Raw genomic sequence first — 57,671 nt, forward strand, 5'->3', positions numbered from 1 at the left:
TCGAGGTAGGCTATCAGAATCCGAATTATTTTATCAAAGTATTTAAGAAGCATTTTGGTATTACTCCGCAGGATTATCGTACCTCAAGCAAATAAAATGGGGTAATAATAAAGCGTGTTGTTAAAAAGAATCGTTCGCAAGCGGTAAGGTTGAATTCAAATATTCGATGCTGTCCGAAAGGCTTACAGAACTTTTTAACAACCGCATTCCTTTTTTGTTATTGGTAGTACCAGAGTACCAACGCTTAACTATATGAATTATTTTAACAGGAGGTTAGTGAAATGGCCATTCAATTGAAAGGCATTACTTGGAATCATAGCCGTGGTTTTCTTCCCATGGTAGCAACATCTCAGAGGTTTTCGGAAATGAATGCGGATGTAGAGATCAGCTGGGAGAAGCGTTCCTTGCAGGAATTCGCCGACGAGCCGATTCAGCATTTGGCGGAGAAATATGATCTTCTTGTGATCGATCATCCATGGGCGGGATTTGCTGCCGACAAGCAAATCTTAGTTCCGTTGGAGCAGCATTTACCGGCTGGCTACCTCGAAGATCAAGCCGCGAATAGCGTAGGCAAGTCTCATGAAAGCTATAATTTCGATGGTTATCAGAGCGCTCTGGCGATTGATGCGGCAACGCCTGTAGCTTCCTTCCGGCCGGATTTGCTGGAACGTTACGAAGAAGCGGTTCCCCAGACATGGGACGAATTACTGCGGCTTGCTAAGCGAGGTTTGGTGATTTTCCCCGGAATCCCGATTGATTCTTTGATGAATTTCTATATGCTGTGCAACTCGCAGGGAGAAGATCCTTGCCAGCAAGAGGACATCGTGGTTTCCCGGGAAATGGGGCTGCTCGCATTGGAGCAGCTTAGAGAGCTGGCTGGCTATTGCACGAAGGAAATGTTCGACTGGAACCCGATCAAGGTTTATGAAGCTATGACCAGCCGCAATGATCTTGCTTATTGTCCGTTCGCCTACGGCTACTCGAACTATTCCAGACCTGGTTACGCCAAGAGCCTGCTGATATTTGACGATATGGTTAGGATCGGTTCCCATGATAAGCTTCGGACTACGCTCGGCGGTACAGGGCTTGCCATATCCGTTCGCTGCCAACATATAGATGCAGCGCTGCAGTACGCGATGTATGCGGCAAGCGCCGTATGCCAGAAAACGTTGTACACGGAAGCGGGAGGACAGCCTGGTCATCGGGGAGCGTGGGAGGATGGCGAACTGAACCGCAGAAACGGAGCTTACTTCAAGAATACACTTCCGGCATTGGATAGAGCTTATATGCGCCCCCGTTACAGCGGATATTTAAATTTTCAGGATCATGCCGGGGATTTCGTACGTGATTATATGATGCATGGCGGGAATGCCGACAAGGTGCTTGAGCAAATGAACCGTCTATACGGTGAATCGAAAAGAGGGAATGCATAGTGAAGCCTTTAGAAGGACTTGTTGTTTTGGAGTTTTGCCAGTTTTTGTCCGGACCGTCAGCTGGTTTACGCCTGGCTGATTTGGGGGCAAGGGTGATTAAGATCGAAAGACCCGGTACCGGCGATCTATGCCGTCAGTTGATCCTTAACAATTTGGAGCTGAACGGGGAAAGCGCCTTGTTTCAAACGATCAACCGCAACAAGGAAAGCTTCTCCGCCGACCTGAAAAATACCGGGGATTTGGAGGCGGTCAAGAAGCTGATAGCGAATGCGGATGTTCTGATTGAAAACTTTCGCCCCGGTACTATGGAGAAGCTGGGGCTTGACTATGAAAGCGTGCAGAGCTTGAATCCCCGGATCGTCTACTCGAGTGTGACAGGCTACGGCAGGGTAGGCCCCTGGAAGGGGAAACCCGGCCAAGATCTTCTCGTGCAGTCGCTGTCCGGGTTGACGTGGCTGAACGGCAACAGCGATCAGCCTCCGATGCCTTTTGCTTTGGCGGTAGCGGATATTCTAACCGGAGCACATCTGGTGCAAGGTATTCTCGCATGTCTTGTTCGCAGAGGGATTACCGGCGAAGGAGGTCTTGTCGAGGTTAGCCTGCTTGAATCGATTCTCGATTTTCAGTTCGAGGTGCTAACGACTTTCCTCAATGACGGCGGAGAACAGCCGGTGCGAAGCTCGATCAACAATGCCCACGCGTATTTAGGCGCCCCTTATGGGGTTTATGAAACAGCGGATGGCTACATTGCGCTCGCAATGGGCTCGGTGGTCCGGCTGGGTGAGCTGCTCGAATGTCCGGAGGTAGTTGCCTTTACGGACTCGAAGGAATGGTTTACCCGCCGGGATGAGATCAAGAGGCTGCTGGCCGCTCACTTGAAGAATAAAACGACACAGGACTGGCTGAATGTTTTGGAGCCTGCGGATTACTGGTCCGCGGATGTTTACCAATGGGATCAACTGTTAAACCATGAGGGATTCAAAGTGTTGGATATGATTCTGGAGGTTAGCCGCCCCGGGGAAACCACGTTGAAAACAACACGCTGCCCGATCCGCATCAATGGGGAGAAATTAAAGTCGCCCAAAGGAGCACCACGTATCGGCGAGGACAATTCAACCATCAAAGTCGACTTTGGTTTGCCGGAATAGCTGCTGAATGGGGAATGGGGAATGGGGGGGACGGTTGTGAGAGGAAACGTAGTGAAGAGGCCGCTAGAGGGCATCCTTGTTCTTGATTTCAGTCAATTTCTGTCCGGTCCTTCCGCGGCTCTTCGCTTAGCCGACTTGGGGGCAAGGGTAGTTAAAATCGAGCGGCCGGAAGGCGGCGACATTTGCAGAACGCTGTACATTTCCAATCTGGAGCTGGATGGAGACAGCACGCTCTTTCATTCCATCAACCGGAACAAGGAGAGCTTTGCCGTTGATTTGAAAAATCCCGAAGATAAGGCGGACGTGAAGAAATTAATCGGTAAGGCGGATGTCTTGATCCAAAACTTCCGTCCAGGTGTGATGGAAAGGCTGGGATTTCACTATGATGCAGTCAAAGGATTAAACCCGGGAATCGTCTATGGAGAGATTACCGGTTATGGTCCAATGGGCCCTTGGAAGGATAAACCGGGACAGGATCTGTTGGTGCAATCCTTATCGGGCTTAACCTGGTTAAATGGTGATCGGGATCAGCCTCCTATGCCCTTCGGGTTGGCCGTGGCGGATATGATGGCCGGTGCTCATCTGGTGCAAGGGATATTGGCGGGACTTGTCAGGAGAGGCATACACGGCGCTGGCTGCCAAGTGGAAGTTAGCCTGCTGGAATCGACACTTGATTTTCAGTCTGAGGTGCTAACCACCTATCTCAATGACGGAGGTGTACAACCGAAGCGGGCAGCGATGAATAACGCGCATGCTTATTTGGGAGCTCCGTACGGCATTTACGAAACGGCGGACGGTTATATCGCTTTGGCTATGGGCTCTGTCACGGAGCTCGGCACGCTGCTGAACTGCCCGGCATTAAGCCGGTTTGAGAACAGCAAGACATGGGTTGACCGGAGAGATGAAATAAAAGGCATTATTGCAGCTCATTTAAAAACAGCTTGTACAAGGGAGTGGCTGAATCAGTTGGAGCCTGCGGAATATGGATGTGCCGATGTTTTAAGATGGGATCAATTGCTTGAGCATGACGCATTCCAAGCCTTACAGATGGTACAGACGGTATACCGCGGGAATGGAAGTGCTATGAGAACAACACGCTGCCCGATTCGCATCGATGGCGAAATTTTCACGTCACCCAAAGGCTCCCCGACAATCGGAGAGAATAATGGGACAATCATAAGCTTAATGAGAGAGGTGGAAAACCAATGACACAGTTTAATGTAAACCAAAGACCCCATCAAGATCTGCCCCTGTTTAACACGGAACAATGGATGTATGAGGAGTTCGAGGTCGGGTCTAAAATACGCTCCATCCGCCGGACGATTTCCGAAGGGGAAAGTATGCAGTTCAACGCACTTGTGATGGATCTGCATCCTTATGTTGCTGACGAAATGTTTGCCAAAGAGGAAGGCGTGTTCGGGAGAAGGTTGGTGGCGGGAGCTCTAGTGTTCAGCATGGGGTTAGGCTTAATGGCGCATAACAATATCCATACGTTCAGCTACGGATACGATAAGCTGCGCTTCATCAAACCGGTGTTTATCGGCGATACGATCTACACCGTCCGAACCCACGTGGAGAAAAGGCCGAAGTACACCGAAATGGGATTAGTCCGCGTCAGCTATGAGGTGTACAAAAATGAAGGAGAGCTGGTGCTTTATTGTGAGCATCTGCAAACGGTGAAATATCGATACCCGGAGCAATGGCAGGATCAGGTTGAAAAAAAATGATCAGGCCGAAAAACAGGCTCAAAACGGAAATCAGTGCTTGACGAAGTTATTCGATCTCGTTTCCGTGCCGTGTCCATCTCAGCGCTGAACAAAACCTTAAGAACGGCAATGAGAGCGCACTCGACTTTATTCGAATGATTTAATTGAATATACTGTCGATTAGTCCGGTTGACCGCAGTGGAATATTCGATTCGAAGCGATCGACTCTTCCCACGTGGGGTTCAACCGACCGCCATGCAGTGCCATAACGCCTGCCCGGGATACGCGAGCCAAAAACCTGCATCTATACATCCTTTTGGCTTGCATATCGGCAGTCATCTTGAATTCATGCGAATGTGCAGTTATTTTTTCATTCTTAGCTGAACCGGAGCGTTTACCATGAAAATGGATGTACTTTTGCAGGTTTGTTCTCTCTACAGCAATTCCGATAGGAAAATAACTGTGTATTTGCAGGATTTTGTGAGGACAGATGGTCGGAGTAGGATCAAGCACTGATTTTGAGGTTAAGACGGGAAAACAATAATACAACACGGAGGCAGGAATAATGGGCAGCCAGTCGATTTTTTTTGAGCAATACGAAACGGGTTCAGGCAGGGAGACGTCCGGACGCACAATTACCGAAACGGATATTGTGATCCATGCGGGTCAAACTGGGGATTTTTACCCCCATCATATGGATGCGGAATGGTGTAAAACCCAGGAGTTTAAACAGCGGATCGCACACGGCACATTAATCTTCAGCGTAGGGATCGGCATGACCGCAGGCTTGATGAATCCGGAAGCCTTCTCTTACGGATATGACCGCTTACGGTTCATCAAGCCAGTGTTTATCGGCGACACGATCTATGTGAAAGTATCCGTCAAAGAAAAACGGGATTACCCCAAGCGGCCGGAATATGGCGTTATCGTGGAGCTGGTAGAGGTGTTCAACCATCAAAAAGAATTGGTTATGGTGTGCGAGCATCTTCTACTGGCTCGAAGAGAACATTATTTATCCGATGGGGATGGAGTACCCAAAATCGTATCGTAAAACGTTTTGGAGCTTTGAAAAAAAGCTTCAATCGTTTGTTTTACGAGAGTGAAGTTTTTGGATCGCATAGCTTCATAGATTAAGAATCGGTGCTCTATGCTATTATCGATTGCACCTGGCACATTCAGCAGCTTGATGTTCGATTCTCTGCGCAGATGAACGATCGTTTGCATTAATTTACCGTAAATGCGGTTTCCGGAAATTTCGCCCATAAACAAATCGTATTCATCCAGGTAGCTCAAGAAAAGCTCAGGCGCCTTTTTATTTTTGGCGTTGCGCATAAAGTTTAGCCTGGCTTCCATTGCAGCGAAATGCTCAGGTTTGGCATGTTTAGAGGCCTCGAGGTAAACCTCGGATTCGATTAATTTTCTGGCGGCATAAATTTCATCCAGGTTGTTGATTTCATTATGAAAGAGCCAGGTGATGGCATCCGCTGGAATGGGCTCTTCCTGATTATTAACGAAGCTTCCCTCCCCGGCTTTAATGGTTATCATTCCAAGCAGCGACAGCGCTCTGAGAGCTTCACGGATTCGTCCGCGGGTTACTTGAAACTGTATGGCAAGGTCCCGTTCATTGGGAAGCTTTGCCCCAGGCATAATCTGGCCTGAAGTGACCAGGTGGGCAATTTGCTCCATGACTTGTTCGGTGACGGTGATTCGTTTGACAGGTTTAATTTCCAACATTGCTACCTCCTTCGTCCGGATCACGGATATTATAGCATAGTTTCCACTTGTGCGGGATTCGACCGATCGCCACGCAGCGCCACAACGACCGCTCAGGATCTACGGGCTTTGGAAGAACGGCTTAAAAGTTGAAAAAGCAGCGGTTTAAGGCTAATTGCAAACGAATTTGAAAAGGGTGATGTAAAATGACGGATTGCCAGATCCCGGTCAAGGCCATCGTCCTCCATGGCAGGGATAATGTAGCAACAGCTTTATTGGATATGTCGAAGGAAACCGTAGTTTCTTTTACGGAGCAGGCACATTCTGTGGTAACGCTGCTGGACGATGTACCGTTCGGTCATAAATTTGCTTTAATCGATCTGCAGAAAGGCGAAAAGATATTCAAATACGGAGTTCCTATTGGAAAAGTAACCCATTTCGTGAAAACAGGGGAGCATGTACATCTGCATAATTTAGTTACACTACAACGGAAGGAAGAGGCGCGATGAAAGGATTCAAGCGAGCGGATGGGAGAATCGGTATCCGCAATCACATCGCTGTTATCTATACTGTGGAATGCGCTCACCACGTTGCTGACAGTATCGCTAGAAGCGTTCCAGGTGCGGAGGTATTCGGCTTTGCCGGCTGCTATTCGGATCCGTATGCCTTTCGAATGCTGGTGGAGTTGGGTAAACATCCGAATGTTGCGGGAGTCATCGTGGTTCGCCTTGGCTGCGAAAGCACCGATGTAGATGCTCTGGTGAAGCAAATTTCAGCAAGCGGCAAGCGGGTGGAGCTCATCATCATACAGGAGGCGGGAGGCTCCTTGAGCTCCATTCATCAAGGCAAGGCACTTGCTGCCGAGATGGTACGGCATGCTCATGAAGCTCCAACGGTGGACATGGCTCTTAGCGATCTTGTCATCGGAGTGGAGTGCGGCGGATCTGACGCCACCTCGGGTATATCTGCGAATCCCGCTGCCGGTTGGGCGGTTGATTACTTTGTTGATCAAGGGGCGACCGTTATATTCAGCGAGCTGCCGGAACTGCTTGGCTGCAACGATTATTTGCTAGAGCGGGTTGCCGATGAGGCTATTAAGCAGCAATTATTGGATGGTTTGGAACGAGCGAACGAGCTGGGCAACAAGCTGGAAGCTTTCGCCGTTTCATCAGGCAATGAGCAAGGAGGGCTGACCACCATTGAGGAAAAGTCACTAGGTGCTTTATGCAAAGCGGGAACCAAGCCGATCAACGGCATTATTAGACCGGGACAGCGGCCCTCTCGGCCTGGGCTATATTTACTGGATAAAGTGGGACGGACGGATTCTCAGCTATCTACCCATTACGAAGAGAATGACAACGACGGGCTTGTAACGTTAATCGCCTCAGGTGCCCATATCCTCTTGTTTACAACAGGCAGAGGAAGTGTGGTAGGGTCAGTGGTTTCACCAGTCATTAAAATTTGTGGTAATCCGGTCACTTGCCGGAGAATGGCAGATAACATGGATATCAAGGCAGGCAGCATCATTGAAGGAACTCGAACAGTAGCAGATATCGGGCTGGAGATTGTAGAGAAGGTCGCTTTAGTTGCAGATGGAAAGCCGACTCAGGCAGAGCTGCTCGGGCACAAGGAGTATTATATCCCTTATAAGCCAAGTAGAGCCTGTGAGCTTGTATAAATGGAACATCCATAACCATAATGATAACGTGAAAAGAGGGACACATATGAACAATCAGGGGAAAGCTGTTGAAACGGATGAATTGCTGGCACGATTTTCGAACATTTATAATGGAGCCATTTCCGATACGCTGGACCAACTAGGCTACAGGGATCAAGTTCTTCCCAAAGAGCTGACGGGTTTAACGGCGGATGCCGCATTTTGTGGGACGGCACTTACCGTAAACGGCGAAGGAACCCATTCCAAGGATACGGATGTAGCCTTCGTTCCTTTGTTAAAAATGCTTGGCGACGTACAAAAAAACAATGTTGTCATTGTACAGCCTAACGACGACATATGCTCGCATCTTGGCGAGCTGGCTTCCACTACGATTAAAGCCCGCGGGGGTGTTGGTGCGGTCATCTACGGTGGCGTACGCGATACTGATTACATTCAAAAGCTGGGACTGCCTGTGTTTAAACTGTACTCGACACCTGTCGATATCGTCGGCCGTTGGTATGTGAAGGAATATAATGTGCCTATCCGTATCCAAAATGTGACCATACAGCCTGGAGATATTATAAGAGCGGATAAAGACGGAGTGGTCGTTATCCCCAGAAGCATTGCCGAAGAGGTCTTAATCAAGTCGGAAGAGATCATGAACACGGAAAATAACGTCCGCAATGATGTAATGAACGGTATTCATCCATTAGAATCCTTTTACAAGCATGGTTGGTTCTAGCATACCTAACGACATGACCCAAGAGGGGATCATGCTGTATAGCGTTATTCCCTGGGAAATCCCTACAAGCCTAACCGGCTCCGATATTTTATAGGGCTTGCCGACATATGCTTGCTGAATATTTTGGAAAATTGCAGCGGGTCCTCGTAACCAACCGATCTGGCAATATCACTGATGCTTAAGCTCGTGTCGGTCATCAGCTCGCAAGCTTTGCGCAGCCTATATTGGACTAGCATACGATGGGGCGAGTGGCCTAGATGCTGCTTGAAAATGCTTGTTAAATACCGCCGGTCTATATTCAAATGCTGAGCCATATCCTGAATTTTAATATTACGGGTGTAGTTGGTATACATATACTCTAAGGCTTGCTCCATGTAGGCTTCCTGTTTATTATTACTGCCTGTATGTTGTGGGGAAACCTCCTGCTGACCGGATGCAAAGAGCAAAGAGAGGAGAATAAAAAGGAAGCCTGTCCGTTTCATCTGGATTCCTGGAGAAATCTCCGCCTTCGTTCGGTTTAGCTCAGCAAAGCATTCTATTAATTGTTCATCCGCGTCATAGTGAAATACCGGGTTATTCCGACTCAGCCCCATGAGCTCCAAGCTGCGGTCTATTCCTTCTCCCTTAAAGCCAACCCATGAATAATGCCAAGGATTGTCCATATCAGCCTTATAATAAAAGCGAACTCCAGGTCTTATCAGAAAACCGCATTTGCCGGAAAGGGAGTAGGTTCTTCCTTCCGTTTCAAAGGTACCTTTCCCACTATGAATATAGTGGATTAAATAATGATCGCGCAAGGCAGGGCCATGCACATGGCCGGGTTTGCAGGCGGACTCTCCGCTGTAATAATAATGAAGTATCATCCCGTTACTGATGGGTAGATCGAGCATGTCAATACACCTCATAGCTATGATTAGTTATTCCAATTTACCATATATTCGCGACAAATTGCCATATATGTATGTACAGATAATCCCTATAATATGGATCATAATGGTTTAGTGGATTAATTAATATAACCTTTTTGACATATGGAAGGGAGCTTGAGAGATGACAATGCTGGATTGGCAGGAGCTAGGCTGTGGAATATGGAAAACAGTTGTTGGAGAACAGCAGGATTTTACACCTATGTCATGGATGTCGCGTGAACCGCTTTTCGAGGCTTTGGAGCAAATGCAGGAGACTACGCTCCCTTTTGCTATGAGTGATATTCAATTAGAGGCAGTAGGCTCTTCGCGTATTTTACGTCTTCCCCTTCAGGAGGATGAGAAGCTGTACGGTTTGGGTTTGCATTTTATGAAAATGAACCATCGGGGAAGAACGCGTTATTTACGTGTTAACAGTGACCCGAAGCAAGACACAGGGGAGACTCATGCACCTGTTCCCTTTCTCGTTACAGACCGGGGTTATGGTGTGCTTGTCAACACTTCCCGAATCGTAACGGTACATTGCGGTTCAACGGTCAAGCTGAATGAAACGGCATTGGAAAGGGTGAAGGATCGGAACAATGATCGGAAAAGCTGGAAAGCTACCCCTTTATCGGACTACATAGAAATTGTATTGCCTCAAGAAGGCGCTGAGCTGTACCTTATCGGGGGACCTGGCTTGATGGATGCGGTCCGAAGATATAATTTGCTATGCGGTGGCGGGACGCTTCCTCCTAAATGGGGGCTTGGTTTTTGGCATCGGGTTCCGACGTTGTATACCGATAAGGAGGTTCAGGAGGAAGCTATGGAGTTTCGGAATCGGGACTTTCCATGCGATGTCATTGGACTGGAGCCCGGCTGGCATAGCAAAAGCTACCCGGTTACCTACGAGTGGGCCAAGGAACGATTTCCTGAGCCCAAGAAAACGATTGATGCGTTGACTGAGGCTAGATTTCGTGTGAATTTATGGGAGCATCCTTATGTTTCACCGGAATCCAAGCTCTATGAACCATTAGAACCCCTATCGGGCAGCTATTCGGTTTGGGGAGGGCTTGCACCGGATTATTCACTGCCTGAGGCTCAAAGGTTATATCAAGAGCAGCACTTGCAAGAGCATGTTAGTCTTGGAGTTTCCGGATACAAGCAAGACGAATGTGATGGAAGTGAACTAACCGGCAATTCCTGGATGTTTCCTTCACACACTCAGTTTCCTTCCGGCCATGACGGGGAACAAATGAGACAGATGTATGGCCTTATGTTTCAGAAAATGACCGATGATTTATTCAGGACTCAAAACCGCCGTACATACGGGCTTGTGAGAGCATCTAATGCTGGGGCTTCATCTATGCCATATGTGCTGTACTCTGATTTGTATGATCATAAACAGTTCATCCGCGCCTTGTGCAATTCGTCCTTCAGCGGATTGCTGTGGACTCCTGAAGTACGACGCGCCTCGAGTGCGGAGGATTGGGTACGCCGTATGCAGGCGGTATGCTTATCCCCTCTGGCTATGCTGAATGCTTGGGGAGATGGCACGAAGCCATGGTCGTATCCTGAGGTAGAGCCTATCATTCGACATTACATTAAGCTTCGTATGAGATTGATCCCGTATCTGTACACGACATTTGCCCAATACCGCTTCCAGGGTATTCCTCCATTCCGTGCCATGCCGTTAGTTATGGATATGACGGAGGGGTTCACGGTTAATGAAACCGGGAGGGCGCTTAACACAACAGATGGAGCTTATGGGAAAAAGACAGAGAAGCTATGGGATGATCAATTTATGATTGGAGACAGTCTTCTCGTAGCCCCGATGTTTGCGGGAGAAACGACTCGGGAGGTGCTTCTTCCCAATGGGGGATGGTTCGGTTTGGAAACGGGTGAGCGTTATGAGGGAGGACAGGTCATCCAGGTCGAGCCTGGCTTGGAGCAAATGCCCATCTTCGTTAAAGAGGGAGCCATCCTGCCTACCATTCCAGCACATGCTCATGCCCAACTGCCTGGTGAAAAGGTTCAGCTGCACCTCGTTCATTTCGGCAATAAACCAGGCCAAGCCCTATTATATGATGATGATGGGGAAACCTTCGATTATGAAAAGGGAGACCGCTGCTGGGCACAACTTGAAGTCCACGGTACAGGGAATTCTGTGGATCAAGGGAATGAAGCTTTTGAAGGGAAGCTCTCGGAAGGATTGGAAGCTCTCTTTAGCTTCAACCAAGTGAAATGGACCTTTGGTGCAAGCCGATTGCCGGAGGAATAAATATATGAAATGTGAAAACAACCAAGCTCCATGAGGAGACTTGGTTGTTTTTCATGCGTTACGTCAAGGCCCCGTTAAAGAGCTGCCGTTAAAACCGCTTATCTACTATTGGGCTGATGCTATCGGTTGTCTTACAATTTTTACTTCGTAGAATGAAATTTTGTTAGAAACAATATATTCAGGTATTTCTCTGCCATGTGCATGAGACTCCTTGAATGCGTCACTGCGGGTCCAGGCTTGAAAATGTTCTTTTTCCTCCCAACGAGTAACTACAGTAACCTCATCATGCTCGCGTGTGTTCTCAGTTAAAAGAACCTCCAGACCTAGAAAGCCTTCCATATATTCCACTTTTCCTACTTTGTCGAACCTTTCAATCAGCTTGTGTGCATTACCTTTTGTAATTTGGGATGTGTTAGTTATGATGATCATTTTAATTCCTCCTATTATTTTAAAGTTTTAATTGGGATAATAATGGGGTATGTATCTACAAAGGTTACTTTGGCTTCGATATTGTATACGTCTTCTAGAAAATGAGAAGATATGATCTCGCCCGGTTTGCCTGTTACTTTGATTTTCCCATTCTTCATTGCGATCAAATAATCACAGTAACTGGCAGCCTGCTGAAGATCGTGAAGCACCATGACTATCGTGATCTTAAATTCCTGATTAATCTTTTGGAGCATCTCCATCACATCTAACTGGTGGGCAATATCCAGAAATGTGGTAGGTTCATCAAGCAGGATGATAGTTGTTTGTTGTGCCAATGCCATGGCAATACGTGCTTTTTGCTGTTCACCTCCAGATAAAGTATGGAACATGCGGTTCTCATGTTTTTTAGTGCTTGTAACTTCCATGGCCCAATCAATGATATTTGTATCATCGGACGTTATTCGGTCGAATAGCCGCTTGTAAGGAGAACGGCCATACGTAATTAGCTCTCTTACTGTCAGGTCAGGAAGCGAATGCTTGGATTGAGTAAGCATGGCAAGCGTTTGGGCAAGCTCCAATGTTTTATACTCCTTGACGGGCTTGCTATTGATGAGAACATTTCCCTTATCGGCTTGGAGCAGCTGTGTAATTATTTTTAATAAAGTCGATTTTCCAGAGCCATTCGGGCCCACTATTGCCGTAACTTTCCCGGCTGGAATCGAAACGGATATATCATGAAGCTGAAAGGAGCCTACATGAAGCTCAATATGCTCGGTCTGAATAGATGTCATCACATGATTCTCCGTTTCTTTAACAGATATAAGAAGAACGGGGCGCCCAAGCCAGCCAGCAATATACCGACAGGAAGCTCAATGGGATCAAACCATGAACGAGCTATCGTATCTGCGAGGACAACGAGTGTGGCTCCACCCACGATAGATAGCGGGAGTAAATAACGGTAATCCTCTCCGGTAAGCAGACGTATTGCATGAGGAACCACTAAGCCGACAAATCCGATTAAGCCGGCAACACTGACGGCAACCCCTGCTAAAAGTGCCGCTAATAAAATAATCATCAACCTGTGAAACTCAACCTTTTGGCCAAGCAGCTTGGCTGAGTCATCCCCCAACAGCAGCAGATTGGATGATTTAATTGAAAATGCAGACAATAGCAGACCAATGATTGCATAAGGGGCCATGAACTCAAGATGATGCCAGCTCCGTCCGCTCAGTCCGCCTGCCAGCCAAGGAAGTACAGCTTGAACCCGGTCACTGTAAAGGACCATAATTCCATTCATAATGGCCCCTAACAAAGCATTGATCGCAACACCGGCAAGAATAATTTTTAATGGCGATGCTCCTTTATCCCAGGCCAGACTGTAAATGATAATAGCTGTGATAAACGATCCTGCGAAGGCTAGAGCAGGAAGCAGATAGCTGAATTGCGGAAGTACAATCATCGCTATGATAGCTGCAAGTCCTCCGCCGGCGGAGACACCGATAATTCCAGGATCGGCTAAAGGATTCTTCATAACTCCTTGAAGCAGAGCTCCGGAAGCAGCCAGGCAAGCTCCTGTTAATAGGCCGATCAGCACTCTCGGCAGTCTCAAATTCATAATGATTTTTTCATGAATGGGCTCACCGCCAGATGTGAACACTGCCCATATTTCCTTGAACGATATAGGAACCGAGCCATAGGTTAGGCCATAAAAGGCTACAATAAGGAGGAGAAGAGGAGCGGCAACTATAACCAGCTTTCTTCGGGAATTTCGCTGCTGTATATTCATCTTCTCTTCACTTCACACCTTGAAGCAGCTTATTCATCATATCGAGCGCTTCAATTACCTTAGTACCTGGATTCGTACCGAACAGATCAGCAGGCAGAATTTCAACTTTGTTATTTTTTACGGCGTCCATACTGCTCCAGGCTGCATTCTGCTGCATTTCTTTTAGAAATCCATCCTTCACCTTTTCCGGATTCCCATGACTCATGATCAAAATAAGCTGCGGATTCGATTTCATAATTTTTTCTGTATTTAACTGGGCATATTGCGGATAATTATCCAGCTTGGGATAGTCGGCAGCAATATTTTCTCCCCCTGCGGAGGCCAGCAAGCTGCCACTCAAGGAGTTATTTAAAGCAGCCATATACGTTCCTGGAGCTCCATAGACCATTAAGACTCTTGGTTTAACTGCCGATTGATTTGTTTTCAATTCTTTCAGTTTTTGATCAATGGCTTGATTCAATTGTTTGGCTTTGTCTTCCTTTTGCAGCATTTGACCGAATAATTGAATTTGCTTCATTACTTCTTCAATAGAATTTGCGTTAGTTAAAACCATTTTAGCGCCTATGCCTTCAACAGCAGGTATATCTTTGGTATTTAACGGATTATTGCCTAGCACAACATCAGGACTAAGAAACGCTACTTTTTCCAGATCCATGCCGTGTGTTGACCCGACTTGTTCCACATTTCTGGCTTCCGGTATTGAAACAGGGCCGACTGCGGTCGGTCTGCCCACCAGTGTACCGCCTAGAGCATAAACAATATCCATCTCACCATTGCTCAGAGCTACAATTTTTTGCGGTACGGCAGTGAAGGTTACATTGCGGTTGGCGAAATCTGTGATAGTTACAGCCTTAGAACTGGATTGAGCTTGAACGGAATTGATGGTGCTGGTCGTATTAGTTGCTGTTTGACCACAGGCTGTTATTCCTATTAGTGAAAGAGCCATGAGGATAAAAAATGATTTCTTCATAGGAGTTCTCCTGTATCGGTTAATTATTCATATTGATAATGAATATCATTACTAAGTACTATTAGAATGATAATGAATATCATTATTGATGTCAACGTAAATTTTGGAAATGATCTGGAAGGCTTGTTTTTGAGTAATTTTTGAACGATTTTTACTTGAAGTTAATAAAAATGGGTTGACAGTTTTCAGGAACATAAGATATTATCTACTCGTAACTGTTATTTACTCCCTAATTATTACCATATCGGGCAAGGAGGGTGGAATGGCTTAGGTTTAGTGTGTCCAAAAGCAGCGCGGGAAGCGACATTTTTTTTAATATAAAATGAGAATTATTATCGATTATCTGTATTTTTTCATTGCTCAAAAAGGTTTGTGTGTGGCTTTCAAGTTGGGGTAATGATATTTTTTTTGATATTTAGTGAGAATGATTATCGTTATTGTTACATACTGGTTTAAAATTTGCTTTAAAGAAATTGATGGAGGAAAACACAAAGTGAAAACATGGCTAGCCGTTCCAGCTTTAATATTTACGTTATTACTTACGCTCCTTGCACTGCCAGGGGCGCATGCCGCTGCCACATTGTCTGATGGATCTTACACTATAGATTACTCGGTTAAAAAAGCAGAAAATGATTCGGTTTCTATGGCCAACGATTATTTCGAGAAGCCTGCCAAAGTATTTGTCAAAAATGGTGAAACGACTGTACAGCTCCAAATGAATCACAGCAAATGGATTACCCTATTTAAGGTGCCTGCTAATGGAGGCTTTGCAGATGCTCCTGTACTAAGCAGCGATAAGGCTGAAGACACACGAGTAGTAAGCTTCAAAGTGGATGACCTATCCAAACCCTTACTTTCGAAAATTCATGTTACAGTCGAGTCCATAGATTATGACCATGACTATACGATTCGTTTTGTATTTGATGATAAAAGCATCAAGAACGTAGGAACGAGTGATTCTGCTGCTACTGCACCGGCTGACAAGGCAGCTCCGGCAGCCTCAGCAGCAACCGGCGCAAGCAAAGCTGTGGAGCCTGCCTCGAAGCAGCAGCCGACAGCTGTTGTTAAGGCTCCGGCTGCGGAAACGAAGAGCACGTCTGCAGCAGCAGCTTCCAATGCGGATAAAAGCAAGGCTGCAGTTGTGAATCCACAAACAGGCGACAAGGCGCCTGTCACTATGCTGATCATTTTGCTGGCTGTATCAGGTATGTTCCTTGACTACAAATTTAAGGCAAGAAAGTCCAAGGTATAATCCCGGATACAAAGAGTACCACCTAGAGAGAAAAAACTTAGGTAGCAATTATCAGACTTTATAAGCAGAAGGAGAGAAACATATTGAACAGGCAATTCAAGAAAATGATGTCGAGTTTACTCATATTTTTTGTGTTATTGGCGGGGATTCCGTTACCGGCTGCTATGGCGGCGGATAGTCCCGTTGTTAATCTAACATCCACTACAAGCTCTGTTTACGGTGGAAATAAGCTAAATACGGTATGGCAGTCTATTGGAAATATAACGAACAGCGTTTATCAAGAGGTCTATGGGTATGAAGCCAAGATTTCTTTGGACCCTAGTAAACTGGAAATAACTAATGCTTCTACGCAAACCAAATTCAATACCCCGCAAAAGTCAGAAATTTCATCAGGCAACTATAAGTTTACAATTGATTTGAAAAATATTAATTCGCCTGTTGTTATTACTACAAGCAACGTTAACCTTTTAGGATTAACTATTCAGACTAAAGCAGTGACACAAGCAACTACAGCTACAATTACTGCAAGTGATATTTACATTATCAATAAAGACGGAAATAAATTAAAGGTTGCGGATGTTTCCTTTACCGTGACAATTAATCCAGCAGGAAATAAAGATCAATTGAAGGCGTTGGTTGCAGAGGCAGGAACTGCAAAAGAAGGGATTTGGAACGGACAATATCCGGTTGGTTCCATGACAGCATTTACAACAGTTTTAAATGTATCCCGAAATCTTATTAATGGTAATGAGGCCTCGCAGGGACAAATAGATCAGCAGTATGCAACTCTGCAAGCAGCTTATACAGCATTGCAAGCAAATGTGATTACAATTAACCCTGTTCCGACGCTAGCTGATGGAGAATACAGTCTAGGCTTTATCATTTATAAAGAGCTATCGAATGATCAATCGGTTATGTACTCATACGTTGATCCTAATAGTGGAAAGTTAACTGTTGAAGGAGGCAAAAAGTACGTTTCCTTCACATTGAAGCAAAATAAGGAAATTTTATCATTAAAGACAAAACAAAACGGTGTTTTGGTTGAAACGGATAAACAAAATGTGGACACCGTTAACAACACAAGGGTAGTTAAATTCGAAGTTGCCGATTTGACTAAACGAATGGATGGATGGGTTAAAATTTATTGGGATTTAGGCCAATCTATTGGAATTTATGACAATGAGTACAATATTGAAATTGGCTTTGGCAATATTGGCTTGGTGCAAAAGGGGCAGCTGAATTCAGTTATTACTGATGCTCAAACGAAGCATACAGCAGCAGTTGAGGGTGCAGCAAATGGCCAGTATCCAACAGGCTCTAAGGCTACATTGCTTACGGCAATCACAGCAGCACAAGTAGTAGCATCGAATGCAGCAGCAACACAAGCGCAGGTAGATCAAGCAGTAACGACGCTGCAGGCAGCGGTAACGGCGTTTACTACTTCAGTGATTACCGTTGGCTTAGCAGACGGCCAATATATCATTGATTTTGCAACGCTTAAAGAAGCAGATGATACAACTTCAAGCATGAACAATTACTTCCTGAGACCAATTAAACTAAATGTCCAGCAGGGAGTAAAGAAAGTATCCTTTACATTGAAGGATAGCAAGACAGTATCGAGTTTGAAGACAGAAAAGAGCGGTGTTCTTACCGAAACCGCGATACTGAGCACCGATATAACCGCCAATACAAGAGTGGTAGAGTTTGAAGTAGCAGAATTAAATGCAATTTTAAAAGCTCGAGTGCATGTATCGACTACTATGCCTAATGGCACACCTTATGAGATGGATCACAACATTCGCTTGAAATTTAATGCAGCAAGCACTGCAGTCAATGTAACTGCTTTAAATGCACTCATTTCCAACAGTCAAGCGAAGCACGACGCTGCTGTAGAAGGAACAGCGGCTGGACAATATGCAGTTGGATCGAAAGCTGTACTGCTTACTGCCATTACAACAGCACGAAACAAAATTTCGACTGCAGCAGTAACGCAAGATCAAGTCAATCAAGCGGCAGTTGCACTGCAAGCTGCGCTGACAGCTTTTAATGCGACAGTAGTTGGCGGGTATGATATTGGTTTTAAAATTTTTAAGGCCAATTCAGATGAAGCATCGGTTATGTATGACTATGTAGATAAAACAAGCGGTAAACTGGCAATAAAAAATGGGAAAAAATACGTATCCTTTGTTTTAAATCAAAGTGCGGAAATACTGAGTTTTAAAACAAAGCTGAATGCAAGCTCATCATTAGTTGAAACAACAACAGTTAGCACCGATGCTGGGACTAATAAAAGAACGGTTGAATTCGAAGTTGAAGATTTAACTAAAAAAGTAGACGGATGGGTGAAGATTTACTGGGTGCTGCCTGCTCCAATCGGCATCTATGACCACGAGTATGACGTTCAAATTGGATTCAGTGACTTGCCTACGATCCCTGAATCTGCAAATAAAGCGGCACTGAGTGCTCAAATCTTAAATGCGCAAGCAAAGTATGATGCAGCAGTTGAGGGTGCAGCGAATGGCCAGTATCCAACAGGCTCTAAGGCTACATTGTTTACGGCAATCACAGCAGCACAAGCGGTAGCATCGAATGCAGCAGCAACACAAGCGCAGGTAGATCAAGCTGTAACAACGCTGCAGGCAGCAGTAACGGCGTTTACTACTTCAGTGATTACCGTTGGCTTAGCAGACGGCCAATATATCATTGATTTTACGACGCTTAAAGAAACGGATGATGCAACTTCAAGCATGAACAATTACTTCCTGAGACCAATTAAACTAAATGTCCAGCAGGGAGTAAAGAAAGTATCCTTTACATTGAAGGATAGCAAGACAGTAACGAGTTTGATGACAGAGAAGAGCGGTGTTCTTACCGAAACTGCGATACTGAGCACCGATATAACCGCCAATACAAGAGTGGTAGAGTTTGAAGTAGCAGATTTAAATGCAATTTTAAAAGCTCGAGTGCATGTATCGACTACTATGCCTAATGGCACACCTTATGAGATGGATCACAACATTCGCTTGAAATTTAATGCAGCAAGCACTGCAGTCAATGTAACTGCTTTAAATGCACTCATTTCTAACAGTCAAGTGAAACATGATGCGGCTGTAGAAGGAACAGCGGCTGGACAATATGCAGTCGGATCGAAAGCTGTACTGCTTACGGCAATTACAACAGCACGAACGGTGGCTTCGAATGTAGTAGCAACACAAACTCAGGTAGATCAAGCTTTGGTAACATTGCAAGCAGCTATCGATGCATTTAATGCTGCAATTATTACAATCATACCTGATGGTGTATATCCGATCGACTACAAAATCTACAAAACGAGCACCAATGATGCCTCAGTTATGTACGACTATGTGGATAAAACAAGTGGTAAATTAACCATAAGAAATGGCAAGAAATATGTATCATTCATTCTAAATCAAAGCGCAGAAATTTTAAGCTTTAAAACTAAATTAAATACAAGCTCGGCATTAGCTGAAACAACTGTAGTTAGCACAGACGCGGCAGCTAATAAAAGGACGGTTGAGTTTGAAGTTCAGGATTTAAACAGCAAGGTAGATGGATGGGTTAAGATTTACTGGAACCTGCCTGCACCAATTGGTCTCTACGACCATGAATATGATGTGCAGATCGGATTTAGCAATTTGCCAGTCATTCCGGGTCCTGTAGATAAGACTGCACTAAATGCTCTTATTGCTGACACGCAAGTGAAGCATGATACAGCAGTAGAAGGGACGGCCTTGGGCCAGTATTTGACAGGCTACAAAGCTAAATTGAAGACTGCAATCGACACTGCTAAAGCTGTAGCTGATAATGTGCAAGCAACAAAGGAACAGGTTACCCAGGCTGTGACTGATTTAACGAAAGCAGTGGCTCTTTTCAATTCAGCACAGTATAAAGATTCCAACACTGTATTACCAGATGGTGATTACAAGCTGGATTTCAATATCTTTAAATTAGGTACAGATCAGATTTCGGTAATGCAGGGATACGTTGACACCACTAGCGGTAAATTACGAGTAGCTAGCGGGAAGAAGTACGTTTCCTTTACGTTAAATCAAAGTGAAGGAATTACAGGCTTTAAGACTAAGTTGAATTCTGCTTCTACATTAGCTGATTCTACAGTTCTAAGCACGGATACTGCTGCCGACAAGAGAACAGTTGAATTTGAAGTTCAGGATCTAAACAGCAAACAGAATGCTTGGGTTAAAATATTATTGGTTGGATTATACGATCAAGAATATGATGTTCAAATCGGATACAGCGGCATTAAGCTGGACCTCTCCAAACCAGCAAAAAATGGTGACTACAATGTGAGCTATGTATCCAAATCAACGGACCCTACAGCAGCTCCAATTAGCGATTATTTGCAACCGGAAGGCAGCAGCTTTAAAGTACAGGATGGCAAGAAAGTAGCTGTGTTGAAAGTTAAAAGCGGTGTAACGGTTTCTAAGATATCGCTGCTTAATCCAGACGGTTCTGTAAACAAAGAAATAACTCCAACAGTAAAGACTTCAGCTAAAGAATCCGGATTAGTACGTGTGCTTGCCCTTGAACCAACGACACAAAGCGTTGAGTTTGAGGCAGCAGATGATTTGACGGCTACTTATGCGATTCAACTGAAGAAAGATGGCAATGACGCAACAATTAAAGTTGGATTTGGTACGATTGAGCCTGTAACGACTAGTGTTGTAGTTACACCGACCCCAGAGAGCGGCGGAACTGGAGGCACAGGTGGTACTGGTGGAACGGGTGGTACCGGAGGCACTGGAGGTACAGGTGGTACTGGCGGCGGAACTGGAAACTATATAGCCGACGGCACATACAGCATAAATTACACTGTTTTAAAATACCAAACGGATCAAAAATCGGTTATGCAGGACTACGTTATTACTCCAGGCTATCTGACTGTTACAGGAGGTACCAAGTATTTCTCCATGACGCTAAAACAAAGCAAAGAGGTCACAGCGTTAAAAACAGAAAACAGCGGTTCCTTGACGGACGTAGAGGTAGTTGATAGAAACAATACCAACAATACTCGTGTTGTTAAGTTCCAAGTCCCAAATTTATCATCCAGGTTAAAAGGCTGGGTTAAAATCGACTGGCCGGAAATCAATTATTTCCACGAGTACGATATTGAGTTTTCCTTCGACCAATCAAGCCTTAAGAAGGTTAGTGCAGATGCAGCATTAGGCGGTGGCGGAGCAGGCTCGACAGTTGCATCATTGAAGGACGGCGAGTACGAGCTGAACTTTAATACATTGCAATATAAAAATAACCTGGATTCCAAATACAACGAGTTGATGGCACATCCTGCCAAGTTGATTATTAAGGATAGCAAGAGAAGCATTGCTCTTACTCTAAATGATCATAAGCTCATCGAGGATTTCAAGGTAGAAACGGAAAAAACAACTACTAATGGAGCAGATTCAAGTGCAGCAGCAACCGTAACCAAGTCAATGGAATCAGCTGCCGTAGAAAGCAAGAATGAAGAGACTAACACACGTGTCGTGAAATTTGATGTCAAAGATTTGACGGTGCCGATCCATGCACAGCTTGATCTTATCGTACCTCCGACCGAAGCAGAAGTTGAGCAAGCTAAGGAAGAGGCTAAGAAAGCGGCGGCTAACGGAGACGACAGCTACAGCGGAGTTCCTAAGAAGAAGATCGATACTGTTGATATTGATTTAGTATTCGACATCGAAGGATTAGGCAAAAAGGTTGAGGAGCAGCAAGCTACCGATCCAACTCCTACAACACCTCCTGCTGCCAGCACAAGCCTAAAGGATATTCAAGAGCATTGGGCAAAAGCATCTATTGAGCGTGCGGTTGGCCTAGGCATTGTTAACGGATATGAAGACGGTAATTTCCGCCCTGACGGGGAAGTAAGCCGTGCTGAGTTCACCGTAATGATCGGTCGCGCTCTTAAACTGCAAGGCAAAAAATCAGATCTGAATTATGTCGATCTTGCGAGCGTTCCAACATGGGCGAAGCCTTACCTGGAGGAAGCAGTTGGCGCGGGAATCATCAGCAGCTATGAAGATGGCACATTCCGTGCAGAGCGCAAAATCACACGTTCAGAAATTGCGGTAATGATCGTTCGGGCCTTGGGACTTCCAGTTGATTTGCAAGAAAGCTTGTCTTTCGCGGATGCTAAGCAAATCCCGGATTGGGCTTCCGCTCAAGTTGCGTCAGCAGCGAAGAAGGGAATTATCAACGGAAGAGATAACAATTTATTTGCTCCGAACGCAAGTGCAACTAGAGCGGAAGCTGTAACTTTGATTCTAGCTCTTCTAAATCACACCAAGTAAGCTGGGAATAGTTTTAAAAAAGGGATATACCAACTTGTAGGAACGAGGATGTCAGGCAGCTGGCGTCCTCGGTATTTTTTTGTTAAATAGAAAATATGCTGCGGGCTTTAAAGTTAAAGGAAAGGAGAGATTAACAAGAATGAACAAATGGATTAGTGCTGCAGCAGCAGCTTCCTTATTGCTTGTAACTATGGGCTGCTCATCGGGAAATGTAGGTACGAATGCGGCAAGCGCTCCGACAGGAGATGGCCAAGCAGCTAAGCGTGTAATAGCGACTACAGTAGCAGCAACTGAAATTATGGATGCGCTGGAGGTTGATTTAGTCGGTATTCCCAAGAGCTATAAGAAGCTTCCCGAGCGATACAACAGTGTTACCCAAGTTGGCAATCCAATGAGTCCTAGCATGGAAGTGGTTAAATCACTCGATCCATCCGAGGTTCTATCGGTAACAACCTTGGAGTATGACTTGGCTCCGGTTTTTAAAAATGCCAATGTAGAAGCCAAATTTTTAGATTTAACAAGTGTTGATAAAATGAACAAGGAAATTATGGAACTAGGAAATAAATATGATAAAACGAAGCAAGCGGAAGCTATTGTAAATAAATTTAACATCAAGTTGGCTCAAATCAAAAAAGATACAGAAGGCAAGAAGACGCCGTCCGTTCTCATTTTGCTGGGAGTGCCGGGAAGCTACCTGGTTGCGACTGAAAATTCCTATATTGGCGATCTTGTGAAGCTAGCTGGCGGTAAGAATGTGGTCCAAGGCGAAAAGGTGGAGTATCTCGCATCGAATACGGAATACTTGCAGCAGTCTAACCCAGATGTGATTCTAAGGGCTGCTCACGGAATGCCCGAAGAGGTCGTAATAATGTTCGACAAGGAGTTCAAGAAAAACGATATCTGGAAGCATTTTGAAGCGGTGAAAAACAACAGGGTGTACGACCTGGAGGAAGAATTGTTCGGTACGACCGGAAATTTGGCTGCTACGCAAGCGCTGGATGCTTTAGTGAAGATACTGTATCCATAAAAGGCATGGAATCATTTGGGCAGCAGCAAGTGGAGCAGGTATTTTATTAAGAGTATAAAGGAAGCTGGCAATGAATAAAAAATGGTTGAGTGTGATCATAGTCATCATATTGCTCTTTGCAGTGACGCTTATATCGGCAACAACAGGGAGTATAAAAGTGAGCAGTCTGGATTTGATTCAAGGCTTGTTCACCGGAACGAATAAAAGCGTTCAAATCATTAAAGATCTGCGGTTACCGCGAATTATTATCGCGTTATTTGTAGGGGCGGCTTTGGCTGTATCGGGTGTGCTTCTTCAGGCGGTTATGAGAAGTCCGTTGGCTGACGCAGGGGTAATTGGTATTTCTTCGGGAGCAGGCGTTCTATCTTTGTTATTCGTTACTTTGTTTCCGAGCTATTTTTTCTTTTTGCCGCTGTTTGCATTTATTGGCGGAGCTATCGCTTGTTTTCTTGTTTATTCGCTTTCTTGGAAATCGGGCCTCAGTCCGATCCGCATTATTCTGGTAGGTATAGCAGTCAATGCAACCTTCACAGGGTTGGGCCAATCTTTTAACTATCGGGGAAGCTACGCGGTAACAAGCATCAATCAGGCGACGACGTCGATTTTTACAATGAAAACGTGGAATGATGTTCAGGTTATCGTGATCTATGGCACGATCGGGCTGGTACTTTCACTGCTGCTGTGCTCCTGGTGCAATCTTCTGTCTCTGCAGGACAAATCGGCCAAAAATTTGGGGCTGAACGTAACGAGAGCACGCCTGCTTGTCTCCATCGTAGCGGTTATGCTGGCTGCTATTGCTACGGCTATCGGCGGACCGATCGCTTTTGTAGGGCTGCTTATTCCTCATATTTCCAAGCTGCTTGTCGGTTCTGATCATAAGATACTGATTCCGTTTTCCGCACTTGCGGGTGCGCTTTTGATTTTATCAGCAGATACACTGGGGCGTACGGTGCTTGCTCCTTCAGAAATTCCGGCTTCCATCATTATGACGGTTATCGGAGGCCCATTCTTAATATTTCTACTCAGAAAGAGTGAACGAGTCCATGGAAATTAAAGAGGTAACGTTCTCTTATGATAAAAAGACCGATCATTTGAAGGCCGTAAGCAGCCTCATTGAGATTGGAAAAGTGACGACTATCATCGGCCCGAACGGCTGCGGCAAGTCAACCTTACTTGGTGTCATGTCTCATAATAATGTTCCCCGCATCGGGCAGGTGCTGTTGGACGGCAAGTCTCTTAACAGCTACAAGCCCAAGGAGTTAGCCAAAAAGCTGGCTGTGGTTCATCAGCATAATGATGCGCCATCCGACTTGACTGTCGAGAAGCTGGTCAGCTTTGGACGAATGCCTCACAAAAGTATGTTTAATCCAAGTGCTGACGAAGATGAGGCGGCTATAGAGCAAGCGCTGTCCCGCACGAATCTTTTGACCAAACGGAAATTAACCATTGATCAATTATCTGGCGGTGAGAGACAAAGGGTTTGGATAGCTATGTCTTTAGCTCAGAGCACTCCTTTTTTATTCCTGGATGAACCAACTACATATCTTGACATTTATTACCAATTTGAACTGCTGGATTTAATAAAAACCCTCAATGCGGAGTACGGCTTAACCATTGTGATGGTATTGCATGATATTAATCAGGCGCTTAGGTACAGTGACCGCATTATTGTAATGAAAAGTGGGGAGATTGCGATGAACGGCTTGCCACAGGACGTGATCACAGAGGCTACAATTAAACAAATATATGGGGTTGACGTCGTTATTAAGCAGGATCAGGCTGCAGGCTTGTATATAGTTCCATTAGGTATTTAAAAAGGTGACGATGTGAGCAGATTAAATGGGATGATGTTATCTCTTAAAACGAAGCTTTTGAATAGCAAAAAAAACGTCTTCCAGCAGCTGCTGACGCTGCTGGCGTTAGGCGCATTCGTATTCTCATTCATTGAGCTGAGCAGTCTGGCAGTTGGTTATTATGAGAATCGGAAAGCGTCTGCCGAGGCACAAGCGGTATATTACAGCAGCCTTGAAGGGACAGAGCAGGGTGGGGGTTCTTCCGGGGCAGCCGTAAAACCGGCAATAAATCCCGAAGCTTCTCCATTAGCCGTCCGATCGGCCTTTCAAGGTTTACTTGCAGTGAACTCCGATATATTAGGTTGGATAAAAATTGGCGACACACAAGTCGACTATCTGATCGTCCGGGCTGAGGATAATGAGTATTATTTGACCCGTAATTATAAGCGGGAAGAAGCAAAAGCTGGGAGTATATTCATGGATTTCAGGAACAATGTGACCGCGGTTAGTCCGAACACCATTTTGTATGGTCACCGAATGAAAGATGGGTCGATGTTCGGGGATTTGAAGAAATACATGGACAGGGAATTTTTTGAAGCGCATCAACTCATTTCTATGGACACCTTATATCATCGATATGACGTTGAAGTGTTCTCAGTCTACTATACGACGACAGATTTCAATTATATTGAAACGGAGTTCGACACTCCGGAAGATCAGCTTCGATTCTACGAGAGAATCCGAGAAAGATCCATGTACAAGACGGGGGTCGTATTGACGGAGCAGGACCGGGTGTTAACCTTATCTACCTGCGATTACACATTGGATCCGAATGAGGGCAGACTTGTTGTGCATGGTCGGCTTGTGGAGAAGCAGGAAGGAAGCATCTCAGAGGCAACGATAGATAGGGCAGTGACAAATAAGAGTTTGAACAATCACAATGAGGGAGAGATGAAGTTATGAAAAGTCCATTCAAGAAGGTTATGTGCGGTGTCTGTCTATTAGCGTTACTGGCTTCAGCCGCTCCAATCTATACGGCAGGGGCCGCAGATGTACCGTCTGCAGCATCTACTGCCAATTCAAGCTCGAGTTCCAGCTCACTGAAAGACGGGATTTACTCCATGAATTTTGTGATCAAGAAATTTGGTACCGATCAAGATTCAGTTATGCAGGATTATGTCATTAATCCCGGTAAGTTAACAGTAACGGGAGGTAAACAATTGTTCTCGTTCACACTCAAGCAAAGTAAAGAGAATACGGCTTTTAAAACAGAGCTTGATGGTGTATTGAAGGATACGAAGGTTATCGCCACCAATGAGGAGAAAAATACGCGTGAAGTTCAATTTGAGGTCAAGGATTTATCCAAGAAGCTCAAAGCGTGGATCAAGGTTGATTGGGCTGCGTTCAATTATTTCCATGAATATGATATAGAAGTTACTTTCGATCAAGCTAGCGGACAACGGATTAGCGAAGGTACCGTATCAAGCGATAAAGAGGGTTCAGCTTCAACAGGCGCGGCACAAGGTGGAGCCAGCCCTTCAGCGCCTAAAGATCAGCCTAAAACTGCAGAGTCAACTATTCCTGCTCCTGCAAAACCAACTACACCGACACCAGCTTTAACTGATGTTAACAATCACTGGGCTAAGGCATTAATTGAAGAAGCGGTAGGAACAGGAATTGCAAATGGCTACGATGACGGCAAATTTAAGCCTGATGGTGCAATTAGCCGTTCCGAATTTACGGTGCTGATCAGTCGGGCGCTAAAGCTGGAAGGTAAAAAAGCAGAGCTGAATTACTCTGATTTAAACCAGATTCCACAGTGGGTTAAACCTCATCTGGAGCAAGCGATTGGTGCAGGAATTATTAGCAGCTACGAAGATAATACATTTCGTCCTGACCGTAATATTACCCGAGCGGAAATTGCCGTTATAATTGGACGCGCATTAGGGTTTAAGGCGGATTCGAATGAGAAGCTAGCTTTTGCAGATGAGCAGCAAATTCCACAGTGGGCTTATGCCCAAGTTGCAGCGGCTTCGAAGAATGGCATTATTAACGGCAGAGACAATAATCTATATGCACCTAATGCCAGCGCGACTCGGGCAGAGGCGGTCACTTTGATTTTGGCGTTAATTAAAAATGTGAAGTAAGTCAAACTAGGCGATAATTTGAGTGCCAGTTTCAATGCCTAGGAGGTAGAGTTCTGTATCCATTATATGGGGAAGCTTTTAACGCAGCTAACTCTAGCAGGTTGTTTTTTCAACAAAATCATAGGACCAGCCGCTTGATTCGCGTGAACTATGGACATTTCATGCAGACTTCTTTAAAGTTAGATGTACACAAGCATGTATTTATACAGCTATCTTTAAGATCAGAGGAGAACATGAAATGAAACAAATGTTGAAAAAAGCGATTATTCCAACAATAGCGTTAAGTCTTGTATTTATGCTTCCGGCAAGAGCTGTGGAGCCGTCATTAAACGTGAAAGCACAGCAGCAGACAGCACCGGCATTGCCTAGCGAAATAGCTTTTCAAATTCCTATGAACACTTACTGCAGCTCGGAGAACTCGCTGGATTTTTCTTTCCAATTATCCAATGCTTTAGGGACAGCAGCTGATTTAACTTTGTATTTGTATGGTCAAGATGGTACAGCGTTTAATGAAGAAGGATCCTCATACCGCGAGATACAATCGAGCCTTGTGCCTGGAAAAGCCTTTCAGTTGAAGGGCAACGCTACAGGGACCTACCATATCAATTTCGGCAATCATAAAAAGTGCAACGAACGAGTGTATATGGGGAAAATTGTAGTAAATTCGGGGCAAGCCTCCGTGCTGGCAAGGGGATGGGTTGAAATGAGCGGCAGATTTGAAGACGTCACCGTGAATGGCAACAACAAAGTGGACCTGGCTGTCGTAGCCCCCTCAGCTTCTGCGGCTCCCATAGCTCCTACAGCGGCGGAAGCTCCTGCAGCTGCCGCTGTAGAGACCACTGTACAGCCTTAACCTGCAGCGACCGCTCAGTGCCGAAAGATGCGAGATTAATCGCTCCGCACTACACAGCAGCACATACTGTCAATTAGTTCGGTTGTCCGCAGTGGAAGCATTGAAATATCGATTAAAAAAGCGCCATGTACAATGTAAAATGGAAAACCTCCTAACCCACTTTTCTGAAAAGTGGAGCTTGGAGGTTTTTTTATGATTCCATACTAGTTCTACGAGCTGAAAGGCTTTAGTTGAATTAGTCCTGAGCATGTCGTTACTCGATAACTTTTAACCCCTAAGGATTCCCGCTATCGGATTCTTCCTGCTCCACCAAATGCTTCAGCACATTGAGCTTATTTTCCCAGTAACGTTCGTAATAGGACAACCAGCGCTTCAATTCAAGCAACGGCTCGGCATGAAGACTATACCTGGTTTCGCGTCCGACCTTCTGCTCCCTCACGAGTCCGGCATCCGACAGGATGCGCAGATGTTTGGAGACAGCCGTACGGCTCATAGGAAAGTGTCCGCTGATAACAGTAACCGGCATTTCTCGATCACTGAGCAATTGCAGCAGCTTGCGGCGGGTGGGGTCGGCGATGGCTTGAAACACATCATGTTTAGGAGAGGCGTCAGCCATCCTAAGCGTCAATGACCTTGGCGAGTTTTTCGAGAATAATCGATCCCCAGCCTTGGTTCATTCTTTCACGAACAGCTTCATGAGGCATATTGAATTCGGTAAGCTTTCCAGCTTCCCATCCGGAATGAATGAGAGTAAACTCCGTCTTGCCTTCCAGATCTTTTAAATCAAAGGAAACCTGCCAATCCTGCCCCCATGAAAAAGCAAGCCGGTTAGGAGGATCGAGCTCCGTTACTTTGCAATGAGATATGCCGAATTGGTCAGCGTTTAAAGTAAATTCATATCCGAGCACAGGTTGAAAATCATTAGGCATAAACCAGGCTGCAATGCCCTCTGCTGTGGAGACTGTGTCCCAAACCTTCTGAATGGGTGCATTGAAAACCATCGTATGTCGGATATCTGGCACCGTACCTTGAGTGTGCTCCTGCATGCATGTACCTCCATTAATATATGATGTGAAACCAAAAGGTTTCGTATTTGTATTATATGAAACCTTTTGGTTTCGTGTCAAGCATAACTATTGGCGGTGGAACGGATGGAGGAGGAACAATCATAAATGTCCGTCGGTCTTTATTATCATGCTATTTTTACCCATCAATTATCCAGTCTTTATAATCTATCGCTGGCCGTATAGTTATTGCTATAACCCCTTAGCTAAAGCTTAAGTCATATGATTATTATCACAGATAAATATTGGAATATGCGGTACAGTTAGGTAAATATGTTCCAATTGAAATCCGACTGAAAAAAATACATCCATAACAACAATTTCGTTTGAAATTCAAAGGGAGGTTTGTTTATGTGCTATGAAATAAAGGATAGCGACCAACAAATAGACGTCATTCTAACCGGAATTATCAGCGTAGAAGAAGCGACCTCCATCAGGCAAAAATTGTTTCCGATCCTACAACAAGAATTCCACAGCCTCACTTTCCATCTCGGAACAGTTACGGAAATGGATAGCTCTGGGCTTGGCCTTTTGTTGGCCGTACAGAAGATCGCCATGGATTTTAATGCCAGTGTTTCATTTAAAGACGTCCACGGACAGCTAAGAGAACGTCTAAACATGGCGGGAATAAAGCTTTAAAACAAAGCATGCAACGCACAGCAGCGAAAGAGGGGTTCTTTAATGAATCGACTTACCCAACATATAGAGGCCCTTCGGGACAAACAAGCGCAAGACAAGCTCGTATTGCCATATGCGACCATATTTCATGATTCTCAGGAAGCCATAATGATTACGGATTGCTACTCAAAAATCGTGAGAGTAAATCCAGCCTTTATATCCATTACCGGCTACGTTGAGTCGGAAGTAATCGGGCAAAAACCAAGCATGCTGAAATCGGATTTCCAAGATCCTGAATTCTATGTCAATATGTGGGCATCTATACATAAGGATGGGAAGTGGCAAGGGGAGATCTGGAATCGCAGAAAAAACGGGGAGATTTATCCGGAGTGGCTATCTATTAATTCCGTAAAGGACGAGCACGGGATTCTGGTCAACTATGTAGGCATGTTCTCCGACATTACCCATCGCAAGAACGCGATTTCGAAGCTTCGACTGCACGCGCAAGTGTTCAGCAACGCCAGCGAAGGAATTATGATTACGGATAAACAGCTCAAAATTTTATCGGTTAATCAAGCCTTCACGATGATGACTGGATATACGGAACAGGAGGCTGTCGGGCAAACACCGCGATTGCTTCACTCAGGTCTGCAGAATCAATATTTCTACATTAAGATGTGGGAAAGAATTCATACGAGAGGCTTCTGGGAAGGTGAAATTTGCAACAAAAGAAAGAATGGCGAGCTGTATCCCGAGTGGCTGTCCATAACAACCTTAAGGGATGAGAAGGGAAATATTACGAATTACATCGGCATGTTCACGGATATTACGGAGCGTAAACAGTCTGAGGAGCATCTGAAATACTTGGCCCATTTCGACAAGCTGACGGGGCTTCCTAATCGAACCTTGTTGAGCGAATTAGTTAATGAAGCAACCGTGCGGACCGTGAATACGACCCTAAAGCTGGCTGTTTTTTTTATTGATCTGGACCGGTTCAAGATGGTTAACGATTCCTTGGGACATAACATCGGGGATAAGCTGCTCCAACAGGTTGCCAAGCGTTTGAGCTCTGTCGTTAGAAAGGGCGATATTGTGTCCCGGTTGGGGGGCGATGAGTTTATTATTGTACTGCAGGATTTACAGGAGCAGGAAGAAGCGACGCTTATCGCCAATCAGCTTATTTCCAGTATTAAAATGCCCTTCTGGATCGAGGACAATGAGCTTTATATTAATGCGAGCATTGGAATTTGCATATATCCGACACATGCCGGCGATTTTGAGACATTGCTCAAGTACGCTGATTTGGCCATGTATCAAGCTAAAATTCAAAAGGGAGGATACCAGTTTTTCAACGAAAACATCATCAGTACCTTTCTGCGCAAGCTTGATCTGGAGAACGAGCTAAGGTGGGCGATTGCCAAAAACCAGCTGACCCTCTATTATCAGCCGCAAGTCGATGCACAAACCGGTCGACTGGAAGGTATGGAGGCGTTGCTCCGCTGGAATCATCCTTCTCTCGGCCCCGTTCCCCCCGGAGAATTTATTCCTATTGCCGAAGAGACCGGCATTATTATGGATATCGGAAAATGGGTGTTGAAGGAAGTTTGCACTCAGCTCAACAGCTGGCTTTCTGCATCGTTGGCCGTACCGGCGATTGCCGTTAACTTATCAGCCAGGCAGTTTATGGCACCGGACTTAGCTTCCTCCATTCACGACATTGTCTGCCAGACCTGCTGTGATCCGCGGCATATCGTAATTGAAATAACGGAAAGCAGCAGTATGCACGACATTGAATCGGTATTGCCCATACTGCACGAGCTTAAATCATTTGGTTTTCAAATCGCGATTGATGATTTCGGTAAAGGCCATTCGGCGCTTGGTTATATGAAACAGTTTCCTATCGATATTCTGAAGATTGACAAGAGCTTTGTCCAAGAGCTGATCAGCGATTCGAAGAGTGCGGTTATTACAAAAGCTATTATCGATATGTCGCATGGCATGGGGCTTCGGGTCATTGCTGAGGGGGCTGAGACGCTGGAGCAAATGGATCATCTGCGAACAATGAACTGCGACATTGTGCAAGGCTATGTTATTGATCCGCCTATGCCGTCTGAACAGCTCGAAATGCGTTATTTAAAGGGAGAGTAGCCCACATGCCGAAATGGCTTGGAAAATCAATCCACCATAAACTCATTCCATCGAGTGGGATTCAACAAGTACAGTTGAAGGAGGTTTCAATTGAAGTTGATAGTGATCAGCTAGCAACTCAACTGAAGATGATTGATTTATCTGCAGAAGATTTATTAATCATTCGCTCCATTCAACCCCTGATAATCGAGAATATCGATGAAATCATTGAAGTTTTTTACACTACGATTGTTGAAGTAACCGTTCTTAAAAATATCATTACCGAGCATAGCACTATTGAGCGACTCCGCGGTACCTTGAAGCAGCATATCATTGAAGTATTCAGCAGCCAAATCAACAGCGAGTATATTCAGAAACGGCTGCGCATAGCTGAGGTCCATCAGCGCATCGGATTAGAGCCCAAATGGTATATCGGAAGCTTCCAGAACCTGCAAACTACCTTTTTGAATATCATTTACCGTTACGCTAAAGACAGCCAACAGGGCTTAATTTATGGACAAGCTGTTACCAAGCTGCTTAATTTCGAGCAGCAACTGGTCATTGAGGCATACGACAAGAAAAATATAGAGATGAAAGAACAATACAACAAGCAAGTCCGTGAAGAAGTGAAAAATAAAATTGGCCTCGTGAGCCAAGAGCTCGCCGCTCTTACAGAACAGGCAAGCGCTTCAACCCAACAGCTTATGGCTAGCAGCAGCCATGTTAATCATTCGTTCCTTCATAGCGCAAATATGGCTCAGAACTCACGCGTGCTTGCTCTTGCCGGGGCGGAGAAAATAGACGGGCTCGAACGCAGAATAGAATCTATTCACCAGCGTTCCTTGCGGATGGAATATTCCGTGGCGCAGCTTATTGATTCTTCCGAGCAAATTAAAACAATTGTGCGTATCGTGCAAAATATTTCCGGTCAGACCAAGCTGCTATCGCTTAATGCCGGTATTGAAGCTGCAAGAGCAGGCCAGCACGGGGCCGGTTTTGCAGTGGTGGCGGGAGAAGTGAAGAAGCTTTCCGAGAGTACCGTCAAGGCGGTAAAGCAAATTAGCGATTTCATACAGCAATCCAGCGATCGTACGCAGGAGGTCGTACAATCGATTGGAGAGGTCAAGCATCTGGTGGGTGTTGGACAGCAAGAATCGGGGGAAACCAGGGAGATGTTTAATCAAATTCTGCATTCCCTTGATAGCAGCCTGGATGAGCTGAACAAGGTTGAATCGGAATTGGAAGCTTTAGTTAAAGTAATTGGAGAGATAGGCTCGGCAACAATGAAGGTAGCAAGTTCTGCTGAAGACTTAAATACGGCAACTCAGAATTTTTAAGCTAAGATTGGATATATGGACATATACGTGGGTCTCCTTTAACAATGAGGGGGGCTTTTTATTATGCTAAGGCATTTAATTATTTTTTTGCAAAACGTCTTGGCGTCTAAACCGCTCCTTCATTGCCCATAATAGCTAATATAATCAGGTAGAAGTGGGGGAAATACATGCTATCGGTACATTGGAGGCTTGCTGAGCTATGGACGCTTGGGCGGCAGAGGGAATTAACGGAGGACGAACAATCGGAAGTGTCAGCCTGTCTGCACTATAATGCTATATTTGCCCGGAAGTTGTCCAGTCTTTACAATTTATCAATGGCGGCATCGATATCTAATGATATTGAGTGGCAGCATGAGATCTGTAAGCAGATCGAGATATTAGAAAGTCAAGGGAATCTGCACCCGGATTTTCGCAAATAAGGAGCCTTGCAGGGCTAATTCACGGCTGTTGTTTCAACTGCTGCTATGCAGCATTAAACCAAGCTCAGGACTCAAGCTTTTTCGAAAGAAATGTAAACGCTTCAATATGCCTGGGCACATAAAAATTCTTTTTGATGATTGTGTAAAAGCTTTGCTTTTACGGAGGGATCATGTGATAATAGTATGTTCACCCATGCACGCGTTGCGGCGTATGGATGTATTGGAATTTGATCTCATGGAGGAAGAGTAACAGTGGAGAGGTACCCTTTTTCATATAATCATTCTCAGCCTTTTATTCAACAAGTAAGTGAATGGATAGCGGATGTGTTCTACGATATACTGCCGGAAGCGGGCTTTGAGGTTCGCGACGAGCAGATTTATATGGCGTTTCAGCTGGAACGGGCTTTTGCCGAGAAGCAGACGATTTTTGCGGAAGCTGGGGTAGGTACAGGGAAGACGCTGGTTTATTTGCTGTATGCTATTTGTTACGCACGATATACTCGCAAGCCAGCAATTATCGCCTGTGCGGACGAGTCGCTGATCGAGCAGCTGGTCAAGCCGGAAGGTGATATTGCGAAGCTGGCTAAGCATCTTAGTCTGGCTATTGACGCAAGGCTAGGCAAATCTCCCGACCAATATGTTTGCCTTGTGAAGCTTGATGAAGCGCGCCTTGGGCACGAAGATGTAGAGCTGTACAAGGATTTATACGAGAGCCTGCCGGAGTTTGTTCACTCTTACGATGCGCTGCAATCTTTTCACGCGTATGGCGATCGCAAGCAGTACCCGCATATGAATGACGAGCAATGGTACAATGTCAGCTGGGATGTGTTTCAGGATTGCTTCGTTTGCGATAAGCGGCACCGGTGTGGACAAACGCTTTCCCGGGATCACTACAGGAAATCCACTGAATTGATTATTTGCTCGCATGATTTTTATATGGAGCATGTGTGGACGTATGAGGGAAGGAAACGGGAAGGACAATTACCGCTGCTGCCGGATCATTGCACAGTTGTGTTCGACGAAGGGCATTTGCTGGAATCTGCTGCGCAGAAGGCACTGACCTACAAGCTGAAGCATGTGGTTTTTGAGGAATTGATTACGCGCCTGCTTAAAGGTGAAGTAAGAGAAACGTTGGCTGTACTAATAGACGAAGCGATTGAGCAGAGCGAAACGATGTTCGACTTATTGGAGCGCCAGAGTAAAGCGATTCCCGGCTCCGACAGGAAACAGATTATTTTGAGCGAGCAGCTGCTTAAAGAAATACTTCAGTTTCAAAAGGTGCTTGCGGCCATAGAAGAAGAGCTTGTTTTCGAGAGTGAAATGTACACGTTGAATGAGTATCAGCTGCGCATCGTAGAGGAGCATCTGGAAATGATGCAGAAGGCACTGAATCTTTTTCATCAATCGGAAACTCTGATCTGCTGGGTGACGGAAAGTGTGACTGGGCTTAGCCTGGTTATTATGCCGAGAACCGTCAAAGAAGTGCTGAGTGAAAGAGTGTTCAATTCGGGTATTCCGATCATCTTTTCATCAGCTACTCTATCGGTCGAGGGATCGTTTGATTATGTAGTGGACAGCCTCGGAATTAAAAAATATTTATCCTTCTCGGTCGATTCACCCTACGATTATGAGCATCATATGGAAGTGCTGGCACCCAAGTGGTCTTATAGCGGTACATTTTCCGAGAAAATGAAGACGGCTTTGCGACTGCTGGAGCGTACGGAAGGAAGAGCATTAATATTGTTTCCGACCAAGGATGAATTGCAGCGGTTTAAGAAAGAGATCGCTCATTATCCGGAATGTGCTGCCTTTCGCTTCTTATTTGAGGGGGATCAAGAAATCAGCGGTTTGATATCCTCGTTTCAACATGATGAAAAAAGCATTCTGTGCGCGGTTAGCCTGTGGGAGGGACTTGACGTGCCCGGTCCATCCTTATCGAACGTGATCATATGGGCTCTGCCTTATCCCCCTCAAGACCCTGTATTTATGGCGAAACGTCAAGCGGCCGCTTCGCCCTTTGAGGAAGTCGACCTTCCTTATATGCTGCTGAGGCTTAAGCAAGGGATGGGCCGGTTAATTCGTACGCGCGAGGACAGCGGAATTATAGCGATTCTCAGCGAAGAGCTGGAGCCGATTAGGCATCATATTGAGGGCGTGCTTCCAAAGGGAGTTCATTTGGTGGAGACGCTTGATTAGTTTGGAATACTAATGCAACCCCGTTGTTTAAGGAGCTTAATCCTTCGACAATGGGGTTTTATACATTTTATGGGGAGATGGGCAAGGTCAACGTAAGGAATTGTACATAAAGCGCGAGAAGTACGCGGTCGGACAGTGTTCCAAACAGTGATCCAAACAGACCGTAAAAAATTGTGCTGCCGTTAAAAACTAATAAAATAATGGCGGAAAGCTGTGAAAAGGCTTGCTGCTGCTGAAAGGTTCGATGATGTCCTCCAGTCATACAGACGGTAAATTATTGACAATTGTATCTCTTATTGGTTCGGGCTTATATTGTTTGGAGAACCGGAGGACAGAAGCTGCTGCATACAGAGGTTGGATTTAATGTTACAATATTTAATTAATGACGAGGAGGGGACATCATGAAGCTGTTTATCGGACAATATTTTATAAAGACAGTCATTGTATCCCTCGTTGCTGTTATGGCAGCGGCCTTGCTGATTTCCTTACTTAGCTACAAATACGTAGCTGACGCATTTGACGGCAACCATATTGAAGATCAGGTGAAGATTGCCGAGCTTTTGACCGCGCAGCTGGATGGGGAGCTGGAAACCATTGTGAAGAGCGCGTCCGGTATCCTAATGGATCAGGAGATCCTGCAAACCATTTATGCCAAAGATCTGGAGCAGCACAACAGTAAGGTTTCTCAAATCCAACAGAAATTGATCGCCTATTCCAAAAACATTAAGAACATTTATAGCGCCGATTTATATTTACCCGGCTCGAATATGCTTATCTCCAGTACTAATGGAATTATTACTTCGACATCTATCTCGGATGAAACCGTTCGTTTATATCAAACCGTTGAGGCGCTGCGTAAGGCGTTATGGTTGTATACGAAACAGCAATCGAACGAAGATGTGATCTCATTTTTTCAGCCTCTGCCAGTGCAATCGAATTTTCCTCAAGCCTATTTGGCTATCCATATTAGAGAGCGTGCGATCCAGGCCATCATTAAACCAACCCAGGCTGACATTCCTCATGAAGCTCTCGTAGTCAGTGAGTCAGGAAAAATCATTTCTTCTGAAAATAAAGCTATGCTGGGCCGGTTTTTGGAAACGGATAAACAAAGAATGCTCAAAGATATTCTGGATTCATCCGATCATACAGGGTACATCATGGAGCGCTCGACGGATACGTTTACTGCATTCAGCAGGTCCTCATCAACAGAGTGGGTGACAGTGCTTCGTTTTCCCAACCGATCCTTTTTCTCCTATAAGTCTGATATTTTCAGGTTTACAGCATTCCTTGTGTTGTATGTGGTGATTGCCGCTATCGTGCTGCTGCCGCCTGGCTATTTTTATATGTATATGCCTGTTGTACGATTGATTCGAGGCATGGGACATACCTTCAAGCAAGGGGTGCCTCCCAATCGAGGCAGGTTTCCAGATGAATGGAATATATTGAAGGAAGGCCAACGGCAAACGGAGGTGGAGCTGATCCTGCTGCAGGAGCGAAATGGCAAACAGAGTATTTCCGTCAAAGAACTGGCGCTGTTTCGGCTGCTTCATGGCTCGTTTGCACAATCCGCTCCGGAATATTTGGCCTCTTTTATAAAAGAACAGTCTTTGAATGAACGCAATAAATATTGGACCTTGGTCGTGGAACCGGAATCGCAAGCGTCTGACTCAAACTTTACTCAGGATGAGCCGTCGCTGCAATTTTTTGCCCTTACCAATCTGTGCGAGGAAATATTACGGCATAATCATATGGATGGCCATGTGCTGCCTTCACTCGATATGAAGCATATCATTGTACTATGCAGTGCGCCGCTTCATACTAAGGAACGCCAATTAACCGGTATGGGCTCACTGGTTGCGGAGTCCATCCAAAACGCGGTCAGCAATTATTTGAAATTAACCGTGTCGATCGGCATCGGGAATGCTTATTCCTTAAGAGAGGGCATCCATCATTCCTACTATGAATCCAGAGAATGCTTGCGGGAACGGCTAGTGTTAGGCTTGGGCAGCGTCATTACAGTGGGGGATATCAATCAAAAGTTCAGCTATCATTATCCCTACCAATTGGAGAGCTTATTGATTCGGGAGCTGAAGCAAAACAATCAGGAGGAATGTCTCCAGTATTTCGATGAGATTTTTGCGCAGGCACTGGATGCTCATGCAAATTCACATACGGTGATTAAGACGGCCTATACCCTTTACCTTTCCATCGTTCGTGTAGTAGACGAAGCTTCTGGCGGACAAGAACTTTCCATTAAATGGGACTTGGCGGATCCGCCCTGCTGGATTACGATGGAAGAGCTTCTGGAGTGGTTCAAGTCCGCTTTATTCCCGGAAGTATTCAGGACCATGGATCTGATGAATGATAATAAAGGAAGACAGACGATTGAAGCGATTAAGGAGCATTTGTACGAAACGGTCACGCAAATCCATTCTTTAACGTCCATTGCCGAACAGTTTGGTTTAAACCCCTCGTACTTGAGCCGGTTATTCAAAAAGTTAAACGGGCAAAGCTTCGTGCAATTTACGGCTAATCTGAAAATAGAAAAAGCGAAGCAGCTGCTGCTTAATACTAATTTATCCGTGTCTGAAATTGCTGAAGCAGTGGGATATACGGAAAGAACCTTTGGGCGTGTTTTCAAAAATGTAACGAGTACAACCCCAGCCAATTATCGTGTGCAGCAGAAGAAATAATCTTGGCTCGCTGTTGTGAGCCTTGAGGGAATTGAACGGAACGGAAAGTTCCGTTATTCCATCTATCGTATTGAAAATAAGGCGATAGCGGAAGGCGGATTTCCGTTATGTGTGGCGAATATGCGTATTCATGTGCAAAACAGAGAGATACAGGAACGAGCTGTTCCGTTTTTCTCTGTTTTTTGTGCTTTCCGGGGGATAGGGGAAAAAGGACTTCCGTTATTCTTCTCGATTCCTTAGATGCAACGTGCTATTACGGTTACGGTACGCCACACTGTAGATCATACTGTAGATCATACTGTAGATCATACTGTAGATCATATTGTCCGGAAGGCAGAGGTTTCCAGAGAGTTCTAGCAAGTATAAATTTGTATGTTTATGGAAGAAAATCTAACGTAAAAAAGAGGTTAACCTGTTCATTAGAGCTCGTTAAGCTTAAATCTGAAAGAGCTGAGTTCATAAGGGGTCTTTTACCGACCGTCATATTTTTTCAACATGATTTTATCGGTGAAAAAAGTGGCGGACATAATGGTTGCAGCCTAAGTAACGGCGTGTTTTCATCCCAGATGGGATGCCGGCCAAACGAGGGTAAATTATTGTCAGTTGCCGCGGGAAATCTGACATTCTAAGATGAATTCATCAACGCTGACACAATAAACAGGCAGGGGGGCGAAAGCTTGAGAGGCATTTTAGCAAATGCGCAGCAGTTGGCAGAGCAGCTGACCGATTGGCGAAGGGATCTTCATCAGCATCCGGAGCTTGGTTTTGAGGAACAACGGACCTCTGAATTCGTTAAGAAGAAGCTGGGTGAAATGGGCATAAGCGAGCTGAAAACCATTGCACAAACAGGCGTGGTTGCAGTGATGCACGGAGAGCAGGACGGTCCTACCATTATGCTGAGAGCAGACATGGATGCTCTTCCGATCCAGGATGAGAAAGAGGTTAGCTATGCATCAGCGATACCGGGCAAAGCACATCTGTGCGGTCATGACGCTCATACAACTATCCTGCTGGGAGCAGCTGCACTGCTTAAGAAAAACGGAATTCCCCACGGCCGTATAAAGCTCATATTCCAGCCGGCGGAGGAAGGGCTTGCAGGAGCCAAAGCTATGATAGCAGACGGCGTGCTGGAGCATCCCAAGGTGGATGCGGTTATTGGCCTGCACGTCTATCCGAGCTTATCAACAGGTACTATAGGCGTTTGCCCTGGGGCTTGTACCGCATTCTCAGACCGGTTCGATTTAGTGATCCATGGCAGAGGCGGCCATGCGGCGCATCCCCACCAAGCAGTGGATGCCGTGACGGTTACGGCTCAGGTTCTTACTGCTTTACAGCAGATAGCGAGCCGAATGACCGACCCGCTATCGCCCGTTGTGGTAACGGTCGGTAAGATTGCCGGAGGATATACGCGCAATGTGATCGCTCCCTCCGTAACGCTGGAAGGAACGGTCCGAACCTTGGACCGGGAGACGCAGGCAGCCGTTCCAGTGTTATTGGAGCAAATTGTAAATGGTATATGCCAAAGCTTTGGCGCCAGCTACAAGCTGAACTACTGGAATGGCTATCCATCGGTAGTGAACGATCCGTCCCTCATTCCTTTGTTGGAAGAGACAGTCAAGGATGTTCTTGGACAGACAACCTTGAAGCTGAAGCCTTCTATGGGCGGGGAGGATTTCTCCTACTACGCTGAACAGGTGCCTGGTCTATTTTTTCGGCTGGGGGTCCGTAATGAGGAAAAAGGCTTCATTCATCCGCTGCATCATCCGTTATTTGATTTGGATGAGGATGCGCTCCCAGTCGGATCGGCAATGCTTGCACAACTCGCTTTGAAATATTTGGATCATCATTCTAATTAGGGGGCAAAGCATGTTAAACAAGAAAAACAAAATATGGCTGCATCGTTTGTTAATCCTATGCTGTGTAATCTTAGTATTGGTCGGCTGTTCCAAGCCTTCGGGCTCTACTGACAGTAAAACAGCCAATCCCGACAAGGGCAGTGACAAAAGCAGTAAAATATTGACGATCGGCATGCCGACAGACGTCGTTTCCTTTGATATCCATAATCACAACACCATTTTGACCGAAGCCGTTCATATCAATATGTTCAGCTATTTGTTCAAGCGCAATTCCGATTTGGAAATCAAGCCTGATTTGGTGGAAAGCTATAAGGTTATTGATGATACTACGTGGGAGTTTAAGCTTAGAAAAGGAGTCACCTTTCATAACGGAGACCCGTTTACGTCCGCTGACGTGAAATATACGCTGGAGCGGGTAGCCAAAGATAAGGGGCTTAAGGAAAATCCGAACTATAAACAGATTAAAGAGGTCAAAATCATCGATGAAACGAACTTTCAAATTTTGACGGACGGCCCTCAGCCAGCACTGCTCAACCGTTTATCGCGGATCGGCTCCGGTATGCTCCCAAAAACATACATCGAGAAAAACGGCTTCGAATATTTCCTTTCTAATCCAATCGGTACAGGACCGTTTAAGTTTGTGGAATGGATACGCGACGACCGTGTTGTACTTGATGCATATGATAAATATTTTGAAGGCCGTGTGAAAGACTGGGATCGGGTCGTATTCCGCAAAATTCCTGAGGACTCGAGTCGTGTGAACGAGCTGCTTGCAGGCGGAGTGGATATCGTTGCCAATCTTCCATCCAATTTGGTTAGTGTCGTAAACGCCAATGATAAAACAACGATGATCAAAGCAACCTCGAACCGTGTAGGACTGCTCGCTGTCCGTTCTGCCAAAGGGATGCCGACGGAGAACCCTAAGGTACGCGAGGCTATCGATTTAGCCATTAACAAGAAGGCGCTCACCGAAACCGTTTTGGGAGGATATGCCACACCGACTCGCACGCGTGTTACTCCAGGTAATTTTGGAGCAGAGCCGTCCTTATTCAATACTTCGCTTTATGATCCTGACAAGGCTAAGCAGCTACTGAAGGAAGCCGGATATGCCAACGGACTGACCCTTACGTTATCTTCGCCTACCGGAGTGTATACCAAGGATAAGGAAGTTTCCGAAATGATCCAGGCGATGCTCGGGGAAGTCGGGATTAAAGTGAACTTGGAGCTTATGGAGAGATCGAAATTTACGGAAATGCGTAACGCCGGTAAAAACAAGGAGCTGTTCCTTGCTTCCTATGGCAATTCACTCTTCGATGCGGATACGGCGCTGGATGTATACCGTACGGAAAAGGCCAAGACAGAATTGACTTACAGCAATCAAGAAGTCGATGACCTGCTAAAAGCTGCTCTTATCAATATGAACCCTAAAGACCGGACGGCTCAGTACCAACGGATTCAAAAAATTGTGGCCGAAGAAAGACCGCATATTTATTTGTACTCGGAGCAGGGGCTGTATGGAGCCAAGAAGACAATCAACTTCAAGCCTAGAACCGATGAAATGATTTACGTTCCTGATATTACCAAAAAGTAAGAACCAGTCACAAGGGCCGGGGTTATCCTTCCCGGCTCTTTTAATTACGGGGGAGGTATTATGAAAGGTTACATCGCCAAAAGACTTCTGCAAATCATACCCGTTCTGTTCATAATCACCTTTATTGTTTATTCTCTGCTGTATTTAACAGGAGACCCGGTACTGCTGATGCTGCCTGAAACGGCGACGGAAGAAGACCGGCAAGCCCTTCGGGAAGCGCTTCATTTGGACCGCCCCTTCTACATCCAGTACGCGACTTTTCTTTGGGGTGTGCTTCACGGCAATTTTGGCAAGTCCTACTATTATGGTCAAGAGGCTTTGCCCTTCGTGCTGGAGAGGCTGCCGGCTACCTTTGAGCTTGCGGTAGCTTCCATGGGGATCGCCATTTTGATTGCAGTTCCGTTTGGAATTTGGTCCGCTACCCACAAAAACAAATGGCTGGACGTGATCATCAGCGGTTTTGCCGTATTGGGAAAAGCGATGCCTAACTTCTGGTTCGGTATTATGCTGATTCTGCTTTTTTCGGTGGAGCTTCGTATGCTGCCGGTTTCAGGAAGAGGATCTTTCGAGCATCTGGTGCTCCCGGCGGTTACATTAGGCTTTGGAGTCGCTGCGCAGATCACACGCTTGATTAGATCGGCCATGCTCGAAATATTGCAGCAGGAATATATCCGTACGGCAAGAAGCAAGGGCCTGATCGAAATGCTAGTCATATACAGGCACGCTTTTCGCAATGCGTTAATTCCGGTGGTGACCATCATCGCTATGCAGGCCTCATCGCTTATAGGCGGTGCCTTGATTACAGAAACGGTATTTTCCTGGCCTGGTCTCGGTCAATTGCTGGTGCAGGCGGTAAGCCGCAAAGATATGGCTATCGTTGAAGCGGCGGTGTTTATTATTACGTTGGTCGTCATTATTTCCAATTTGCTAGCGGATATCGTTTATAAATGGTTGGATCCGAGAATCAAGTACCAATAAAAACGAAGGAAAGAGCGATTCATATGAAAACAAATGGCTTTAAACGCGGGATGTCGCTTTTACTTCGCAGTAAAACGGGGACCCTTGGTTTGATGATCGTCAGTCTATTGGTTTTGATTGCTGTTTTTGCCCCGTGGCTTGCTCCATACGATCCGGCCAAAATCAACCCTTCGGCTATATTAAAACCGCCGGCGTGGCTTAGTGGGGGAATGAGTCAACATATATTAGGAACAGATAACTTGGGAAGAGATATGTTAAGCCGCATCATGTATGGCTCACGGGTTTCTTTGTTGGTTGGAATCAGTGCGGTTGTAGTTGCCGGAGCTATCGGTCTCGTTTTGGGCTTGATTTCCGGTTTTTATGGAGGATTTATCGATAATCTTATTATGAGAGTGGTCGATTCGTTTCTCGCGATTCCGCATATCTTATTTACCTTAGTTGTTCTGGGTGTATTGGGGCCTAGTATGACTACGCTCATTGTCGTGTTAGGGGTGACGAATTGGGTTTCTTATGCCCGTGTAACGCGTGGCGAGGTGCTTAGTATCAAAGAGCGTGAATTCGTCAAAGCGGCCCATTCTATTGGAGTGCGTGACCGTATGATAATGATCCGGCATTTGCTGCCCAATGTTTTTTCTTCATTTATCGTTATTGCTACGCTGAATGTGGCAGGCACCATTATTGCCGAAGCTTCCCTAAGCTTTCTGGGGCTTGGTATTCAACCCCCAGCTGTTTCATGGGGAGGAATGCTCAGCTCGGGGCGTACGTATTTGTCTACCAGCTGGTGGGTAGCGACATTCCCGGGGGTAGCTATTACCATGACGGTGTTAGGTATTATTATGCTTGGGGATTGGCTGAGGGATCTTCTGGATCCACGTTCTCAGGGCCAGAAATACGCAAAGGAGTGAAGAACCATGGATCAAAATACGCTGCTGAAAGTGGAAGATTTGAAGACCTGCTTCTTCACGGATGGTGGAATTGTGGCGTCTGTGGACGGAGTCTCCTTTTCTGTCAATAGAGGAGAAACGGTGGCTATCGTAGGCGAATCCGGATGCGGGAAAAGTGTCACCTCGTTATCTATCATGGGGCTTCTTGGTTCTTCCGGAAAAATAGTTAACGGCAGCATCCGGTTTGAAGGAAACGATTTATTGAAGCTGTCCAAAAAGGAAATGAGGACAATTCGCGGCAACAATATCGCCATGATATTCCAAGAACCGCTGACCTCGCTAAACCCTGTGTTTACAGTTGGCTACCAGATCAGAGAAACGATTCTCATTCATGAAAAAATAAGCAAAGACGCCGCCAAGCAGCGCGTGATCGAGTTGCTCAAGCAGGTCGGAATTCCGCACTCCGAGCGGATATATCATTCTTTCCCTCACTCCTTGAGCGGAGGCATGAGACAGCGGGTTATGATTGCGATGGCGATCGCGTGCCGGCCTAAGCTTATTATTGCGGACGAACCGACAACAGCACTCGATGTAACCATACAAGCACAAATTTTAGAAATATTGAAATCTTTAAAAGAGCTCAACGATACAACAATTCTTCTCATTACGCATGACCTTGGGGTCGTAGCGGAGGTTGCCGACCGTGTCATGGTTATGTATGCAGGTCAATTGGTGGAGCAATCCGATGTATTCAGCTTATTTTCCGCCCCCAAGCATCCTTATACGCTCGGACTCCTTAATAGCACGCCTAAGATTCACAGGCTATCCGAGCAGTTGGAAAGCATCGAGGGTTCTGTTCCGAACCCGCTGCAAATGCCTGTGGGCTGCCGGTTTCATCCGCGCTGTCCTAGCGCAATGGACCTATGCCGCCAATCCTCACCCCCGGCTATCAGCATGTCGGAACGTGAGGAAGTTAAATGCTGGCTTTACGCAGAGACGAAGGAGGCAGCAAGCGGATGACGGCTACCTATGGAGAAGATAACCTATTGCTGGAATTAAAAGGCGTTAAAAAATACTTCGATATCGGCAGTGAGGGGTGGTTTGCTCCGAAGCAGCAGCTTAAAGCGGTGGATGGGGTTGACCTGCGTATTTATGCGGGTGAAACTTTAGGCATTGTGGGGGAATCCGGGTGCGGGAAGTCCACGTTGGGCAATTTGATTTTGCGGCTGCTTGAGCCTACTGAGGGTAGTGTCATGTTTGAGGGAGTCGATCTGAATACGCTGAAGGGAGAGCAGCTAAGGCGCAAGCGGGCACAGTTTCAGATGGTTTTCCAGGACCCCTACTCGTCGCTTAACCCTCGCATGCAGGTGTTCGATCTAATTGCAGAGCCGCTAAGAACTCATGGAGCCGTTAGGCGGAAGGAATTAAGCAAACAAGTCCATGAGCTATTGGAGGCTGTCGGTCTTGATCCTTCTTATGCAAACCGGTATCCTCATGAATTCAGCGGAGGCCAGCGGCAGCGGATTGGCATTGCTAGGGCACTGGCTCTAAAGCCGAAGCTGATCGTATGCGATGAACCCGTTTCCGCTTTGGATGTCTCGATTCAAGCGCAAATCCTTAATCTGCTGGCCAAATTGAAGAAGGATTTCCGGTTGACCTATGTGTTTATCGCCCACGGTATCCCGGCGGTGAAGCATATTAGTGACCATATTGCGGTTATGTACTTAGGCAAAGTAGTTGAAATCGCACCTACGGCTCAATTAATGGGGCATACCGCACATCCGTATACAGAAAGCCTGCTCGCGGCCGTTCCGATTCCGGACCCCACCTTAAGAGGCGCTAAAAAAGCCGGTTTGCTGGAAGGAGATTTACCGAGTGCAATTAATCCTCCTTCCGGCTGCCGCTTTCATCCAAGATGCCTTTATGCCACGGAAAAATGCCGAAACGAACAGCCCGAGCTCGCTCGAATATCGGAAGGCCATTATGCTGCATGCCACTATCCGCTGGAACAAGGAGGGCTGGCGAATGTCCTTGCATGAGCAGGAGTATAAAGAGTGCGAGTCCGAGATACGAGAGAAGGAGCAGACGGAGACTCATGAGCATAAGCCGGAGCTTGGGGCACGGGTGCAGGAGCATAAAGATGCGCAGGGGATAGATAATCAGACGCGTGAACATGAGTATGAGCTTGAATCTCAGACGCAGGAGCATATACCTGATCAGACGATTGAGCCTCAGGAGCATGAACTAGAACATGCGCAGCTGCTGCAATGGGCCGAAGCATTGGAAGCTCCGTTTGCATTGAATGATTATAACGGCAGCGTCATGGGCGATATTGTTTTTGCCTATCAATCGGGCAGCTGCCCCATCTTGATCTCGTGCCCGCATACCGTCAATCATCGGCGCGGCGATTGGGTTAAGGAAATGGATGAGTATACGGGTGCATTGGGCCTCATTCTAAAGAGCTTAACCGATTGCCATCTGATGTTTACAACAAAGCTCTATGATGAAGATCCTAACTTTGTTGAAGGCGGCGTCTACAAATCTGAATTGGTGAGGCTGTCCAAGAAGCATGGAATCCGGTTTGTGATTGATTTGCACGGCGCATCTTCAACAAGAGAGTTTGACATCGATCTCGGTAGCCGGTACGGGAAAACGTTACGGGAGCCTGCTGCGAATATCATAACGGAACAACTGCGCAAGCATGGGCTGAGCGATGTTCGATCGAATGATACATTTGCCGCAACAGGTCCAGGCACCGTTACCTCACACACTGCTCGGCACTTGAAAATTCAAGCCGTTCAAATTGAAATCAACGGGAAATACCGCAGTCCGCGTACCGATATTGAATCGTTTTCCAGGATTGTAAAAGGGTTGACCCAAGCTATCGAATGCATAAAGGAGGATGTGAGACAAAATGAACGCCAAAAACAAAGGATCATACGGAGTGAGCGCTGCGCATCCGCTGGCCACAGACGCAGGAATATCCATTTTAGAGCAAGGTGGTAATGCCATAGATGCGGCTGTCGCCGTTTCATTCGCGTTAGGTGTCGTGGAGCCCTACGGTTCAGGCATCGGGGGTGGAGGAGCGACACTGCTTCAGCATGAATCGATGGGGGCCCCTCGTTTCTTTGATTATAGAGAGGTATTGCCGGCTTCAGGCATTGTATCTACTAAAGAAATCGGCGTCTCAGGCTTTGTGAAGGGCATGGAGGAGATGCACCGCAAGCTGGGATCCTTGCCGTGGAATGTACTGCTGCAGCCAGCCATCCAGCTAGCGGAAAAAGGGTTCATCATAAGCGACATTATGGAGCATCAATTAACAACGGTTGCGTACTTGAACCGTTCCGCTTTGCCGCATTTTTTCCCTGAAGGAGAACCCTTGAAGGCGGGTTCGCTCTTAATTCAGCTGGAATTGGCGGATACCTTACAGCATATAGCAGCTCAAGGCTCCCGGTATTTCTATGAGGGAGCTGTGGCTGAAGAGATCGTCCGTCTTGTCGAAGGGATGTCTCTAACCGATCTTCAGGAATATAAAGTACTGGAGAGGACGCCCGTATACGGGCAGTTTGCGGGACATGATATTATTGGTTCTCCGGCACCGTTAGCCGGTATAACCATTATTCAGGCATTGCAAATGGCGGAATATTTGAAGGTCAGCCAATATAAGGAGCGAAGCGCTGAGTTTGTTCACCTAATAGCCGATATTATTAAAGCCTGCTTTGATGACCGGAAGCTTATTATGGGCGATCCGGGCTTTGTCCCCATACACTCAGAAGAAATGACCTCGCAGGAGTATTCCATTAATCTTGCCCGCAAGCTGAATCCTTACCGGCTGTCAGATGCTCCGGTAGAGGTGCCTAAAGATTACAACAGCACCACTCATTTTGTTGTTGTAGACAAGCAGGGGATGATTGCATCCGTAACCAACACGGTCAGTGATTTTTTTGGCTCAGGTGTTTATTTGCGCGGTTTTTTTCTGAATAATCAGATGCGGAATTTTGCTTCCGATCCGACTTCGCCCAATAAAGCGGAACCGGGGAAGAGACCTCATAGCTATGTTTCGCCAACTCTTATTTTCAAACAAGGCAAGCCCTTTTTCACCTTTGGCTCCTCAGGAGGCAACAGGGTTCCGACAATACTTACCCGGCTGCTCGTTCGTTTCCTGCAAAATAAGATGAGTCTGGAGGAAGCAGTCCGATTACCCCGTTTTTATTCGGATGAGAGGCTCATTTATTTGGAGGAAGATCTGGAAGAAGCGGAAAGAAATAAGCTTTTGCAAATGGGCTACCGGTTGCAGCATCACCCGGTGCCGATACGGTTTGGTGGGATTCATGGTATGGTGCTTGGAGAGCAGGGGGCTATGTACGGAATTGCGGATCCACGGAGAAAAGGCAAGTGCACGATTAACCAATGAAATGCTTGTAGGCCGCTGCACAAAATTACGGTTTAAGAACACGGGGCGCAGGTGAATAGCTGCCATCGAGCCCAATCATGAATAAAGAAGTCAAAAAATGACGGTCACTGAACCGTCATTTTTTGTTGTACCCAATAGTACACCAGCCAATTTTAGTAAACAGTTCGGACAAGCGGCTTAAACGGACAGACAGGGTGGGTCGTTTTTGACAGTTTTTGTTTGGAGGTAAATTATTGTCGATTGAAAACTATTACCTTTATTTTACTATGGAATAGCAGGGTGTGAAGTTCCAAGGCTCTAGCAAAATGTGGCTTATGCTTTCGCGGCGCTTTTTGCTGCCAAAAAATCTTAGGAGGCGATGTAATGAACAAGAAATGGGCTGCAAAGATTATGGCTCTATCGGTGGCGTTAGCTGTACTGCTGCCGGCTGAAGCAGGTGTGTGGGCATCCAGTATGGCGGTCAGCACCGGCAATTCCTCGATCGACGGACGACCGGTCGCTTTTAAGAACCGCGACCATTGGTCCTCGCCGGATGGATGGCAGGTGTATCCGTATTATTTTACGGCCGATAGCAGCTCTTTCGGCAGCGGCGATCGTTACACTGCACGCTTCAGTTACATGGGAGTGACGGCTAACGGCGATTCCGGCAAGGATTCGGTCACGAATACAACGATCCCGTGGGCTGGCTCCAATGACAAAGGACTTGGCTTGGTCCAGGTGGCAGGGCATACGTTGTCTTCTGAATTTGCAACGGATCATGGATATTCGGTTTCACAGGATTTGACGAATGGCATGTCAGGCGGGTATTTGAATCATGTTATTTTGTCCCGTGCCGAAACGGTGGATGAGGTTGAGCAGATTTTGAGGGATACCAACAACGGGGGAGGGTTCCATAGCAGCTTCGCACGTAATACATCAGCTATGATCAGTGTATTTGACCGTAACGGCAATGCGGCCGTGTTCGAATTTGACGGCGATAGCTTTACCCGTGATAACATAACACAGGAGTACCAACAGGATGCTAACGGCTATTACACCGCTGCGCATAATGATGATAAGGATACAGCAAACCCGGCTGACGGCGCCTATAGCGGCTATGATTGGCGCAATAATTTCAGTAAGGTCAATTGGTCTAAGCCGAACGGCTTCCCTTATTTCTACGATCAGCAGACGACAACTATTCTTATGGAAACCGACCCTTATTCTCAAGAGGAGGATTCTAACGTCGTCAATACTGTGTATACACCGGATGGTATACATGACTGGGAGTTCTCAACCAGCGCGGTGAAGCGCCATACCCGGACAGGCATCCGTCTGGATGATCCCTACAAGAAGGATTATCGTTATTTTATTCATAAAAATGTCGGCTCCAACGCGCTCGGGACAGACAATTACTTGGAAACGCTGAGTAAAAATATCGGTGAGCTTCCAGGCAGTCAGAAACCGACCGGATGGCATATAAACCGTTTCGTTTCAACCTTTGGTACAGTGCTCGTCGGTAATAAAATTGGCGATCCTTATGGCGGCAAGCTCACCACCATGTGGGTGAACCTGGGCGAACCAACGGTAGGCATATTCATTCCATTGTTCCCGTATACGGGTACAGTTCCTGCTGAATTGAATGATATGTACCTCGCGATTAACGCCAAACGCCACCTCGTGTATAATTACACGGATGACAACGCTGTGGGCTACAGTGGGGGGCGCAACGCAGATCACACTATCGATACAGTTGCTTTAGTTGGTTCCACGAGCAATTACTACGCCGAAGGCGGCATTCAGAACTACACATTCGATATCGAGAACTGGGCATTTGATGAATACGATAAATTCATGACCGACCTCAGAAGCGGAACACGTACGGATGTTCAGCTGAAATCGGACATGATCGCCTGGCAGCAGAACATGGCCACGAAGATGAAGACGCATTATATCGCCGGGACGAGCCCGAACGTAGCCTTGAAAAAAACAGTTACTGTCGATTCCACATACAGTACCTATGCCGCTGCACAAGCGGTGGACGGAGTCGTGGCGGATGAGTCCCGCTGGATCAGTGCCAATACAGCGGGGCCGCATTGGCTTGAGATCAACCTTGGTCAAAGCTACACGGTCAAGAGTGCAGAAATTACTACCGGTAAAGGCACGAACGAAGCTGTTTCGAATTTTAAGCTGCAATCATGGAATGGCACGGCCTGGGTCGATATCCCCGGTACTTCCGTCACAGGCAATACGAGCACTAAGGTCGTACAAACCTTTACTCCGGTTGCGACAAGCAAAATCCGCTTCTATTCAACGGATAACGGCTATGTGAAAGTGAAGGATATTCGTTTGTTTGAATAGTTAGGAATGAACAAAAAAATCCCGGCAACCGCTTATACTGGTTGCGGGATTTTTTTGTTCATTATCAGAACCCATATTTACAAAAAATTAACATTTGAAGGCTGCAATTTGATATATTTAGATGGAATGTGAATATTTTGTAAAGAGGTGATTCGGAGGATGTATACACTCGCATTAAATGAGGCCTGTCATGAGCAAAAGGGACGTATAGGTTCAAAAGCGCTGCAGCTTGCTAAATTGACAGGTCACAATATTAGCATTCCGGGTGGATTTGTCATTACCTCTGAAGCGTTGGACCGTTTTTTGGCAGACAATGGACTTAATCCTGAAGAATCGTTGTCAGATATTGAACTCCGTTTTATTCAGGCTGCGGTTCCAGATGAGGTGCGTAATGAAGTGGTTGCGGCTTTTGAGCAGCTAAAGGGTGAAGAGAGGAGAGTAGCCGTTGCTGTAAGATCTTCCTCCTCGGCAGAGGATTTGGAGGAAGCATCGTTCGCCGGACAATACGAAACGATTTTGAACGTTACCGATATGCCTCATCTGCTGGAAAGTTTGAAGCGCTGCTGGGCTTCCTTGTTCTCCGCTCGTGTGAGAGGGTATGCGCTGCAAAAGAGCATTGGGGTAAATATGAACCGTTTACCCATGGGCGTGCTGGTACAGCGTATGGTACAGGCCGATGTATCGGGAGTTATATTCAGCATGAATCCGGTGACGAAGAACAAGGACGAAATTATTATAAACGCCAGCTATGGATTGGGAGAGGCCATTGTATCCGGCTTGGTAACCCCAGATGCCTATTACGTTGGTAAGACGGATGGCAGCATCCAAAAGGAGCTAGGCCTTAAGGAAATGAAAATCGTTGCTGCAGCCAAAGAGACGGTGGAGATGGAAACGACGGAAGAGGAGCAAAATCGCTTTTGCCTGTCTGACCGGCAGATTGATGAGCTGGCGGAGGAGACACGCAAGATCGAAGCGTTCTTCGATATGCCTGTCGATATCGAGTTTGCTGTAAAAGACAGCCGCGTTTTCATACTTCAAGCTCGTCCTATTACGGCTTAATGCATAAATATCCCTCATAAGTAATCAACGTAAGCCTTAGAAGCCCTATTTCTATTACTTTTGGAGGAACAAGGAACACCTGAATCATTCATAAATCAGGAATCACCATCCCCGAAGGAGGCATATTCAAGCTTATGACAGTTACATCTTTATTTCAAAGCACGATCATGTTAAATGAGGAAGACAAGAAACAAAGCTTCTGGGTTCAGGATGAAGTTCATCTAGCCCACGCGTTAACGCCCTTATTTGCCTCTTTTATGGTACCTGCGGTTACGGAAGGCACGAAGCTTGCTTTTGAAAATTTGAAGATGCCGCTTCTCCAATTTAAATATAAGGTGGCGGACGGCCGTATTTATCAGGATACCGTACCTTATCCGGGAGATCCGCTCCAGAGACTTGAGGAATATAAGGGAACGGTAGGTCCCATACTTCCTGTTCTGAAACAAACGCTGCAGGATTACGTAGATGCCGAGTTTTTGCCATTCTACCGTCAACTGGATGCTTGTCGGAATCAGACGCTTACTTTGGAAGAAGCGAAGGATAAGGTTCAGGAGCTGCACGACTTCTACCGTCGAGCTTGGCAGCTTCATTTTGAAATTGTTATGCCTCGTTCTGCATTCATGGTGTTGGAGCAATTATATGGGCAATTGACCGGTGAGACCAATACGACAGTAATTTACGATATGCTGTCTGGCGTAATGAACAAATCGCTTGAAACGGATAGAGAGCTGTGGAGGCTGGCAGATTTAGCTAATCAGTCGCCGGCTATGAGGGCTGCTTTTATCGACCCTGCGGACGCGGGCTACAAGGCAGTATTGGAGCAATCGGAGGATGGTAGAGCGCTGCTTGAGCGCTTGCAAACCGTACTGGAAACCTACGGATATCGCTCGTCTAATTCCCATGAGTTCAATGATGAAACGTGGGTGGAGAATCCGGAGCATGCATTGCGCATTATTGCGGCTTATACTCAGAAAAGCTATGATTTTGACCGTGAATTTGCCGAGACTGTACAAGAAAGAGAAGCTAGAGCAGCAGAAGCCCTTGCCAAGATGCCTGAGGGCGAATTGAAGCAAACCTTCATCATGATGTATCAGTGGGCGCTTGATTCCTGGGGTTTGGATGAGGACCACCACTTCTATATTGACGCGATGCTGCCTGCCAAATCAAGACTGTTTCTGCTAAAGGTCGGCGAGCTGCTTGTGGAGGAGGGCACATTCTCCAATAAGGAAGATATCTTCTATTTGTATCTCGACGAGCTGTTGGAAGCATTGACGGCTCCGGTTCCGCTTCATGGTACAGTCGAACAGCGGAAAATCGAGCATGAAGCTAATAAAAGCAAGCAAGCCGCGCCGTTCTACGGGGTGCCGCCAGAACAGCCTATGGACCCTGCCTTGGAGCGTATTTTTGGAGGCAAGCCGCCTGGAATTCAGGAAAAGGAGCAGACGTTCACCGGCTATGCCGCTTCCCAGGGCACTTACACGGGGACAGTTAAAGTTGTCAGGAGCCAGGAGGATTTTGCCAAAATTCAGCAAGGAGACGTTCTTGTGTGTAAAACGACAACTCCACCATGGACGGTGCTGTTCTCTATCGTAGGAGCTATCGTTACCGATGCCGGGGGAATTCTCTCACATGCGGGAACTGTGGCGAGGGAATACAAGCTTCCTGCTGTCGTAGGATCGAAGGTTGCAACCTCCGTCTTAAAGGATGGGGACAGAGTGACGGTGGACGGCACTAAGGGAGTTGTCCATTTTGGCCAATTCTAATTACCGGCTCGTCTTATTATCTATTCTAACAGGAACCTTTCTGGTTCCTGTTAACTCCACCATGATTGCCGTAGGCTTGCCAACTATTGCGGATGCCCTTGGCGTCCCGCTATCCCAAGCCTCTTGGGTAATTACGATCTACTTGATCGTTATGGCCGCTTTACAACCGATTGCCGGAAAATTAGGGGATATTCATGGAAAACGGACGATGTTCCTGTTAGGTATGCTGCTGTTTCTAGCTGCTGCCGCAGCCTGCATGTTCTCGTTTAATCTGATTTGGCTCATTATATTTCGGGCCCTTCAGGCGATTGGAGGAGCCATAGCAGCCCCGAATGCAAGCGCGCTGATTCGGGATGTGGTACCGAAGGAAAAGCTGGCCCAGACATTCGGAATGTTCGGACTGCTAATGGGACTTGGCGCGGCCATAGGTCCTTTAATTGGTTCTGTCCTAATAGGTTCATTGGGATGGACCTCCATATTCTGGATTAACATTCCGTTTGCACTATTCAGTGTAGTCGCCGCTTACGTCTATTTGCCCTCTACTCGCAATAGCATTAAAGTATCTTTGGATTATCTCGGCTCGGTGTATTTGATTATCGGGTTAACTGTATTGACCCTTAGCGTCACTCATCCTGAATATTTCAATTGGTGGACAATGGCTGTACTTGCTGTTACCGTGGGTCTGTTTATCCGCCAAGAATTGCGTTGTAAGGAACCGTTGATCCAATTTACTTTATTTAAAATCCGAATGTTCACCTGTGCGAACCTGGCTATTTTATTAAGCAACGCCATTATGTATAGTACGATTTTGGTCATGCCTGTTCTGCTGCAAAAGACATACCATTATTCAGTACAATCCGTCGGGATTCTGCTGTTCATTTTTTCATTAGCGATGTCCGCCTGCTCTTGGTTCGGAGGTTCTTTGACCGAGAAGCTTGGGAAGAAGAAGCTGGTAGGGCTGTCCTTCCTGATCTCGGGCGCGGCGGTGATCGGGTTTTTGGGGATTTATTACTATCCGACGTTTCTTTATATAGCGGTTGTATTGCTTGTAGGAGGTATAGGAGCCGGGATCGGGACGCCCTCTATGCAGGCTGCATCGATGCAAGCGGTGCCCAAGGAAATGTCCGGTGTGGCGTCGGGAATCTTCTCAACCTTTCGTTACATAGGTGGAATGGCCGCTTCGGTAATGGTCAGTCTGATGCTGGACTATCACTGGCTGTTCTATGCTTTGATCGTTATGGCGGTAATCGGATTGCCGCTATCCCGCGGTTTTGCTGAAATTCGGGGCGAGCGGGCAAGAGCGGGCTAATTTCTAATATCCCACGAGCAGCTGGAGAAACGCTTGTGGGATATTTTGTGACGCCAAGAAGATGGACAAAAGTTGTGTTTAGAGGGATGATATAGGTAAATGGTAAGTTTATTTACAATAATGTTTTTGAGCTTGTTCTGTACTTATAGAGCGCGATGAGGTATATTTTTTTTCATAAACAAAAACGGAGTGGATAATTTGAGTAAAGCTAAAGGCAAGGGCGGGACAGGTAGAGGAACAGACAGCAAGGGCTGGAACCGATGGCAGGCTAGTGCCAACAGAGCCAAAAATTCTCCCAAACCTTATACCAGCAAGGGTACCAAAAAAACGGACGGCACAAAAACAACCGGTAGCAACAAGGGAACTAAATCCTGAATATAAGGAATCCTGAATCCTGCATAACAGAAGGAAACATGGCTTGCTCGATAAGTGGCTTGATGATGTAATTACGGAGGAGTTTCCCCATGATTGTAACTACGAAACTTCATATCCCTACTATTCGCAACACTTTGGTATCCAGGCCGAGGCTTATAAGCAAACTTAATGAGGGGATGCAAGCCAAGCTGACGCTTGTTTCTGCGCAGGCCGGATACGGAAAAACAACAGTGTTAAGTGAATGGGTTAAACAGTGCAATGCACTTGTGGCGTGGGTATCGCTAGATAAGCAGGATAATGATTGGATACAGTTTTGGAGTTATATTACAGCTTCTATTCAGGAGAGAGTTCCGGGCTTTGGCACAACGTTAGAGCCTCTTTTAGGAAATGGACCTTCGTTGTCCTCAGAGTCGTTGGAGCCTGCAATTACGGGGTTACTCAATGAGCTGAGCCAATTGTCCGACGAACTGGTGATCATTCTCGACGATTATCACTTGATTGAACTTCCCGCTATTCATCATTCATTATTCTATCTGATTGAGCATTTGCCTCCCCGGATTCATTTTTATATTGCAAGTCGTATCGAGCTAACGATTCCTACTGCGCGACTTCTGGCTAAAGGTGAATTCCATCGAATTATTATGAAGGATTTGCGTTTTCAATTGGATGAGGGGCTTCTCTTTTTTCGGGATACTACGGATTTACTGCTATCAAAGGAGCAAGTCGCCGAGTTGTTCCATCAGACAGAGGGGTGGATCAGTGGGCTGCAGCTGGTGGCGATCTCACTAAAGCGCAGTGAAAATATAGCCGAGTCCATTAAACAATTTAGCGGTCAGCAGCAGCATATATCCGATTATTTGCTTGAAGAGGTGTTTCATCACCAACCGGAGCCCATGCGTTCTTTTTTATTGGAAACGTCTATATTAAGCCGAATGAATCGCTCATTATGTCAGGCCGTAACAGGTCAAATGAACAGTCAAGAACAATTGGAAAAATTGGAACAACAAAATTTGTTTATTATCCCCTTAGACGATCACAGAAACTGGTATCGGTATCACCATCTGCTTACTGAATTTTTACAACAAATATTGTCCAGAAAATATCCGGATAAATGGTTGCAAGTTCATAGCGATGCTGCATATTGGTTGGAGGAGCATGGATTTGATGAGGAGGCGGTAGAGCATTACTTAAAGGGGAAGAAGTATGCGGATGCTGTTCGATTGATCGAAAAAAATCTTCATACCTTAGTGCAGTCCAAGAGTATAGCATTGATCAGGTGGGTATCTGTTTTACCTGAAAACTCTTTTGTAGAGAAGCCTATGATTGAAATGTTTTATATATCCGTATTGCTGGGAGTCGGCAAATGGGATGAGGTGTATAGAAGGGTTGAGCAAGCCAAAATCCGGTTTCAAGCGCTGCAGGAAAAATGGCCCGAAGTGGAATGGAACCGGGTGATGGGGAATATTTACTTTTTTTGCGCGGTTACCTCTTATCTTAAGAAGGACTTGGAGAGTACATCTCAATATTTTGAATTGGTAGAACAACATATGTCGGAAGGCAGCTTCTTTCAAACGATGGGTCGCAACAGATACCAAGGCTACGATTCATTTGATGATCATTTGGCGTTAATTAACGATCTTCATGCAGCAAATGACTATCTATTAAAATGGATCAAAAATTGGGAGAATAAAAAAGAGTATCCATTCATAGGTTTCTTATATGCTTCTTATAGTAAATTGCTGTACGAATGGAATCGATTGGATGAGGCGGAGCTATATATTACTCAGGCGCTGGGACGCAAGGACATGCAGCCCTTTGCCAGGATACTGATTCTAGTTGCTGCCAGCGCCTCAAGGATTCAGCAAGCGAAAGGGAATTTCAAACAAGCCTCGGAACTGTTGGAACAACTGAAGCTGCAGATTGACTCTCCAGATTATGAATTATTTATGTTGAGAATCGAGGCGGAACAAGCCTTTCTATCTCTGAGGCAAGGCTCATTCCAATATGCTTATGATTGGTTGCAGCGATGCGGTCTGGAGCCACAGGATGAGGTTTCATTGAATCGGGTGACAGATCATCTATTTTTGGCCAGAGTGCTTGTGGAATGCGAACGGATGGAAGAAGCGCTGCCGCTATTGGAGAGAATGTATGGTCTGTTAACTAAGGAAGACCGTCTCCGGGATCGAATCAAGGTATTAATTTTGCAAAGTGTAGCGCTTATGCGTATGGGACAAACGGAGGCTGCTTCCTCTAAGCTGGAGACTGCTCTGTACTTGGCGGAACCGGAGGGGTACATCCGCAGCTTTATTGATGAAGGACCTATCATGGCGGATATGCTGTCCGAATATTTGAGAGTGCAAGACAGTCGTAATAATACTCCTTTGGTTTCCTTAGCGTATGTGAAGCAGCTTCTTCAAGCTTTGAACATTATTTCCAAAGAGGATTTGCCTGTTAAAGAAGCACTAACTGAGCAGGAAACGAGG

General features: G+C 46.0%; 46 protein-coding genes (2 of these 46 running past the window's edge). 38 read left to right on the forward strand and 8 right to left on the reverse strand.

Features of this window, described 5'->3' with window-relative positions; all coding sequences use genetic code 11:
• The 6 genes from ACFQ0C_RS12475 to ACFQ0C_RS12500 all read left to right on the forward strand — a co-directional run.
• Nucleotides 1-95, forward strand: partial view of a response regulator transcription factor gene (locus ACFQ0C_RS12475; RefSeq protein WP_379367173.1) — the final stretch only. 1,543 nt of this gene lie to the left of the window's left edge; 95 of the gene's 1,638 nt are visible here — the last part of the coding sequence; its start codon lies off the left edge, out of view; its stop codon occupies nt 93-95.
• Nucleotides 96-281: 186 nt separating this feature from the next.
• Nucleotides 282-1,433 (forward strand): extracellular solute-binding protein, encoded by a 1,152-nt coding sequence (locus ACFQ0C_RS12480; protein WP_379367175.1) that lies wholly within the window; start codon nt 282-284, stop codon nt 1,431-1,433.
• Nucleotides 1,433-2,581 (forward strand): CaiB/BaiF CoA transferase family protein, encoded by a 1,149-nt coding sequence (locus tag ACFQ0C_RS12485; RefSeq protein ID WP_379367177.1) that lies wholly within the window; start codon nt 1,433-1,435, stop codon nt 2,579-2,581. Before ACFQ0C_RS12480 ends, ACFQ0C_RS12485 begins: the two co-directional genes overlap by 1 nt.
• 36 nt (nt 2,582-2,617) lie before the next feature.
• Nucleotides 2,618-3,790 carry a CaiB/BaiF CoA transferase family protein gene (locus ACFQ0C_RS12490; protein ID WP_379367179.1) on the forward strand — a complete coding sequence of 391 codons (1,173 nt, stop codon included), beginning with the start codon at nt 2,618-2,620 and terminating at the stop codon, nt 3,788-3,790.
• Nucleotides 3,787-4,308, forward strand: a complete 522-nt coding sequence (locus tag ACFQ0C_RS12495; RefSeq protein ID WP_379367181.1) for a MaoC family dehydratase — start codon at nt 3,787-3,789, stop codon at nt 4,306-4,308. Before ACFQ0C_RS12490 ends, ACFQ0C_RS12495 begins: the two co-directional genes overlap by 4 nt.
• A 544-nt stretch (nt 4,309-4,852) precedes the next feature.
• The gene (locus ACFQ0C_RS12500) at nt 4,853-5,338 is read left to right on the forward strand and encodes a MaoC/PaaZ C-terminal domain-containing protein (RefSeq protein ID WP_379367183.1); all 486 of its coding nucleotides are present in this window, start codon (nt 4,853-4,855) and stop codon (nt 5,336-5,338) included.
• Here the strand turns inward: ACFQ0C_RS12500 and ACFQ0C_RS12505 are convergent.
• Nucleotides 5,296-6,021 (reverse strand): FadR/GntR family transcriptional regulator, encoded by a 726-nt coding sequence (locus tag ACFQ0C_RS12505; RefSeq protein ID WP_379367185.1) that lies wholly within the window; start codon nt 6,019-6,021, stop codon nt 5,296-5,298. The two genes, ACFQ0C_RS12500 and ACFQ0C_RS12505, sit on opposite strands and share 43 nt — an antisense overlap.
• Nucleotides 6,022-6,206: 185 nt before the next feature.
• Here ACFQ0C_RS12505 and ACFQ0C_RS12510 point away from each other — a divergent pair, with 185 nt between their 5' ends.
• From ACFQ0C_RS12510 to ACFQ0C_RS12520, 3 genes are read left to right on the forward strand one after another with little or no spacing between them, the layout of a single operon-like run.
• A complete protein-coding gene (locus ACFQ0C_RS12510; RefSeq protein WP_379367187.1) occupies nt 6,207-6,509 on the forward strand; it encodes a UxaA family hydrolase in 303 nt (100 codons plus the stop codon).
• A complete protein-coding gene (locus ACFQ0C_RS12515; protein ID WP_379367189.1) occupies nt 6,506-7,678 on the forward strand; it encodes a UxaA family hydrolase in 1,173 nt (390 codons plus the stop codon). Before ACFQ0C_RS12510 ends, ACFQ0C_RS12515 begins: the two co-directional genes overlap by 4 nt.
• A 46-nt stretch (nt 7,679-7,724) precedes the next feature.
• Nucleotides 7,725-8,399 (forward strand): RraA family protein, encoded by a 675-nt coding sequence (locus ACFQ0C_RS12520; RefSeq protein ID WP_379367191.1) that lies wholly within the window; start codon nt 7,725-7,727, stop codon nt 8,397-8,399.
• 62 nt (nt 8,400-8,461) lie between these two features.
• On the opposite strand, the gene ACFQ0C_RS12525 is transcribed toward ACFQ0C_RS12520, so the two are convergent.
• The gene (locus ACFQ0C_RS12525) at nt 8,462-9,289 is read right to left on the reverse strand and encodes an AraC family ligand binding domain-containing protein (RefSeq protein ID WP_379367193.1); all 828 of its coding nucleotides are present in this window, start codon (nt 9,287-9,289) and stop codon (nt 8,462-8,464) included.
• A 160-nt stretch (nt 9,290-9,449) separates the two neighbouring features.
• Between ACFQ0C_RS12525 and ACFQ0C_RS12530 the strand changes: the two genes are divergently transcribed.
• Entirely contained in the window at nt 9,450-11,585 is a 2,136-nt protein-coding gene (locus ACFQ0C_RS12530; RefSeq protein ID WP_379367196.1) for a TIM-barrel domain-containing protein, read from the forward strand.
• Nucleotides 11,586-11,690: 105 nt separating this feature from the next.
• Here ACFQ0C_RS12530 and isdG read toward each other — a convergent pair whose 3' ends face one another.
• Genes isdG through ACFQ0C_RS12550 form a run of 4 tightly spaced genes read right to left on the reverse strand, consistent with a single transcriptional unit; the run spans nt 11,691 to nt 14,770 of the window.
• Entirely contained in the window at nt 11,691-12,014 is a 324-nt protein-coding gene (gene isdG / locus ACFQ0C_RS12535; protein WP_379367198.1) for a heme oxygenase, read from the reverse strand.
• Between the two features lie 14 nt (nt 12,015-12,028).
• Nucleotides 12,029-12,805, reverse strand: coding sequence for an ABC transporter ATP-binding protein (locus ACFQ0C_RS12540; RefSeq protein WP_379367200.1), 777 nt, complete (start codon nt 12,803-12,805; stop codon nt 12,029-12,031).
• The gene (locus ACFQ0C_RS12545; RefSeq protein WP_258217183.1) at nt 12,805-13,800 is read right to left on the reverse strand and encodes a FecCD family ABC transporter permease; all 996 of its coding nucleotides are present in this window, start codon (nt 13,798-13,800) and stop codon (nt 12,805-12,807) included. Before ACFQ0C_RS12545 ends, ACFQ0C_RS12540 begins: the two co-directional genes overlap by 1 nt.
• A 7-nt stretch (nt 13,801-13,807) precedes the next feature.
• Nucleotides 13,808-14,770, reverse strand: a complete 963-nt coding sequence (locus tag ACFQ0C_RS12550; RefSeq protein ID WP_379367202.1) for an ABC transporter substrate-binding protein — start codon at nt 14,768-14,770, stop codon at nt 13,808-13,810.
• Nucleotides 14,771-15,263: 493 nt separating this feature from the next.
• On the opposite strand from ACFQ0C_RS12550, the gene isdC reads away from it, so the two are divergent.
• The 8 genes from isdC to ACFQ0C_RS12590 all read left to right on the forward strand — a co-directional run bounded on the left by isdC (nt 15,264) and on the right by ACFQ0C_RS12590 (nt 28,165).
• On the forward strand, nt 15,264-16,022 hold the full coding sequence (gene isdC, locus ACFQ0C_RS12555; protein WP_379367204.1) for a heme uptake protein IsdC: 759 nt from the start codon (nt 15,264-15,266) through the stop codon (nt 16,020-16,022).
• An 83-nt stretch (nt 16,023-16,105) separates the two neighbouring features.
• Nucleotides 16,106-22,345 (forward strand): NEAT domain-containing protein, encoded by a 6,240-nt coding sequence (locus tag ACFQ0C_RS12560; protein WP_379367206.1) that lies wholly within the window; start codon nt 16,106-16,108, stop codon nt 22,343-22,345.
• A 139-nt stretch (nt 22,346-22,484) separates the two neighbouring features.
• Nucleotides 22,485-23,372 (forward strand): heme ABC transporter substrate-binding protein IsdE, encoded by an 888-nt coding sequence (gene isdE, locus ACFQ0C_RS12565; RefSeq protein WP_379367209.1) that lies wholly within the window; start codon nt 22,485-22,487, stop codon nt 23,370-23,372.
• Between the two features lie 70 nt (nt 23,373-23,442).
• Entirely contained in the window at nt 23,443-24,426 is a 984-nt protein-coding gene (locus ACFQ0C_RS12570; RefSeq protein WP_379367211.1) for a FecCD family ABC transporter permease, read from the forward strand.
• Nucleotides 24,416-25,186: an ABC transporter ATP-binding protein gene (locus ACFQ0C_RS12575; protein ID WP_379367213.1), complete on the forward strand. Its 771-nt coding sequence runs from the start codon at nt 24,416-24,418 to the stop codon at nt 25,184-25,186. The genes ACFQ0C_RS12570 and ACFQ0C_RS12575 overlap by 11 nt, the downstream gene beginning before the upstream one ends.
• Before the next feature lie 33 nt (nt 25,187-25,219).
• Nucleotides 25,220-26,128: a class B sortase gene (gene srtB, locus ACFQ0C_RS12580; protein ID WP_379367329.1), complete on the forward strand. Its 909-nt coding sequence runs from the start codon at nt 25,220-25,222 to the stop codon at nt 26,126-26,128.
• Entirely contained in the window at nt 26,125-27,312 is a 1,188-nt protein-coding gene (locus tag ACFQ0C_RS12585; protein WP_379367215.1) for an S-layer homology domain-containing protein, read from the forward strand. Before srtB ends, ACFQ0C_RS12585 begins: the two co-directional genes overlap by 4 nt.
• Nucleotides 27,313-27,550: 238 nt before the next feature.
• The gene (locus tag ACFQ0C_RS12590) at nt 27,551-28,165 is read left to right on the forward strand and encodes a hypothetical protein (RefSeq protein WP_379367217.1); all 615 of its coding nucleotides are present in this window, start codon (nt 27,551-27,553) and stop codon (nt 28,163-28,165) included.
• A gap of 274 nt (nt 28,166-28,439) precedes the next feature.
• On the opposite strand, the gene ACFQ0C_RS12595 is transcribed toward ACFQ0C_RS12590, so the two are convergent.
• Together ACFQ0C_RS12595 and ACFQ0C_RS12600 are read right to left on the reverse strand one after the other, a co-directional pair.
• A complete protein-coding gene (locus ACFQ0C_RS12595) occupies nt 28,440-28,781 on the reverse strand; it encodes an ArsR/SmtB family transcription factor (RefSeq protein WP_379367219.1) in 342 nt (113 codons plus the stop codon).
• Nucleotide 28,782: 1 nt separating this feature from the next.
• Complete coding sequence (locus ACFQ0C_RS12600) at nt 28,783-29,211, reverse strand: SRPBCC family protein (protein ID WP_379367221.1); 429 nt, start codon at nt 29,209-29,211, stop codon at nt 28,783-28,785.
• 369 nt (nt 29,212-29,580) lie between these two features.
• On the opposite strand from ACFQ0C_RS12600, the gene ACFQ0C_RS12605 reads away from it, so the two are divergent.
• The 20 genes from ACFQ0C_RS12605 to ACFQ0C_RS12700 all read left to right on the forward strand — a co-directional run.
• Nucleotides 29,581-29,868 (forward strand): STAS domain-containing protein, encoded by a 288-nt coding sequence (locus tag ACFQ0C_RS12605; RefSeq protein WP_379367223.1) that lies wholly within the window; start codon nt 29,581-29,583, stop codon nt 29,866-29,868.
• A 42-nt stretch (nt 29,869-29,910) separates the two neighbouring features.
• Complete coding sequence (locus ACFQ0C_RS12610; RefSeq protein WP_379367225.1) at nt 29,911-31,995, forward strand: EAL domain-containing protein; 2,085 nt, start codon at nt 29,911-29,913, stop codon at nt 31,993-31,995.
• A 5-nt stretch (nt 31,996-32,000) separates the two neighbouring features.
• Nucleotides 32,001-33,311 carry a protoglobin domain-containing protein gene (locus tag ACFQ0C_RS12615; RefSeq protein WP_379367227.1) on the forward strand — a complete coding sequence of 437 codons (1,311 nt, stop codon included), beginning with the start codon at nt 32,001-32,003 and terminating at the stop codon, nt 33,309-33,311.
• Between the two features lie 167 nt (nt 33,312-33,478).
• Nucleotides 33,479-33,730, forward strand: coding sequence for a DUF7667 family protein (locus tag ACFQ0C_RS12620; RefSeq protein WP_379367229.1), 252 nt, complete (start codon nt 33,479-33,481; stop codon nt 33,728-33,730).
• A gap of 252 nt (nt 33,731-33,982) precedes the next feature.
• Nucleotides 33,983-35,926: an ATP-dependent DNA helicase gene (locus tag ACFQ0C_RS12625; protein ID WP_379367231.1), complete on the forward strand. Its 1,944-nt coding sequence runs from the start codon at nt 33,983-33,985 to the stop codon at nt 35,924-35,926.
• A 401-nt stretch (nt 35,927-36,327) separates the two neighbouring features.
• On the forward strand, nt 36,328-38,619 hold the full coding sequence (locus ACFQ0C_RS12630; RefSeq protein WP_379367233.1) for a helix-turn-helix domain-containing protein: 2,292 nt from the start codon (nt 36,328-36,330) through the stop codon (nt 38,617-38,619).
• 677 nt (nt 38,620-39,296) lie between these two features.
• On the forward strand, nt 39,297-40,475 hold the full coding sequence (locus ACFQ0C_RS12635) for a M20 metallopeptidase family protein (RefSeq protein ID WP_379367235.1): 1,179 nt from the start codon (nt 39,297-39,299) through the stop codon (nt 40,473-40,475).
• Nucleotides 40,476-40,485: 10 nt separating this feature from the next.
• Nucleotides 40,486-42,066, forward strand: coding sequence for an ABC transporter substrate-binding protein (locus tag ACFQ0C_RS12640; protein ID WP_379367237.1), 1,581 nt, complete (start codon nt 40,486-40,488; stop codon nt 42,064-42,066).
• A 60-nt stretch (nt 42,067-42,126) separates the two neighbouring features.
• Entirely contained in the window at nt 42,127-43,044 is a 918-nt protein-coding gene (locus tag ACFQ0C_RS12645) for an ABC transporter permease (protein WP_379367239.1), read from the forward strand.
• Nucleotides 43,045-43,067: 23 nt separating this feature from the next.
• Nucleotides 43,068-43,949, forward strand: coding sequence for an ABC transporter permease (locus ACFQ0C_RS12650; protein ID WP_379367241.1), 882 nt, complete (start codon nt 43,068-43,070; stop codon nt 43,947-43,949).
• A gap of 6 nt (nt 43,950-43,955) precedes the next feature.
• A complete protein-coding gene (locus tag ACFQ0C_RS12655; protein WP_379367243.1) occupies nt 43,956-44,948 on the forward strand; it encodes an ABC transporter ATP-binding protein in 993 nt (330 codons plus the stop codon).
• Entirely contained in the window at nt 44,945-45,967 is a 1,023-nt protein-coding gene (locus tag ACFQ0C_RS12660) for an ABC transporter ATP-binding protein (protein WP_379367331.1), read from the forward strand. Before ACFQ0C_RS12655 ends, ACFQ0C_RS12660 begins: the two co-directional genes overlap by 4 nt.
• Nucleotides 45,954-46,934 (forward strand): N-formylglutamate amidohydrolase, encoded by a 981-nt coding sequence (locus ACFQ0C_RS12665; RefSeq protein ID WP_379367245.1) that lies wholly within the window; start codon nt 45,954-45,956, stop codon nt 46,932-46,934. The genes ACFQ0C_RS12660 and ACFQ0C_RS12665 overlap by 14 nt, the downstream gene beginning before the upstream one ends.
• Nucleotides 46,843-48,342, forward strand: a complete 1,500-nt coding sequence (ggt, locus tag ACFQ0C_RS12670) for a gamma-glutamyltransferase (protein ID WP_379367247.1) — start codon at nt 46,843-46,845, stop codon at nt 48,340-48,342. Before ACFQ0C_RS12665 ends, ggt begins: the two co-directional genes overlap by 92 nt.
• 363 nt (nt 48,343-48,705) lie before the next feature.
• The gene (locus tag ACFQ0C_RS12675; protein WP_379367249.1) at nt 48,706-50,682 is read left to right on the forward strand and encodes a discoidin domain-containing protein; all 1,977 of its coding nucleotides are present in this window, start codon (nt 48,706-48,708) and stop codon (nt 50,680-50,682) included.
• Nucleotides 50,683-50,841: 159 nt separating this feature from the next.
• Nucleotides 50,842-51,741, forward strand: a complete 900-nt coding sequence (locus tag ACFQ0C_RS12680; protein WP_379367251.1) for a PEP/pyruvate-binding domain-containing protein — start codon at nt 50,842-50,844, stop codon at nt 51,739-51,741.
• A 134-nt stretch (nt 51,742-51,875) separates the two neighbouring features.
• Entirely contained in the window at nt 51,876-53,504 is a 1,629-nt protein-coding gene (locus tag ACFQ0C_RS12685) for a PEP-utilizing enzyme (RefSeq protein ID WP_379367254.1), read from the forward strand.
• Nucleotides 53,491-54,813, forward strand: coding sequence for an MFS transporter (locus tag ACFQ0C_RS12690; RefSeq protein ID WP_379367256.1), 1,323 nt, complete (start codon nt 53,491-53,493; stop codon nt 54,811-54,813). Before ACFQ0C_RS12685 ends, ACFQ0C_RS12690 begins: the two co-directional genes overlap by 14 nt.
• Before the next feature lie 198 nt (nt 54,814-55,011).
• Complete coding sequence (locus tag ACFQ0C_RS12695) at nt 55,012-55,188, forward strand: DUF3934 family protein (RefSeq protein WP_258217212.1); 177 nt, start codon at nt 55,012-55,014, stop codon at nt 55,186-55,188.
• A gap of 89 nt (nt 55,189-55,277) precedes the next feature.
• On the forward strand, nt 55,278-57,671 hold the 5' portion of the coding sequence (locus tag ACFQ0C_RS12700) for a winged helix-turn-helix domain-containing protein (protein ID WP_379367258.1). Its footprint extends 168 nt past the window's final position; only the first 2,394 of its 2,562 coding nucleotides appear in the window; it begins with the start codon at nt 55,278-55,280; its stop codon lies beyond the right edge, outside the window.

Origin of the sequence: Paenibacillus sp. GCM10027630, from assembly GCF_042676305.1 — a bacterium.
Classification (GTDB): Bacteria; Bacillota; Bacilli; order Paenibacillales; family NBRC-103111; genus Paenibacillus_S.

Bases quoted from the DNA above. Each gene is read 5' to 3' on its own strand.
- isdG (WP_379367198.1), bottom strand. From the start codon at position 12,014: ATGATCATCATAACTAACACATCCCAAATTACAAAAGGTAATGCACAC.
- ggt (WP_379367247.1), top strand. From the start codon at position 46,843: ATGAACGCCAAAAACAAAGGATCATACGGAGTGAGCGCTGCGCATCCG.
- ACFQ0C_RS12550 (WP_379367202.1), bottom strand. From the start codon at position 14,770: ATGAAGAAATCATTTTTTATCCTCATGGCTCTTTCACTAATAGGAATA.
- ACFQ0C_RS12640 (WP_379367237.1), top strand. From the start codon at position 40,486: ATGTTAAACAAGAAAAACAAAATATGGCTGCATCGTTTGTTAATCCTA.
- ACFQ0C_RS12650 (WP_379367241.1), top strand. From the start codon at position 43,068: ATGAAAACAAATGGCTTTAAACGCGGGATGTCGCTTTTACTTCGCAGT.
- ACFQ0C_RS12660 (WP_379367331.1), top strand. From the start codon at position 44,945: ATGACGGCTACCTATGGAGAAGATAACCTATTGCTGGAATTAAAAGGC.
- ACFQ0C_RS12515 (WP_379367189.1), top strand. From the start codon at position 6,506: ATGAAAGGATTCAAGCGAGCGGATGGGAGAATCGGTATCCGCAATCAC.
- ACFQ0C_RS12680 (WP_379367251.1), top strand. From the start codon at position 50,842: ATGTATACACTCGCATTAAATGAGGCCTGTCATGAGCAAAAGGGACGT.
- ACFQ0C_RS12585 (WP_379367215.1), top strand. From the start codon at position 26,125: ATGAAAAGTCCATTCAAGAAGGTTATGTGCGGTGTCTGTCTATTAGCG.
- ACFQ0C_RS12615 (WP_379367227.1), top strand. From the start codon at position 32,001: ATGCCGAAATGGCTTGGAAAATCAATCCACCATAAACTCATTCCATCG.
- ACFQ0C_RS12500 (WP_379367183.1), top strand. From the start codon at position 4,853: ATGGGCAGCCAGTCGATTTTTTTTGAGCAATACGAAACGGGTTCAGGC.
- ACFQ0C_RS12525 (WP_379367193.1), bottom strand. From the start codon at position 9,289: ATGCTCGATCTACCCATCAGTAACGGGATGATACTTCATTATTATTAC.
- ACFQ0C_RS12645 (WP_379367239.1), top strand. From the start codon at position 42,127: ATGAAAGGTTACATCGCCAAAAGACTTCTGCAAATCATACCCGTTCTG.
- ACFQ0C_RS12610 (WP_379367225.1), top strand. From the start codon at position 29,911: ATGAATCGACTTACCCAACATATAGAGGCCCTTCGGGACAAACAAGCG.
- ACFQ0C_RS12605 (WP_379367223.1), top strand. From the start codon at position 29,581: ATGTGCTATGAAATAAAGGATAGCGACCAACAAATAGACGTCATTCTA.
- ACFQ0C_RS12575 (WP_379367213.1), top strand. From the start codon at position 24,416: ATGGAAATTAAAGAGGTAACGTTCTCTTATGATAAAAAGACCGATCAT.
- ACFQ0C_RS12570 (WP_379367211.1), top strand. From the start codon at position 23,443: ATGAATAAAAAATGGTTGAGTGTGATCATAGTCATCATATTGCTCTTT.
- ACFQ0C_RS12620 (WP_379367229.1), top strand. From the start codon at position 33,479: ATGCTATCGGTACATTGGAGGCTTGCTGAGCTATGGACGCTTGGGCGG.
- ACFQ0C_RS12665 (WP_379367245.1), top strand. From the start codon at position 45,954: ATGTCCTTGCATGAGCAGGAGTATAAAGAGTGCGAGTCCGAGATACGA.
- ACFQ0C_RS12505 (WP_379367185.1), bottom strand. From the start codon at position 6,021: ATGTTGGAAATTAAACCTGTCAAACGAATCACCGTCACCGAACAAGTC.
- ACFQ0C_RS12530 (WP_379367196.1), top strand. From the start codon at position 9,450: ATGACAATGCTGGATTGGCAGGAGCTAGGCTGTGGAATATGGAAAACA.
- ACFQ0C_RS12595 (WP_379367219.1), bottom strand. From the start codon at position 28,781: ATGGCTGACGCCTCTCCTAAACATGATGTGTTTCAAGCCATCGCCGAC.
- ACFQ0C_RS12480 (WP_379367175.1), top strand. From the start codon at position 282: ATGGCCATTCAATTGAAAGGCATTACTTGGAATCATAGCCGTGGTTTT.
- ACFQ0C_RS12685 (WP_379367254.1), top strand. From the start codon at position 51,876: ATGACAGTTACATCTTTATTTCAAAGCACGATCATGTTAAATGAGGAA.
- ACFQ0C_RS12675 (WP_379367249.1), top strand. From the start codon at position 48,706: ATGAACAAGAAATGGGCTGCAAAGATTATGGCTCTATCGGTGGCGTTA.
- ACFQ0C_RS12540 (WP_379367200.1), bottom strand. From the start codon at position 12,805: ATGACATCTATTCAGACCGAGCATATTGAGCTTCATGTAGGCTCCTTT.
- ACFQ0C_RS12520 (WP_379367191.1), top strand. From the start codon at position 7,725: ATGAACAATCAGGGGAAAGCTGTTGAAACGGATGAATTGCTGGCACGA.
- ACFQ0C_RS12590 (WP_379367217.1), top strand. From the start codon at position 27,551: ATGAAACAAATGTTGAAAAAAGCGATTATTCCAACAATAGCGTTAAGT.
- ACFQ0C_RS12495 (WP_379367181.1), top strand. From the start codon at position 3,787: ATGACACAGTTTAATGTAAACCAAAGACCCCATCAAGATCTGCCCCTG.
- ACFQ0C_RS12600 (WP_379367221.1), bottom strand. From the start codon at position 29,211: ATGCAGGAGCACACTCAAGGTACGGTGCCAGATATCCGACATACGATG.
- ACFQ0C_RS12630 (WP_379367233.1), top strand. From the start codon at position 36,328: ATGAAGCTGTTTATCGGACAATATTTTATAAAGACAGTCATTGTATCC.
- ACFQ0C_RS12510 (WP_379367187.1), top strand. From the start codon at position 6,207: ATGACGGATTGCCAGATCCCGGTCAAGGCCATCGTCCTCCATGGCAGG.
- isdE (WP_379367209.1), top strand. From the start codon at position 22,485: ATGAACAAATGGATTAGTGCTGCAGCAGCAGCTTCCTTATTGCTTGTA.
- ACFQ0C_RS12545 (WP_258217183.1), bottom strand. From the start codon at position 13,800: ATGAATATACAGCAGCGAAATTCCCGAAGAAAGCTGGTTATAGTTGCC.
- ACFQ0C_RS12655 (WP_379367243.1), top strand. From the start codon at position 43,956: ATGGATCAAAATACGCTGCTGAAAGTGGAAGATTTGAAGACCTGCTTC.
- srtB (WP_379367329.1), top strand. From the start codon at position 25,220: ATGTTATCTCTTAAAACGAAGCTTTTGAATAGCAAAAAAAACGTCTTC.